This window comes from Ruegeria sp. B11, assembly GCF_056539785.1.
This window is the reverse complement of record NZ_JBQFVO010000001.1, coordinates 1,343,004-1,400,259: the sequence shown is the minus strand read 5'-3', so window position 1 is coordinate 1,400,259 and position 57,256 is coordinate 1,343,004. Positions and strand designations below refer to the sequence as shown.

Sequence of the window (57,256 nt, the reverse complement as noted above, 5' to 3'; positions counted from 1 at the left end):
ATGGATTACCATGCCGAGGCCGTGATCGCCGACGAGTTCATGAAGTTCCTGATGAATGGCACGCTCTATCAGGGCTCCAAGCCCGTGATGTGGTCCCCCATCGAAAAGACCGCGCTGGCCGAAGCCGAGGTCGAGTATCACGACAAGGAAAGCTTCACCATCTGGGTGAAGTTCAAGGTTGTGAACACCGGCGATGTGACGCTGGACAACGCTTATGTGGTGATCTGGACGACGACCCCATGGACGATGCCCTCGAATAAGGCCGTGGTCTATGGCGAGGATATCTCCTACGGCCTCTACGAAGTCATCGGCCGCCCCGAGGAGTGCTGGGCGCGGATCGGTGAACGCTATCTACTGGCTGATGACCGTGCGGCGGATGTGTTTGCCCGCGCGCGTCTGGACGATACGATGTACCGCCGCCTGTGTGATGTCACGCAGGAGGATCTTGCCAAGATCCAACTGGCACACCCGCTGGCCGGGGCCGAAGGTGGCAATGGCGAATGGGACGACATCCGCGATTTCCGCGCCGCTGAGTTTGTGACCGACACCGAAGGCACTGGCTTTGTCCACTGCGCGCCGTCGCACGGGATGGAGGAATTCGAGCTTTACCGTGATCTGGGGATGTTGGAACAGGTCATCACTTACAACGTGATGGATGATGGCAGCTTCCGCGCCGATCTACCGTTCTTTGGCGGTAAATATATCCTGTCCCGTAAGGGCGGTGAAGGCGATGCGAACAAGGCCGTCATCGACAAGTTGGCCGAGGTTGGCGGGCTGCTGGCGCGTGGCAAAATCAAGCACAGCTATCCGCATTCGTGGCGCTCGAAGGCGCCGATCATCTACCGGAACACGCCGCAGTGGTTTGCCTCGGTCGACCGCAAGCTGGAGGACGGCATGGGCGAGATGGGCGACTCCATCCGTGAACGTGCCCTGCGCTCGATTGATGAACTGGTGAAATGGACGCCGCAGACCGGCCGCAACCGTCTGTATTCCATGATCGAAGCACGCCCGGATTGGGTTCTGTCGCGCCAACGCGCCTGGGGCGTGCCGCTGACCTGCTTCACCAAGAAGGGGGCATTGCCGACCGACGCGGACTACCTGCTGCGCAACGACGAACTTAATGCGCGTATCAAGGCGGCGTTTGAGAAGGATGGCGCAGACGTCTGGTACACGGACGGGTTCAAGGAGAAGACCCTCGACGGTATCGCGAACCCCGACGACTACGATCAGGTGTTCGACGTGCTGGATGTGTGGTTCGACTCTGGCTCGACCCACGCCTTTGTGCTGCGTGATCGTGAGGACGGGACCGCGGACGGTATCGCTGACGTCTATATGGAAGGCACCGACCAGCACCGCGGGTGGTTCCATTCGTCGATGCTGCAGGCTTGCGGCACCAAGGGGCGTGCACCATACCGCAACGTAGTGACCCACGGATTTACGCTGGATTCCAAGGGCAACAAGATGTCCAAATCGCTGGGCAACACCATCGTGCCGGAAGAGGTCGTTAAACAATACGGCGCCGATATCCTGCGCTTGTGGGTGGCTCAGACCGACTACACCGCCGACCAGCGGATCGGACCGGAGATCCTGAAAGGCACAGCCGACAGCTATCGCCGCCTGCGCAATACCATGCGGTTCATGCTGGGCTCGCTGGCGGACTTCACCGAAGCGGATCGGGTTGCGCCTGAAGATATGCCGCGCCTGGAGCGCTGGGTGTTAAGCCGACTGGCCGATCTGGATGAGCAGGTGCGCAAAGGTTATGCAGCATTTGACTTCCAGGGTGTATTCAGCGCCGTATTCACATTCGCCACGGTTGACCTGTCATCGTTCTATTTCGATGTCCGTAAAGACGCGCTCTATTGCGACGGTGACAGCCTACGCCGCCGTGCCGCGCGGACTGTGCTGGATATCCTATTCCACCGTCTGACCACATGGCTGGCCCCAGTTCTGGTCTTCACCATGGAAGAGGTCTGGCTGGAACGGTTCCCGGCCGATGATAGTTCGGTCCATTTAATGGATTTCCCTGAAACGCCCGCTGATTGGCGCCATGAAGAACTGGAAGCCAGCATGGCCAAAGTCCGCCGCGTTCGCCGCGCCGTGACCGCTGCGCTGGAAATTCAACGTCAGGACAAGGTGATCGGATCCAGCCTTGAGGCCGCACCGATCGTGCATGTCGAAGATCAGGAAACCCGCGATCTGCTTGCGACCTTCGACGTGGATGACATGTGCATCACTTCTGGTCTGGCCGTCACAGGCGATCCGGCTCCGGCCGAGGCGTTCCGTGTGCCGGAAATCGAGGGCGTAGCTGTAGTGTTCGAAAAAGCCCAAGGCGACAAATGCCAGCGCTGCTGGAAAATCCTTCCTGATGTTGGGCTGCACGCCCATCCGGGCGTATGCGGGCGCTGCAACGAGGCGCTGAGCTGACATTCGAACGGAGCGCGAGAGAGAGATCGCTGATGCGAGGCTCTGCCTCGCGCTCCGAGGTATTTTTGGCCAGATGAAGAGGCGGATCGTCAGGATTCGGGTTGCAGGTGTGGTGAAACATCTGCAACCGTTCTCTTATGCCGATGATCGCCGTAGAAACTCAGTTTGGTTGCCTTGGTGTCGAAGAGACCAGCGGCGCCATCACGCGTCTTGTCTGGAATGGCCGTGACGAAGGTCTAGCCACCCCGGTTCTGCGAGAAGCGGCGGCGCAGTTGCGTGCCTATGACGAAGGGCGTTTGCAGCAGTTCGAACTGCCCTACCGGATCAAGGGATCGGAATTTCAGCGTCAGGTGTGCGATGCAATGTATGCTATCCCATTTGGTGATACGCGCACCTATGGCGAGTTGGCTAACGACCTTGGCTACTCGGCGCAGGCGGTTGGGCGCGGATGCGGGGGAAATCCCATCCCAATAATTATTCCTTGTCACCGGGTTCTGGGTGCTGATGGGAAGATGGTTGGGTTTTCAGGTCACGGCGGTGTTGAGACCAAAGTGGCTCTGCTGCGTCACGAAGGTGCTGCCAGCCTGTTGATCTGATCGGTACTTATCTGTTGCAATCGGAGCGGCACGGCCCCAACCTATATCGAATAGTGAATTTGAAGGACCGAATTGAATGACCGGCCAGATAGACCCCGCCGCACGTAAGAAAGCCATCATCGATCATCTGATGTCTTTGGAAGAACAGGAACTGGCAACCGCACAGGCACATTATGATGCCTTCCTTAAGGACTCACAGTTGGATGACCGAGAAGGGCATGACAAGGACGACATCGCTGCCTCGCGCGAGAATGCAGATCTGGCGGCCGCCTTTGATGCGCCTGTTCATGCGCATCACGCCAAGATTGACGTGATCGAGAACACCGATTTTGGCCTCACGGATACGGTGCAGCCCGGCGCCGTAATCAAGTTCAACAATCGCCGCTTCGTCGTATGTGTCTCAACGACTCGGTTTGAGGTGGACGGCAAAACCTACATGGGCATTTCGACCCAAAGCCCGATCTATCTGGCTATGGTTGGCCTGCAAGAGGGTGACGTGTTCACCCATAACGGGACAGAGTTTGAGGTTCAGGAAGTCTTGTAATCCCGGGCCTTGCGCGGCGGAATGATCTGCTGCGCAATACCGGCCGAGACCAAATACAAGCTGGTGATCACCAGCCCCCAATGGGCCCAGCTTTCGGGGTGAAAGTCGACCCAGGCGGCCCAGCCTGCAAAAAATGTCCACGCAAAAGCCATAGGCAATGACAGGGTGCGCCAACGCTCGGTCCGGACTGGGTGAATGAATTTCAGCGGCAGGAACATTGCGACAGCCAGCAAGGTGACCAGCAGCAGGATGACCCAGAAGTTGGGCTCCAGGGCGAAGATCGCAATGACGAACATGTTCCAGCAACCTGGAAAGCCAGAGAAGGAATTATCCTTGGTTTTCATACGTGTATCCGCAAAGTACATCGCACTTGCAAAGGTGATGACGATGATTGCGAACCAGCCGGTCCAACCGTCCATCAGACCCGATTTGAACAGGGCAAAGGCAGGGATGAAAACATAGGTCAAATAGTCGATGATCAGGTCCAGCAAGACTCCGTCAAACTCGGGTGCGTTCTTCTTAACGTGATAGTGCCGCGCCAGCGGGCCATCGATGCCATCGACGATGAACGAGACAACGAGCCAGAGATACATCAGGCTCCATTTCTCTTCGACTGCGGCCAACATGGCGAGCATTGCGAAAACGGCACCTGTGGCGGTGAAGAGATGAACGGAAAGCGCTTTGAATCTGAGTGTCATGGTGGTGTCATGACGGAAGCAAGGCGCAGATGCAAAGCAAAAAGGGTCTTTGCTTCAGGCTTTTGGGTGCGTGCGGTTATAGACTTCCATCAACCGGGCCGTGTCGACTGCGGTATAGGTCTGTGTGGTGGAAAGCGAGGCGTGGCCCAAAAGCTCTTGTATCGCGCGCAGGTCACCACCCGCAGACAGCAGATGGGTAGCAAAGCTGTGGCGCATCGCGTGTGGGGTGGCCGTCGCGGGCAGGCCAAGTTGCATCCGTGCCTTGGCGACCACAGCCTGAATGATTCCGGGGTTGAGCGGGCCGCCCCTGACACCTCGGAATAACGCCTTATCGGGGGATTGCGGGTGTGGGCAGAGGTGAAGATAGCGATCCACCGAAGCCCGAGCGCCAGGCAAGACCGGTACGATTCTTTCCTTATCGCCCTTACCCGATATGCGCAGCGTTTCTGGCAGAGGAGCGTCCACACCGGTCAAAGACAACGCCTCGGAAATCCGCAACCCGCACCCGTAGAGGAGCGTCACAACTGCAACATCCCGTGCAGCGACCCAGTCCGATGAGGATTGTAGCTTGACCGTGTCGATCATTGCGCGCGCGGCATCTTCGGCCAGAGGTCGGGGCAGTTTCTTGGTAAATTTGGGCGCTCGGGTGGACAGCACCGCAGTAGGTTCGAACCCTTCGCGTTCGGCCAACCAGCGATAGAAGGTTTTGACGGCAGAAAGCTTGCGCGCCAGAGATCGCGCGCCGACATCAGAATTGCGCTGCTCTGCCATCCAAGCCCGCATGTCAGAAACGCTGATGCGTTCCAGCGCGGCCAGCCCTTGGCGCTCGCTGTGATGCAAGGTCATGAAGGACAGGAATTCTGTCACGTCGCCGCGATAGGCGTTGAGCGTATTTTCAGACCGCCCCGCCAGCGCCCCCAGACTGTCCAGCCAATGCTGCAGTGCATCGCGGCAGGCTGGGGAAATCAGGCTCACGACAGCCAGTGGCGCATAGAGCGTTCGAACACGCCGGCAAAGAAGGCAAGAAGATCAGTGCCAAGCTGAGGTGAGAAATGCCTCGGGTCGCGCGCGCCCATGACAATCATGCCGGGTAGGCGGCCAGTGCCAAGATCGAGTTTCAGGCAGGCCTCGGATCGTAGCTGATCGGCTTGTTTACCGTAAACTTGCGGATTGGGATGGCGGATTTCGCGCAAGGTAACCTCGCGCGGCTGACCGTTGCGGTCAGCAGTCAGATAGCTATCGATAAAGCCGGGCTCAGCCACAGTCAGCACGCCGCCGAGCTGGTTCACCACCGGATCATCACGTACGACGGTTGTTTCGAGGACCAGAGTGATGTGATCGACTCGCAGGATTTCGGCCACGTCATTGCCTAGCGCGCGCAGGAAATCCTCGAACACGGTGGGCTCCAACAGGCGAAGAATGGCGCGATGCACCTGATTTGTGCCCGCCAAGTTCTCATACGCCGCTGCGATGACTGAGCGATGAGTGTCCTCAAGGCGGTCAAGACGCGCCTCAAGCCGCTGCATGGCGATACCGCGCAGGTCGATAACGTTGTCACCACGCGCCTGCTCATTTGCAGCCACCAAGGCCTGCATCAGGTCTTTGTCATCCAGCACGGCGTCAGGCTCAGCCAGAATTGCGGCGCGGAGATTGTCCTTGAGTTTAGGATCGCTGCTCATGTCCCGTCCGGTCGTTTTTTTTGTTTGGCGGGCTTATAACATGGGTTGCTGGATTTGCCTTGGGAAAAATGCACGCGAAAGGCGAATTTCATCGCTGCTGTGGCGGGCGCTCCCGCCTGCCCGGCGCTGATCAAAGATCAGCTTTTGCCGTTGGGCCGGGCGCGGTGCCTGATGGCACCGCGCGGCAATGCTTGGGATCAGAGGATTTTCTGACCTGTCTTGGCCCAGTCGGCCAGGAAAGTTTCAAGGCCTTTGTCGGTCAGCGGGTGGTCGGCCAGTTTTTTGATCACGCCCGGAGGTGCTGTAATCACGTCAGCCCCGATGCGGGCACTGTCGGTCACGTGGTTTACGGTGCGGATCGAGGCGGCGAGGATTTCGGTCTCGAACCCGTAATTGTCATAAACTTGGCGAATATCTGCGATCAGGTCCATGCCATCGAGGTTGATATCATCCAGACGTCCGATGAACGGCGAGATGAAGGTTGCGCCCGCCTTGGCGGCCAGAATGGCCTGATTGGTCGAGAAGCACAGGGTCACGTTGACCATCTGGCCTTCGTCGGTCAGTGTTTTACAGGTTTTCAAACCGGCCCATGTCAGCGGCACTTTGACTGCGATGTTGGGCGCGATCTTGGCCAGCTTACGGCCTTCGGCGATCATGTCGTCGGCCTCGGTGGCGACAACTTCGGCCGAGACGGGGCCGTCGACCAGATCACAGATCTCTTTGGTGACTTCCAGAATGTCGCGGCCCGATTTCAGGATCAGCGAGGGGTTGGTGGTTACGCCGTCCACCATGCCCAGATCGTTCAGTTCGGCGATGGCTTCGATTTCGGCGGTGTCTACGAAGAATTTCATGAGGGCAGTCCTTTGATGGGTTGGCCTTGGTCGCGGATGGCTTTACCTCAAAGAGACCCATGCTGGAACCCCCTGCGAAGGATATGCCGTGAGCGCTAACGGATTTTTCGACGAAGGAGAGCTGGTTGCGGTGCGGACCACGCAGCCGCTGGACCGGACGTTGGATTACAAAGCGCCCGAGGGCGGGTGCTTTCTTGGTGCGTTTGTCGAGGTGCCCTTGGGCCCGCGCAAAGTCTTGGGTGTGGTTTGGGGGCCGGGGCAGGGTGGTTTTGATCTGGCCAAGGCGCGGTCGGTGAACCGGGTGCTTGAGGTCGCGCCGATGCGTGAAGAAATGCGGGTGTTTCTGGGGAAAGTGGCTGACTACACCCTGACGCCGATGCCTGCGATGCTGCGGCTAGCAACGCGCGCGCCGGGGTTGGGCGATCCGCCCTCAATGCGCAAGGTTTATCGTTTGGGCGGTGGTCAACCGGACCGAATGACCGACGCACGAATGCGGGTACTTGAAGTTTTGCGAGACTATGGCGGCTTGGCCTTTACGCTGAAGGAACTGGCCGAGCAAGCGGGGGTCACATCTTCGGTCATTAAGGGGTTGGTCAAACAGAACGCTGTGCGTGAAGAGGACAGCCCGCGTGATCTTCCCTATCCTCATCTTGATCCAGAATTGCCGGGAAAGGACCTGACCGAAGATCAGGCGGAGGCCGTGATGCGGCTTCAGACCGGGCAACGGACAGGAGATTATGGAACGACTCTTCTGAAAGGGGTGACGGGCTCGGGCAAGACCGAGGTTTATCTTGAGGCGGTCGCCGAGGCCCTGCGCTTGGGGCGGCAAGCACTGGTCTTGCTGCCCGAGATCGCGCTGACGGCTGAATTTCTGACCCGTGTCGAGGCGCGATTTGGTGCGCGTCCGGCGGAATGGCATTCGGGCGCGACCATGACTGAACGTCGCCGGGTTTGGCGGATGGTCGGTCAGGGTGATGCGCAACTGGTCGTTGGGGCCCGGTCAGCACTGTTTCTTCCATTTCGCGATCTTGGTCTCGTAGTTGTCGATGAAGAACACGACACCTCGTACAAACAAGAAGATGGGGTGCATTATAGTGCGCGGGATATGGCCGTTCTGCGTTCGGCCATCTGCGGAGCGCGGGTGATTCTGGCCAGCGCGACGCCTTCACTGGAAAGCTGGGCCAATGCCGAGGCGGGTAAATACGAACGGCTGGACCTGACCTCGCGTTTTGGTGCAGCAGTCCTGCCCGAAATGAAGCCGATCGACATGCGCGCCGAGCAGATGCAGGCCGGGACTTGGATTTCCCCCTCGCTGCGGCAGTCGGTGCAACAGCGTATCGAACGCGAAGAGCAGTCACTGCTGTTCATCAACCGCCGTGGCTATGCGCCCGTGACACTATGCCGGGCGTGCGGGGAGCAGATTGCCTGCGATCATTGCGACGCGCGAATGGTTGAACATCGGTTCCTCAAGCGTCTGATGTGCCATCAATGTGGTGAGACCAAGCCAATGCCAGAGGCCTGCCCATCCTGCGGGGTCGAGGGTAAACTGGCACCGGTCGGACCCGGGATTGAACGGCTGGCAGAAGAAGCCGAGGCGGCGTTCCCTGAAGCCAAAATCGCTATGCTCAGCTCTGATCTGTTTGGTTCGGCTCGTGCCCTGAAGGCCAAGATCGAAGAGATTGCCGAAGGCGATGCGGATATCGTTATCGGGACGCAACTCGTGGCCAAAGGACATAATTTTCCAAAGCTGACGCTGGTTGGGGTGATCGATGCGGACCTTAGCCTGCATGGTGCTGACCTGCGCGCGGCGGAACGAACTTTTCAATTGATGCGGCAGGTAGCGGGCCGGGCAGGTCGTGCGGAAAAACCGGGGCAGGCGTTGTTGCAGACATTCCAGCCGGAACATCCGGTGATCCGGGCGACTCTATCGGGCGATGAAGAAGGGTTCTGGAAGGCTGAAGCCGCCGGGCGTCAGGCCGCCGGGGTGCCGCCTTATGGTCGAATGGCCGGGATTGTCCTGTCTGGCCCCGAGGTCGGGCCGGTCTTCGACATCGGCAACGCCATGGCGCGCAACGATGCGCCGTTGCGCGATGTTGGTGCTCAGGTATTTGGCCCTGCTCCAGCCCCGATCGCGCGCATACGCGGGCGTCACCGCGTCCGGCTGTTAGTCAAAGCCCCGAAAGGTGCGCCTATTCAGGACGCCATAGCCCGCTGGATCGCCCCGTTGAAGTTGAAAGGCGATATCCGCCTGACCGTGGATATCGATCCGCAAAGCTTCTACTGACCCCTGCATCAGTGCAGAGCCGCTGTGCGCCGGCCGCTTTCCCCTCGCCAAAAAGTACAAATGGGCGTAGAGCATCCTCATGCTGAAACCCATGCCCTTGTCTGAGGCGCAGAGTCTTCCGCTCTGGCGCCGCCCTATGACGCTCTTGTTCGTGATGGCGTTGACCATGCCGATCGCGTTTAACGCGTGGAGTGCATTGCTGAACAATTTCGTCATCGAGGCGGCGAACTTCGACGGGGCGGATATCGGGCTTTTGCACACGGTACGCGAGATTCCGGGCTTTCTGGCCGTTGGCGTGATTGCGGTGATCATTTTCATCCGCGAGCAGGTACTGGCCATGATCTCATTGATGATGTTGGGCGTGGCGACGGCGGTGACGGCCTGGTTTCCCAGCCTTGGCGGGCTGCTGTTTGTGACGCTGTTCAGCTCGATCGGGTTTCACTACTATGAGACGGTGAACCAGTCACTGCAGCTGCAATGGCTGCCTAAAGACCGTGCGCCGCAGGTGCTTGGCTGGCTGGTGGCTATGGGCTCGGCTGCGACGGCTGTGGTCTATGGCTTGATCGTCCTGACATGGGACCGCTTCGACCTGTCCTATAACTTCGTGTTCATGGCGGCAGGCGGCGTGACAACTTTGCTGGCAGTGTTTTGCTTGATTGCTTACCCGCAATTCGACGCACCGACGCCGCAGACCAAGAAGCTGATCCTACGCCGCCGCTACTGGCTGTATTATGCATTACAGTTCATGGCGGGCGCGCGGCGGCAGATTTTTGTCGTGTTCGCCGGTTTCATGATGGTCGAGAAATTCGGCTTTGAAGTACACGAACTGACCAGCCTTTACCTGATCAACCTTATGATCAACATGATGGCGGCTCCGCTGCTGGGCAAGGCAGTCGCGCGGTTTGGCGAACGCCGCACTCTGATCTTTGAATATGCCGGGCTCGCCATCGTTTTCGCAGCCTATGGCGGCATCTACTGGTTTAGCTGGGGCGTGCTGCTGGCGGCGATTCTCTATGTGATCGACCATGTGCTGTTTGCTCTGGCGTTGGCTTTGAAAACTTATTTCCAGAAGATCGCCGACCCGGCGGATATTGCGCCCACTGCGGCGGTGGCATTTACCATAAATCATATCGCCGCTGTTTTCCTGCCAGCACTTTTAGGTCTGCTATGGGTCGTTTCGCCCGGCGCAGTGTTTGGTTTGGCCGCTGCAATGGCGATCATCTCGCTTCTGCTGTCACTACTGATCCCGCGTCATCCGGAACCGGGCAACGAAACCATCCTGTCGAAATACGCCCCCGCGCCCGCCGAATAAGCGACTCCGCTTGACCTTGGCGGTCGGTGCCCCTAGGCGCTGTTTCGATCGAAACAGGAGGCCCCCATGCCAACATTCACTGCTCTGACCACTTTGAACGGCAAGAAAGCCGCCGAAGGATTGGGCGAGGCGATGGAACGGCTGGACCCGGAACCAACCGGCGTCGGCGTGTTCGAGGTCGAGGATGGCTCGGGCCTGTGGGAGGTCGGCGGCTATTTTACCGAAACCCCGGATGAAACCGCGCTGGCGGTTCTGGCCGCCGCGTTCGAGGCCAAGCCCTTTGTGGTCTCGGAACTGCCCGAAACGGATTGGGTCGCCCATGTCCGCCGCGAACTAGCCCCGGTCGAGGCCGGTCGGTTTTTTGTCTATGGAAGCCATGATGCCGACAAACTGCCCGAAGGCCGCATTCCGCTGCTGATCGAAGCTGCGATGGCCTTTGGCACGGGGCACCACGGGACAACGCTTGGTTGCCTCAAGGCTTTGGACCATCTTCTGGATGATGGGTTCACGGCCAGCAAGGTTGCCGATATCGGCTGTGGCACCGCCGTATTGGCGATGGCCGCAGCGCGGGTCTGGGAGGGCGATATTGTCGCCAGCGACATTGATGAGGTTGCCGTCGACGTGGCCGAGGCCAACCTTCGGGCGAACGGTATGGCGGGTGCGGTTAAATGCGTTGAAGCGGCAGGTTTCGATCACCCGGATCTGAAGGCGCGTGCGCCTTACGATCTGATATTCGCCAATATCCTAAAAGGTCCGCTCGTGGCCCTTTCGCCTGAAATTTCGGCGAACCTGCGGGGGGGGGGACAAGCGATTCTATCGGGAATCCTCAATGAACAGGCCGATGACGTGATCTCGGTTTATCTCCAAAACGGCTTCAATCTGGTTCGCCAGGATCGGATTGGTGAGTGGGCGACGCTAATCTTAAGCAAACAGGGCTGAATTTAGGCCATTTACGGGAGTTTTGTGGATTTTTGCCACGTTTTTGTCGCATTCTCTAATTACCGTCTTTCAATGCACTCGGGGGGCGGTTTTCGGAGGCTGCCATGACAGGAAAACAACTCGAATTCGATCAACGCATCTCGCGTTTGAACAAAAAGCACCAGAAACTCAGCCGCGGCTATCGCGCCACGTTGCGCTCAGACGGGCTGGTGGTGATGAAACCACAGCGTATGCGTTCAGCAGTTCCAGCGAGGGTTTTGTTACTGTGTTTGGTTGGCTTCTTTGCCTTCAAGGCCTTTTTACTGTCTCACCTTGGCCCGACTGCGTACGAAACGCGTGTTGAAAGCCTGAATCAGGGCACGCCGGTTGAGAAAGCTGGCGCCTGGATCATGCAGGCCGATCCGGTGACCGCGTTTTTCTCGAGCCAACTGAACAAGGTATGGTTCTAACCGGATATCTTGCACCCTCCTAATAAAAACACCGCATGCCTCACGGCGTGCGGTGTTTCTGTTTGCCCCACAGGGAGGAGGAAGGGGCTTATGCGGTAGTCCGTTATCTCAGTAACGGCGGCCTTCGGCGACAACGTCGATGTCGCCGCGGCATAGTCCGATATCGTCCAGTTCGCGGTCAGAAAGACCGTTCAGCGCGTTACGGGTTGCGCGGGCGTCATTCCATTCAACAACGGCGTTTACAACCGATGCAAAAAGTGCGCCGATACGGCCGACGAGGCCGAATGAGCCAGTGGTGGTGCGGGTGGTATCCAGTGCAGCCATATCCTGTTTCCTTCTGGTTTGTGTTAAACTCTGATCTTGCGATCTGAGCGGCATCTAGTGATGAGTTTCGCCGTGCGCAAGCGCAGAAATTGCATGTGTCCTATGCATTTTTTGCAACGCTCGAAATTGATGAAAACCCCTTAAATCATTGGTTAAAGTTCGATCGGAAAAGCGTCGAAAACGAACCTAACCCGGTCGCAAACAGGCCGCGAGGAACCGGAGGCGACATGAATGTCGGTTTTGGACCCTGAGTTGATTTCCTTGGAAAATGTTCACGCTTCGTGCTAGTCGATGAAAAAAGATCACACAAACCCGAGCAGGCCGAGACAAAACATGCGAATTCTGGGCATTGATCCAGGGCTTAGAACCTTGGGATGGGGCGTCATCGAATCGCATGGCAGCCGCCTGAGCCACGTTGCGAATGGATTGTGCAAATCCGATGGTGATGATCTGGGGGAAAGGCTGCTGTCGCTACACAATCAAATCGTCGAAGTCATCGCCGAGCACAATCCAGATCAGGCGGCAATTGAACAGACCTTCGTCAACAAAGATGGGGCCGGTACACTGAAACTGGGTCAGGCGCGTGGTGTTGCGCTTCTGACGCTTGCGCAGGCGGGTTTGCCGGTTGGCGAGTACGCCCCCAACCGCGTCAAGAAAACGGTGGTGGGCGTCGGCCACGCCGAAAAAGAGCAGGTTCTGCATATGGTCAAACTTCAACTGCCCGGTTGTTCCCCCAAAGGGGCGGATGCTGCGGATGCGTTGGCGATTGCCATCTGCCATTCCTACTATGGCGCCGCACCGCAGGCTCGGATGAAAGAGGTACGCGCATGATCGGCAAGCTCACTGGACGGCTGGATTACCGCGCGGCGGATCACGTTCTGATCGACGTGCGGGGGGTCGGCTATATCGTCTATTGCTCGGACCGGACCATGGCGGCCCTGCCGGGGGTGGGTGAGGTAATGTCAATCTACACCGATATGGTCGTGCGCGAAGACCTGATGCAGCTTTATGGTTTTCTGTCCTTGGTCGAGAAGGAATGGCACCGTCTGCTGTGCTCGGTTCAGGGTGTGGGTGCGAAGGTATCGCTGGCCATTCTTAGTGCGCTGGGGCCCGATGGTGTCAGCCGCGCGATTGCCTTGGGTGATTGGGGGGCCGTGAAGGCCGCAAAGGGTGTCGGCCCCAAGACCGCGCAACGGATCGTGCTTGACCTCAAGGACAAGGCCCCGGGTGTGATGGCGATGGGCGGCACGGTGACCGAAGCGATGGATGGCCCGGCACTTGAAGTAGTTGAGACGACCGAGCCTGCGCCTGTTCCGAAACGGGTGGCCAAACCGACCTTGGGCGCTGCTTCTGCGGATGCGCTGTCGGCGTTGGGCAATCTGGGCTATGGACCGTCCGAGGCGGCATCGGCCGTGGCCGAGGCAGCGGCTAATATGCCAGATGCGGGCGAGGCCGATCTGATACGCGCCGCGCTGAAGCTACTGGCTCCCAAGGGCTGAGTGAAAGGGTAACTGAATGGTAGACGCTGATCCCGCCCTGCGACCCGAACCGATGCCCGAGGACAATGACCGCGCCCTGCGCCCGCAGGGGCTGGATGAATTCATTGGTCAGGCCGAGGCGCGGGCCAACCTACGCATCTTCATCCAGTCGGCCCGCCAACGCGGTGAGGCGATGGATCACACGCTGTTCCATGGTCCACCTGGATTGGGTAAGACCACGCTTGCGCAGATCATGGCGCGCGAGTTGGGAGTGAATTTCCGCATGACCTCGGGGCCGGTTCTGGCCAAGGCGGGGGATTTGGCGGCGATTCTGACCAATCTGGAATCGCGTGATGTCTTGTTCATCGACGAGATTCACCGTCTGAACCCGGCGGTCGAAGAGGTGCTGTACCCCGCGATGGAGGATTTCGAGCTGGATCTTGTCATTGGTGAAGGTCCGGCGGCGCGGACTGTACGGATCGAGCTGCAGCCATTTACGCTGGTCGGGGCGACAACGCGGATGGGGTTGCTGACCACGCCGTTGCGCGATCGGTTTGGCATCCCGACCCGGCTGCAGTTCTATACGGTCGACGAGTTGCACGAGATCGTCACCCGCAATGCCCGCAAACTGGGCGCACCTGCGGATGACGAAGGCGCGCGTGAGATCGCGCGCAGGTCTCGTGGAACACCACGGATCGCCGGTCGTCTGCTGAGACGCGTGGTGGATTTTGCCATTGTTGAAGGCGATGGGCGGATTACGCGCGACTTGGCGGATGGGTCACTGACCCGGCTGGGGGTCGATAACCTTGGTCTGGACGGGGCCGACCGCCGGTATTTGAAGCTGATTGCCGAGAACTATGCGGGCGGGCCAGTAGGGATTGAAACACTCTCGGCGGCGTTGTCCGAAAGCCGGGATTCGCTGGAAGAGGTGATCGAGCCTTATCTCCTGCAGCAAGGCCTGATCCAGCGCACTCCGCGCGGACGGATGCTGGCGCAAAAGGCATGGACGCATCTGGGGATGGCTGCACCCAAAGGACAGAGCGATCTGTTTGGTTGAAGTGGGGCGCATTAGATTTTAAGCCTCAGGCGGTCGTATCTAAATCGAGAAGAAGGACTGGGGCGTGACACCCGATGAGATTGAGGCGCTGTTCACACGCGATAGCGGTGAGTTTCTGTTTGCGCGCTGGGGCAGACCCATCGTGCCCATCGTGTTTGGTGTCGAGGATGAAACGCTGTCGACCGTAAAAGGTGCGTTCGAGGCGGTTGTCACTCTGGCAAATCACAAGATGGCCGAGACGGATCCCGAACTGGGTGCCAATTGCATGGTGTTCTTCTTCCGTGAGTGGCAGGAATTGTTGGACGTGCCCGATCTGGATCGCCTGATCCCGGATCTGGCCCCACTGGTTGACCGGCTGGTGGCTGCCGATGCCAATCAGTATCGCATTTTCCGGTTCGAAGAAGACGGCGCCATCCGCGCGGCATTTGTGTTTTTGCGCATGGACAAAGAGCTGTCGAAAGTGCCGGCAGAAACGCTGGCGTTAAGCCAGGTTGTACAAACGATCCTGCTTTGGTCCGACACAGCTTTTCGCAGCGCCTCACCTCTGGCGATTGCTGGTGACGCGACGATCTTGCGGCCTGATATTGCGGCCTTGATCCGCGCCGCCTACGATCCTGTTCTGCCCGGTGCCGCGCAGGATCCCTCTCATGCGCTGCGCTTGTTCGCCAGATTGGAGCCGTCGCAATGAAGCATCACTACCCGGTCCGTGTTTATTACGAAGACACCGACATGGGAGGCGTGGTCTATCACGCAAATTATCTGAGATTCATCGAACGCGCCCGGTCGGACTGGGTGCGTAAACTGGGTAATGATCAGAACGCGATGCGGGACGCAGGCATTGTCTGGGTCGTGCGGCGGATCGAGGCGGATTATCTCGCCGCCGCTAGGTTTGAAGACGAGCTGATGGTCGAGACCGAGATGGTTTCGCTATCGGGCGCTCGGTTGACAATGTCGCAATTGGTCAAGCGTGGCGAGACCGAGATTTTCCGCGCCGAGGTAACGGCTGTCTGCATGAATGCGCAGGGTAAGCCCGTTCGTCTTCCGGCAGAGATTCGCGCATTGATGTAACATTTTCAGCCTCCGGGGTGGTTCTGTTGGCTTTTCATCTCCATCTGCGTTAGCGTTTGGCAAAACAAGGCCAAATGGCCATCAGGCAAAACAAAGAGCAGGTTCATGGAAGCTGAAACGCTGGCGCTGGCGCAGGAGATCGATTTCTCCATGTGGGGGCTGTATGCCCGCGCGACCTTTATCGTCAAACTGGTGATGTTGATGCTGATCGGTGCATCCATCTGGTCCTGGGGCATTATCATTCAGAAACTGATCAACTACCGAGCCGCGCGGCGCGAGGCGCGGGTATTCGATGAAAGCTTCTGGTCTGGCAATCCGCTGGATGAGCTGTTCGAGCAGATCGGAACCCAGCCCGATGGCAGTTCCGAAAAGATTTTCGCGGCGGGGATGATCGAGTGGCGACGCTCGCACCGCACCGATGGCGGCTTGATCGCAGGGGCGACGGCGCGGATCGATCGCTCGATGGACGTGGCGATCGCGAAAGAGGCTGAGGGTCTGCAAAAAGGGTTGCCCATTCTGGCCACTGTCGGATCGACAGCGCCGTTTATCGGCCTGTTTGGCACCGTTTGGGGCATCATGAATGCCTTTATCGAGATTGCCGAGCAGCAGAACACAAACCTCGCCGTTGTGGCCCCGGGTATTGCCGAGGCGTTGCTGGCCACCGGTCTTGGCTTGCTGGCCGCGATCCCGGCGGTGATATTCTATAATAAACTCAGCGCAGACAGTGACCGCATCGTCGGCGGCTACGAGGCCTTTGCCGATGAATTCGCCACTATCCTGTCGCGTCAGTTGGATAGCTGACGATGGGTGCGGCAGTTCAGCAAAGCTCGGGCGGGAACGGACGCAGGCGCGGACGGCGGCGCGGGCGCGCCCAACCGATGGCCGAGATCAACGTGACGCCCTTTGTTGATGTCATGCTGGTGTTGCTGATCATCTTTATGGTGGCGGCCCCATTGTTGACCGTCGGCGTACCTGTCGATCTGCCCAAGACTGCCGCAAGTGCCTTACCCGGTGACAACGAAGAGCCGCTGACCGTGACCTTGACCGCAGATGGGCGCGTGCAGATCCAGACCACGGATGTGCTGCGCGAAGAACTGATCGGTAAGCTGCGCGCGATCGCAGCTGAGCGCAGCAGCGACCGCGTGTTCTTGCGTGCTGACGGCGCGATTCCATATGCGCAAGTGATGCAGGTCATGGGTGCTTTGAACGCGGGCGGGTTTTCCAACGTTGGCCTTGTGACCGATACCGGCGGGCCAACGCTGGACGAAGGGTGAGAGTGAGGCTGCGCGGTGGATACCGGCACCAAGATTTCGGCAATTGCGCATGTCAGCCTGATTGGCTGGGCGCTGATCGGCGGGACCTTCCGGTCCGAGCCGTTGCCGATGGCTGTACAGGATGTCTCGGTGATCTCGGCTGAGCAGTTTGCGGCCATGACCGCGCAACGCGAGGCACCCGAGGTGCCGACTGACCCGGCTGAACTGCAACAGCCTGCAGAACCTGATAAGATCGAAATACTGGACCCGACGCCGGAAGAAACGCCCGAACCTGAGCCGGTTGCCCAGCCCGAGCCGGAACCTGAGCCCGAGCCGGAACCGGAAACGGTGGAAGTCCCGCCCGAGCCCGAACTGATCGAACAACCTCCGACGCTTGAAGAGCCCGAGCCTGAGCTGGCGGCGCTTCCTGCGCCTCCGGGCCCAGAGGCCGAACCAAGCCCTGCGGATAAGATCGCGCCCGAGCAGATTGCTCCTCCTCCGCCCGAGGCCAAGCCGGATGACATTGAAACCCCTCCGGTTTCGCTGGATGAAGGGGCGGAAATCCAACAAGAACAGCAAGATCAAACGGCACCGGAAGAGGCCGCGCCCGAGATTGTGACCGAGGCGGAAGAAGTCGAAGATCCGGCCCCGCGAACCTCTCCTCGTCCGCGCGTGCGCCCGAACCGGCCGGCACCCCAGCCAGAGCCTGAGGTTGCAGAAACGCCCGAGCCCGCGCCGACTGAACCTGCGCAAAACGAGCAAGCGATAAATGACGCCTTGGCCGAAGCATTGGGCAATGGCACCGAACCTTCGGGCCCACCACTGACAAGCGGTGAAAAAGACGCGATGCGGGTTGCGGTGTCGCGGTGTTGGAATGTCGGGTCCCTGTCGACGGATGCGCTGGAAACCGTGGTTGTTGTCGGGTTTTCGTTGACCAGAGATGGCAAAGTGGTTGGCGGCAGTTTGCAGCTACTCGACAGTACAGGCGGCTCGGCCGCATCAGCAAAACAAGCCTACGAAGCCGCGCGCCGCGCAATTTTGCGCTGTGGGTCTAAAGGATATGACCTACCTGCTGACAAATACGATCAATGGCAGGATATTGAGATTACATTCAATCCCGAGAGGATGCGGATCAAATGATGAAACTTCTGACCAGCCTCTTAATTGGCCTGACCCTTCTTTCGACCTCGGCCTACGCCCAAAGTGGCCCGCTGCGTCTGGAAATCGATGAAGGGATCATCGAGCCGATGCCATTTGCGGTACCGAGCTTTGTGCCGGACGGACCTTCGGCCGCACAATATGCGCAAGACATCTCGCGCGTGGTGGTATCGGACCTGACGGGAACGGGTTTGTTCCGCGAAATCTCGTCGGATGCATTCATCAGCCGGGTCAGTAGTTTTGATGCCCCGGTGCAGTTTGCCGATTGGAAAGCGATCAACGCGCAGGCACTGGTGACAGGGGCGGTCAATGTTTCGGGCAAACGGCTGACGGTGCGGTTCCGGGTTTGGGACGTGTTCTCGGGTCAGGAACTGGGCAATGGGTTGCAGTTTGCGGGCACCACCGACGGCTGGCGTCGCATGGCGCATAAGGTGGCCGATCAGGTCTATACCCGGATCACCGGCGAGGGTGCTTACTTTGACAGCCGAGTCGCGTTCGTGTCGGAAAGCGGCCCTAAGGATCAGCGGCGCAAGCGGTTGGCGATCATGGATTATGACGGCGCGAATGTGCAGTATCTGACCGACAGCGCAGCGATTGTTCTGGCGCCTCGGTTCTCACCGACGGGCGACCAGTTGCTCTATACCAGCTACGAGACCGGTCAGCCGCGTATTTACGTTCTGGATGTCGGCCGCGTGGAGCGGCAAGAGTTGAAAACGCAGGAAGGCACCATGAGTTTCTCACCGCGCTTCTCTCCGGATGGTCGTTCAATTGTTTATTCGTTGACCCAAGGCGGAAACACGGATTTGTGGAAAATGGATCTGGCCTCGGGCCAAAGCGTGCGACTGACCAATACGCCCGCGATTGAAACTGCACCAAGCTATGCGCCGGATGGCAGTCGGATCGTGTTTGAAAGCGACCGGTCGGGCACTCCGCAGCTTTACATCATGCCCGCCAACGGAGGCGAGGCAACGCGGATCAGTTTTGGGCAAGGCCGCTATGGCACGCCGGTCTGGTCTCCGCGTGGTGACTTGATTGCCTTTACCAAGCAGAACAAAGGTCGCTTCCACATCGGTGTTATGCGCACAGATGGCAGCGAAGAGCGCCTTTTGACCGCCTCGTTCCTGGACGAAGGTCCCACTTGGTCGCCAAACGGGCGGGTCATAATGTTCACCCGCGAAACTCAGGGGGCAAGCGGTCGATCGACGCTTTACTCTGTGGATATTTCGGGCCGTAACTTGCGTCCTGTTAGAACGCCGGATGGCGGTAGCGACCCGTCTTGGGGGCCACTGCAGAATTGATTGGAACAGACCGCAGGTAAAGTTCACAACAAACCCGCAATGTGATAGAAGCGCGGCAATAAACAACGAAACACGAGGCACTTGAGATGAAACTGTTGAGCAAAGTCGCGGCAATTGGGGCGCTGACTCTGATTGCGGCCTGTTCCAATAATGATCCGTCGGCTCTGGGTGGCGGCGCTGGTGGCAGCGGCGCACTGGTTCCGGGCTCACCCAGTGATCCGCGTTCGCCAGCCTATTTCCAGCAAACAGTTGGTGACCGGGTTCTGTTCGCGGTCGATCAGTCCACGCTCAGCCCGCAGGCGCAGACGATTCTGCAAGGGCAGGCCGATTGGCTGCTCGCCAATCCGGATTTTGTCGCCAATATCGAAGGCCATGCGGACGAGCAGGGCACGCGCGAATACAACCTTGCGCTTGGAGCTCGTCGGGCCAATGCGGCGCGGGAGTATCTGATCTCGCGCGGGGTGGCAGGCAACCGGTTGACCACCGTCAGCTATGGCAAGGAACGCCCGATCGAAATTTGCAGCACCGAGGATTGCTATTCGAAAAACCGCCGCGCGGTGACGGTGCTGACCGGTTCAACCTTGGGGTAAGATGATGCGAATTGCAGGTTTGGTTCTGGCGGCGGTCGTGACCGTCGCTGGTATGGCACAGGCACAGGATCAGCAGACTTTGGCGGATATCCGTCAGGAATTAACCGTGCTGCATGTGGAAATTCAGCGTCTCAAGCGCGAGTTTTCAACCACTGGGTCCCCCGCGCCAAACCTGTCTGGCAGTTCCGTGCTTGAGCGCGTTGATGCGATCGAGGCAGAATTGCAGCGCCTGACACGCCAGACCGAGCAGTTGAACCAAAGGGTGCAGAATGTCGTGACCGATGGCACCAACCGTATCGGTGATTTGGAGTTTCGTCTGGTTGAACTTGAAGGCGGTGATCTGAGCGCGTTGGGTGAAACCTCAACGCTGGGTGGTGAGACATCGACCGATGTGGCTGTGGCACCCACCCCCAACCCTACGCAACCCACGGTCACTGATCAGGGTGAGCTTGCAGTCGGTGAACAAGCGGATTTTGATGCCGCTTCGCAGGCCCTGGTGGATGGAGATTTCCAGACCGCGGCCGATCTGTTTGCGCAATTCGACCAGTCCTATCCGGGCAGCCCGCTGGCGAGCCAAGCCAACCTGCGGCGCGGGCAGGCGCTGAAAGGGGTGGGCGATACACGCGAAGCGGCGCGCGCCTTTCTGGCCAGCTTCACGGGCGACTCCGAAGGGCCTCTGGCACCCGAGGCGTTGTTTGAGTTGGGCGCGGCGCTTGGACAGCTGGGCCAAACCGATCAGGCTTGCATAACTCTCGGCGAAGTTGGCGTTCGGTTTCCGGCATCGGCACCAGCTGCTTCGGCCACACAGGAAATGGCAACGCTGGGCTGTTCTTGACCTCTGACGCCGATACGCTTCGGGCAAATCTGCGGGCGGGTCTGCCGGATCCACCACCGCGCCGGCTGGGGGTGGCGGTATCAGGGGGCAGCGATTCGACCGCCCTGTTGCATTTGCTGTTTGATATCGCGCGACAAGAGCAGATCGAGCTGTTTGCGGCGACCGTTGATCACGGTCTGCGAGCTGAATCTGCCTCAGAGGCCTTGGCCGTCGCGACACTGGCGCAGCGCTTAGGCATTCCTCATGAAACGCTGAAATGGCAGGGGTGGGATGGATCCGGAAATCTGCAGGATCAGGCGCGGCGTGCGAGATACCGGTTGCTGGTCGCGTGGGCCGAATCGAAGGGCCTAGAGGCAGTTGCGCTGGGCCACACGGAGGATGATCAGGCTGAAACGGTACTGATGCGGCTGGCCCGTGCTTCGGGCGTTTCGGGGCTTTCGGCCATGGCTGTATCGCGAAAAGAAGGTCGGGTCACATTGCTGCGCCCATTGCTGTCCACGACACGCTCCGATCTTCGGGAATATCTGACTGCGCAAGGTATTTCGTGGATTGATGATCCGTCGAATCAGGACCCTCGTTTTGACCGGATCAAAGCCCGCCAGGCCCTGTTAGGATTAAATCAAATCGGGATCACGGCAGGGTCATTATCACGGGTCGCTGAAAATATGGCACAAGCGCGTGAAGCATTGGCGCAATACGCGCAAGAATCCGCTTTCCGGTGCATGACGGTGACGGATGGCGATCTTTGCATTGATCGCGAAGGTTTCGAAACTCTGCCCGAAGAAATCCGTCGTCGGCTTGTGACCGCGTCTGTTTCATGGATCGCAGGGGGAGAATACCCGCCGCGACACAAAGCGGTGGATCAAGTGCTGGATGCGATTTCGTCTGCTCAGACGGCCACCCTGGGGGGATGCATTTTAATCCCGGAAGGCAAAAAAACTTGGATTTGCAGAGAGCTAAACGCCGTCAGCAATCAGCTCGCGCGCGCCTCAGAACCTTGGGACAGGCGTTGGATTATGTCCGGGCCAAAAACTGAAGTTGCGGAAATCCGGGCGCTTGGTGAGGATGGTATATTGCAGCTGGAAAACTGGCGCTCTGTGGGCAAACCTCGCGCTGCAGTGTTGTCGACGCCCTCGGTCTGGGCCGAAGGCACTCTACTGGCTGCACCTCTGGCCGGTTTTGCAAACGAATGGCGGGCCGAACTGCTTCCAGAAAGGTCCGACTTCGATGCGGTGATTTTATCTCATTGAACCTGCCACAATCCTCTCTATTTTAAGGAACAACCCCGGCAGGTCCCCACCTGCCGAAACCTTTCGGGAGATTTTCCTTGGGCAACGCTCGCAACATCGCCTTCTGGGTCGTTCTGTTTCTGCTGATCCTGGCACTGTTCAACCTGTTCAGTGGACCCAGCGGGTCGCTTCAGAACAATGAACGTACCTATTCCGAATTCGTCAGCGCCGTGGACGCCGGAGACGTCACCAGCGTCACGCTGGATGGCGAACAGATCCGCTATCGCACGAATGAGAATCAGGACTTTGTCACCATCAAACCCACCGATGCCGAGGTGACCAAGCTGCTGATCGACAAGAACATCCCCGTACGTGCTGAAAAACAGCAGCAATCGGGTTTCCAGTCGTTCCTGATCACGCTGCTGCCCTTCCTGCTGCTGATCGGTGTCTGGGTCTATTTTATGAACCGGATGCAGGGTGGCGGCAAAGGTGGCGCGATGGGTTTTGGCAAGTCCAAGGCCAAGATGCTGACCGAAAAGCATGGCCGGGTGACGTTCGACGACGTTGCGGGCATCGACGAGGCCAAGGAAGAGCTGGAAGAGATCGTGGAATTCCTGCGCAACCCGCAGAAATTTTCGCGTTTGGGCGGTAAGATTCCCAAAGGCGCGCTGCTGGTTGGCCCTCCGGGCACTGGTAAGACGCTGCTTGCCCGTGCGATTGCGGGCGAGGCGGGTGTGCCGTTCTTTACGATCTCGGGTTCCGATTTCGTTGAAATGTTCGTTGGTGTTGGTGCATCGCGTGTGCGTGACATGTTCGAACAAGCCAAGAAGAACGCGCCTTGTATCGTCTTCATCGACGAAATTGACGCCGTGGGGCGCCATCGTGGTGCTGGCTATGGCGGCGGAAACGACGAACGCGAACAGACCCTCAACCAGCTGCTGGTTGAGATGGACGGTTTCGAGGCCAATGAAGGCGTGATCATTCTGGCTGCCACCAACCGGAAGGACGTTCTGGACCCCGCGCTGCTGCGTCCGGGCCGGTTTGACCGTAACGTGACCGTCGGCAACCCCGACATCAAAGGCCGTGAAAAAATTCTGGGCGTTCACGCGCGCAAGACGCCTCTGGGTCCCGATGTCGATCTGCGCATCATCGCGCGCGGCACGCCGGGCTTTTCGGGTGCTGATCTGGCGAACCTCGTGAACGAGGCCGCATTGATGGCCGCTCGCGTCGGTCGTCGCTTTGTCACCATGGAGGACTTTGAAAACGCCAAAGACAAGGTGATGATGGGGGCCGAGCGCCGTTCGATGGTGCTGACGCAGGACCAGAAGGAGAAAACCGCCTATCACGAGGCCGGCCATGCCGTTGTGGGTCTGGAACTGCCGCTGTGCGATCCGGTCTATAAGGCGACCATCATTCCGCGCGGTGGTGCGCTGGGTATGGTTGTGTCACTGCCCGAAATGGATCGTCTGAACTATCACCGCGATGAGTGTGAGCAGAAGCTGGCCATGACTATGGCAGGCAAGGCCGCCGAGGTGATTAAATACGGCGAAGATCACGTGTCGAACGGCCCTGCGGGCGATATCATGCAGGCCAGCCAGTTGGCCCGCGCCATGGTGATGCGCTGGGGCATGTCGGACAAGGTCGGCAACATCGACTATGCCGAGGCGCATGAAGGCTATCAGGGCAACACCGCCGGGTTCTCGGTATCGGCTCATACCAAAGAGCTGATCGAAGAAGAGGTAAAGCGCCTGATCCAGCAAGGCTATGAACGCGCGCACAAGATCCTGACCGACAAGAACGAGGAATGGGAGCGACTGGCGCAAGGCCTGCTTGAGTATGAGACCCTGACCGGCGATGAGATCAAGCGCGTCATGAATGGCGAACCGCCCACCGAAAGCGATGATGAGGGTGACAGCCCCGATGAGGGCAACGCTCCCAGCGTAACTGCCATCCCGAAGACCAAGTCCAAGAAATCGCCGCCAGATGGCGGGATGGAACCAGAACCCACCGCATAATTGCAAAACCCGGAGCCAGCCTCCGGGTTTTCTCTTTTCATCAGGGCGTTGCCGGGCATTATGCCTACAAACCTGCAGATGAATGGGGGCATCTCATGCCGTTCTTATGTGAAACTGAATATTCGGCCGAGGTAGTATGGCTGGGCCATGTGCCAGCAGGCCAGTCTTTGCGGGCCAAGCCTGTCAATGTTTTGGACCTGAGCTTCGATGGCGTTCAGGGGGAACGGCATCAGGGGCTCAATAGGGCGTCCTGTGTTCGGGTAGCGAATCTCTATCCAAAGGGCACCGAGATCCGGAATGTGCGGCAACTGTCAGTGCTGTCGGCAGAGGAATTGGGTGATATTGCGGCTGAGATGGAGTTGGCAACGCTTGATCCGTCTTACCTTGGGGCTTCGATTGTCCTGAAGGGCATTCCCGATTTCTCTCATATCCCTCCATCTTCGCGGTTGCAGGCCGAGAGCGGTTTAACGATCACTGTGGACATGGAAAATGCCCCCTGCGTTCTTCCGGGCCGTGAGATCGAGGCGGATCACACTGGATACGGGGCGGCATTCAAACCTGCGGCCAAAGGGCGACGCGGGATAACGGCTTGGGTCGAACGCCCGGGGGCTCTGAAACGCGGCGACAAGATGCAATTGTTTGTGCCGGATCAGCCCCTTTGGAACCCATAGGTTCAATCCGTTTCCGATTTGCGCATTACGATTTCTCGCAACGCCGTTTCGCGGCATGAAAATGTCGGAATCCTTAGCCATCAGTGTTGTGTACATCAGTATATGTTGCGCAGCGCCGACGCCCGTGCGTCGGTTTTGCACGGAATTCAATCAGGGACCCTGCCCAATGAGCTACAAATCCGACATTGAGATTGCCCGCGAGGCGAACAAAAAGCCGATTCAGGAAATCGGCGCGAAGCTGGGTATCTCCAGCGATGATCTGCTGCCTTACGGCCATGACAAGGCCAAAGTCAGCCAGGACTTCATCAACTCGGTACAGGACCGCGAAGACGGCAAGCTGATCCTGGTGACCGCGATCAACCCAACCCCCGCAGGTGAAGGCAAGACCACCACCACAGTAGGTCTGGGCGACGGCTTGAACCGCATCGGAAAGAACGCGATGATCTGTATCCGCGAAGCTTCGCTTGGCCCGAACTTCGGCATGAAGGGCGGCGCCGCGGGTGGCGGTTACGCGCAGGTTGTTCCGATGGAAGAGATGAACCTGCACTTCACAGGTGACTTCCACGCCATCACCTCGGCCCACTCGCTGCTGTCGGCGATGATCGATAACCACATCTATTGGGGCAACGAGCAAGAAATCGACACACGCCGCGTTGCATGGCGCCGCGTCGTCGACATGAATGACCGTGCTCTGCGTCAGATCACGGCGTCTCTGGGCGGCGTGTCGAATGGTTTCCCGCGTGAGGCAGGTTTTGACATCACTGTGGCGTCCGAAGTCATGGCAATCCTCTGCTTGGCAAACGACTTGAAAGATCTGGAAAAGCGTCTGGGCGATATCATCGTTGCTTACCGCCGCGACAAGACCCCGGTTTACTGCCGCGACATCAAGGCAGAAGGCGCTATGACCGTTCTGCTGAAAGACGCTATGCAGCCGAACCTGGTGCAGACGCTGGAAAACAACCCAGCCTTCGTCCACGGCGGCCCGTTCGCGAACATCGCGCACGGCTGTAACTCAGTCATCGCAACCAAAACCGCTCTGAAAGTGGCCGACTATGTTGTCACCGAAGCGGGCTTTGGTGCTGACCTCGGTGCCGAGAAGTTCATGAACATTAAGTGCCGCAAGGCGGGTATTGCTCCGTCGGCAGTGGTGCTGGTGGCCACCGTGCGCGCGATGAAAATGAATGGCGGCGTGGCCAAGGCTGACTTGGGTGCGGAAAACGTTGACGCTGTGAAGTCAGGTTGTGCCAACCTGGGTCGCCACATCGAAAACGTCAAATCCTTCGGTGTTCCGGTTGTCGTCGCGATCAACCACTTCGTCACCGACACCGATGACGAAGTTCAGGCGGTCAAGGACTACTGCGGCGAGCATGGTGTTGAGGCAATCCTGTCGCGTCACTGGGAGCTGGGTTCGGATGGCTCTGCGCCTCTGGCCGAAAAAGTTGTCGAAATCGTCGAAAATGGTGCCGCGAACTTCTCACCGATCTACCCAGACGACATGTCGCTGTTCGAGAAGATCGAAACCATCGCCAAGCGTATCTATCGCGCCGACGAAGTTCTGGCCGACAACAAGATCCGCAACCAGCTGCGCGAATGGGAAGAAGCAGGCTATGGCAATCTGCCGGTCTGCATGGCGAAAACCCAGTATTCGTTCTCGACCGACCCAACCCTGCGCGGCGCGCCTACCGGACACTCGGTTCCGGTGCGTGAGGTTCGCCTTTCCGCTGGTGCCGGTTTCATCGTCGTTGTCTGCGGTGAGATCATGACCATGCCCGGTCTGCCGCGCAAACCGGCCGCCGAAACCATCTGTCTTAACGACGCAGGTGAGATCGAGGGCTTGTTCTAAGCGCTCAAATAAGACATCTCGTGGTCCGGGGATATCCCCGGGCCGCAGGAGACCAAAATGCCCACTCTGATACCTCCGCAAGACTGTCATTCGATGCAGGAATTGCGGCCTCAGATCGACAAGCTGGACCGCCAATTGATTGGATTGCTGGTAACGCGCGCAACCTATATCGACCGCGCGTCGCAGCTGAAACCCGGCGAGGGCCTGCCAGCCCGCATCCCGGAACGTGTCGAAGATGTGGTGCAGCGCGTCCGCAAGAGCTCGGATGAGTTGGGTATGGACCCCGATCTTGCCGAAAAGCTCTGGCGTATACTGATTGATTGGTCGATTGCCCGCGAAGAACGCGTGCTCGGCCCAGACTGAAGAAACGGGCGCCTAGTGCGCCCGATCCGTTTTGTGAAAGAAGGGATCAAAGAATGGTAGCGCAGGTTATCGACGGAAAGGCCTTTGCCGCCAAAGTGCGCGCGCAGGTGGCTGACCAGGTTGCAAAGCTGAAAGAAGAGAACGGCATCACCCCGGGTCTGGCGGTGGTTCTGGTGGGCGAAGACCCGGCCAGCCAGGTCTATGTCCGTTCTAAGGGCAAGATGACCGTCGAGGTCGGCATGAACTCGTACGAGCACAAGCTGGATGCAGAGACCTCCGAAGAGGACCTGCTTGCGCTGATTGACAAACTGAACAATGACCCTGCGGTGCACGGCATTCTGGTGCAACTGCCGCTGCCCAAGCATCTGAACGAAGATCTGGTGATCAACTCGATCGATCCGGCAAAGGATGTGGACGGGTTCCACATCTCGAATGTGGGCCTGCTGGGAACAGGTCAGAAGTCAATGGTGCCGTGCACTCCGCTGGGCTGTCTGATGATGTTGCGCGATCACCACGGCTCTTTGTCCGGCATGGATGCTGTAGTGATCGGTCGGTCGAACATCGTGGGTAAGCCGATGGCGCAGTTGCTTCTGGGCGACAGCTGCACCGTGACCATCGCGCATAGCCGCACCAAAGATCTTCCCGATGTTGTACGCCGTGCTGATATTGTGGTCGCCGCAGTTGGTCGCCCCGAGATGGTTCCGGGTGACTGGATCAAGGAAGGCGCAACTGTGATCGATGTCGGCATCAACCGGATCGAACGCGACGGCAAGAACAAGCTGGTTGGCGACGTTGACTACGCCACTGCGGCAGAACGCGCTGGTGCGATTACCCCTGTTCCCGGTGGAGTTGGCCCTATGACGATCGCCTGCCTCCTTGCGAACACGCTCACCGCGGCTTGCCGCGCAAACGGCTTGCCTGAACCCGAAGGTCTGACTGCTTAATAGCAGCCTCGCTGTTCAATCCGGGCGCAACCTCCATGATTGAATTGGCCGGAGAGCGAAAAGCTCTCCGGCCTTTTTCATTAGATTAGGATATTTATATAACTACATCTTGACTTGACCTAGCGTCGGTCGGTGATAATCCTTCTATTCCAGCCGTTTAAGGGGTTATAATCCTGTCTGTTCGTGTTTCATGGTTTTACCTTTGGCGGGGTGCGTTACCTGGTATGATGAAGCTGAGTCCGATCTTCTCGTTAATAAGCCTTCAACGGGTAGTGGCGGGCCTCGTTTTTATTCCTTTATTGGCGTATTCCTTTGCCCCCTTTCGGGATATGACACTGCCATTCAGTCAGCGGATGGTGTTCTGGACAGGTGTTATGCTGCTCGCGCTTGCAGCGACTTGGTCGGCTGGAAAGCTGGTACGCGAACGGCTAAATCGATCCGGATTGCTGGTCCGTGATTTTGCCTTCGTCCTGTTGATCCTGACATTGTTTGCACCATCACTGTGGTTGCTGACCTGGATTCTGTTCACGCTGAATGGATTGATGGCACCGGGCATATTGAAAGTCGCCCCTTATGGTCTTCTCTTCGCCACCGGACTTTTGCTGGTGCGTCAGCGGGAAGAAACCGCAGCACCGCTATACGAACCCAGACCACGTCTTTTCAATCGTTTGCCTGCCAAGTTCGAGGGGCAGGTTTATCGGTTGACCGTGCGCGATCACTATGTCGACGTGGTCACGTCCGATGGCACGTTTACAATCCGCTCGCGCTTTACCGACGCGATTGCCGAGATGGAGCCGGTACACGGCCATTGTACGCACCGTTCACACTGGGTCGTGGATACAGCGATTGTTGGGGTCGAAAAAGAAAAGGGAAAATCCTTTTTGCACCTCAGCAACGGCGATCTGGTTCCTGTCAGCAGGAAATACAAGCAACAGCTCGTGGACGACGGGTTGCTCTAGAACCTATCTGGGCATCGGGATGAGTTGAGGTTGCGCACCGGTCAGAATTGCCCGCGCATCCGGCGCCATGATCCCGCTCAGAGCCTCTGCTGAACTGCGCAACCCCCCAGTGTAAGCGCCATAAGCTGGAAGGATCAGACGTGATTGATCCAGCAAAAAAGCCGGGCGGGTGATCGAGCGCCCTCGGGCATTCAGGTTAACTTTGGGGTGGTAGTGGCCCGAGATTTCACCTGCGCTGTTTTGCTGGGCGATATGGCGAAAAATCAGATCGTGGCAAGCCCACTCGGACAGATGTGTGCCGCCCATTTCTACCGGGCCGGGGTCATGGTTCCCCTCGATCCAGATCCAACGTCGACCAGCCTGCATTGCGGTGATCTGTTGCCTATCCTCAGCAGCCAACGCGCCCGAGGCATCGAGATCGTCAAAGCTGTCCCCCAAACAGATGACCTTCGTGGCACCGGTACGGGCAAGATCACTTGCCAATCGGGTCAATGTTTCGCGGCTGTCATACGGCGGCAAGGTCGGGCCGCCCCTGCGGGCGATCCGTTCGGATTTTCCTAAATGCAGATCGGAAACACAGAGCAAGCCCTGTTCCGGCCACCATAGTGCGCCCGACCCAAGCGCAGTCAGGTCTTGGCCAGCAAATGAAAACGCGATCTTGTTCATGATCCGTTCTTCATACGATTTTGCGGATTGCGCAAGTGGTTTATGCCGGTTGCAATCCGGCGGCCTGCAGTAACCGGGCACTTTCTTCCGCAAGCAGGCGTTCCTCGCCTTCACCCTTGACGGGGACTTTGCCAACTTCGAGGAACAGAGGCGCCGCCAGGGGTGAGACGCGGTCTAGCCGCAGCAGGTCAATCCGGTCTCCGATCCGGGCGACCATGGCTTCGATCCGTCCGAAATCGACCAACCCGCGCATGGCCTCTTCGCGGGTGATTTGCATCAGCAGATGTTCAGGATCGTATTTCAGCAAGGTGTCGTAGAGGATATCTGACGAAAATGTCGCCTGCCGACCACTCTTGCGCTGCCCACCAGTGTTGCGTTCGATCAACCCCGCGATTGTGGCCGAAGCACGAAATGTGCGTTTCATCACCGCGTTACCCGCCAGCCAAGTCTCCAATCCTTCTCGTAGCGCGTCCAACTGAAATAGTGGGCGCGGATCGGTCACCGCATCCAGCCCCCAGATTAAGGTGGCATAGTCAGTGGCTACAAATCCCAGCGGCGCAAGGCCGGTTTCCTCCATGCGTTTGGTCAACAGCAACCCCAGCGTCTGTTGCGCATTGCGGCCGGCAAATCCGTAGACGCATAGATGCTCGCGCCCCCTGTCAGGGAAGCTTTCAATCAACAGGCGGTCACTTTGCGGCAGGCGTGATATCTCGCGCTGAAGACCCAGCCATTCGGCAGTGTGGTCTGGCAACTGAGGCCAATCCGGCTGTGCGAACATCCGTAGGATTCGGTCGCTCAGCTGGGTGGACGTGGCGAACTTAGTACCCGAAAAGGTCGCGATCTTGGGCTTGCGGTCAGCGCGGCGGCTGACCTCGACCACCATCTCTCGCAGACCCTCATAGCGGACGATCTGACCACCGATCAGAAAGGTATCACCAGGGGTTAGCGAGGCCGCGAATCCCTCCTCTACCTCACCCAGAGGCTTGCCCCCGCGATTGCGCTTAAGCCGAACCTTCAGCGTGTCGGTGTCCTGAATCGTGCCAAGGTTCATGCGGATACGCTGTGCCGCCCTCGGGTCGCGCAATTGCCACGCTCCATCCGGGCGCTGCTGAAGCCTCTGCCACCGATCATAGGCTCGCAGGGCATATCCACCGGTGGCGCAGAATTCCAAACAGGCATCAAATTCAGCACGGGTGATCTGCGCATAAGGCCCGGCAGCCGTCATTTCGGCGTAGAGTGCATCTGCATCAATGGGTCCCGCTGCGGCGGCGATCAGAATATGCTGGCACAAAACGTCCCTGGGTCCTGGCCCGCGGGGGTCGCCATCCAGCTCATGTTCTTGCACAGCTTCCAGTGCAGCAACACATTCGACCACTTCGAACCGGTTGGCTGGGACGAGAATAGCTTTGGAAGGGGCATTGTAGCGGTGATTTGCGCGCCCGATCCGCTGCACCAGCCGCTTGACGTTCTTCGGCGCGCCGATCTGGATCACCAGATCCACATCGCCCCAGTCGATCCCCAGATCGAGGCTGCCGGTGCAGACAATTGCCCTCAGATCACCCCTGACCATCGCAGCCTCGACCCGTTCGCGTTGTTGCCGATCCAGACTGCCGTGGTGAATACCAATGGGCAGAGCGTCGTCGTTGGCGAGCCAGAGGTTGTGAAAGAAAATCTCGGCCTGCGCCCGAGTATTGTGAAAGATAAGTGTCGTCTTGTGCTTTTTGATCTGCTCCATCACAGCGGGGATGGAATAGGCTGCGCCACCGCCCGACCATGGCGGCATCTCTTGTGTTTGCAGCATCGAGATATCGGGGTCAGGGCCGGGATCAGCCTGAATAACTCGGCAAGGATCGGGATTGCGGGCTAGAAATCGTGCGATGCCTTCGGGGTCTTCAACCGTGGCGGACAAGCCTACGCGGCGCAGATCGGGGCAGAGTGTCTGCAATCGTGCCAGCGCCAACATCAATTGATCCCCCCGTTTGCTTTCTGCCAGTGCATGTATCTCGTCGACAACAATGCGCTGGACCCCAGCAAACATGCGCGGAGCATCTTCGTATGAAGTAAGTAACGCCAGACTTTCGGGCGTGGTCAGCAGGATATGTGGAGGATCGGCGCGCTGGCGTTTCTTCTGCGTGGCCGATGTGTCGCCGGTGCGATCTTCGATCCGAATTGGTAGGCCGATTTCCTCGACGGGAACGCGCAGATTGCGCCTGATATCCGCTGCCAGCGCCTTGAGAGGAGACACATAAAGCGTGTGCAATCCGTCATGCTGCCCTTCGGCCAACTCGGCCAGGGAAGGTAGAAAACCGGCCATGGTTTTGCCGCCACCAGTTGGAGCGATAAGAAGCGTCGCGGGATCATTCGCCCGCTCAAACATTTCTTGCTGATGCGGATGAATCGACCAGCCTTTGTTCGAAAACCAGTTTTGGATTGCCGGAGGAATCTGCACCATCCGACGAACCTAGCGCAGCCCTCAGGCCATGGAAACCAGGACCAGGGGATCAGTGAATGATCTTTTCTTCCTTCACGAACATGTTGGCCCAGGCTCGGTCGATCAGGTCCGGACTCATCTGATACGGGATACCCTCAAACTCGCAGATTGAGATCATCTGGTCGATCAGGAAGATCGGCTGATAGTTTGCGTAGATGTTGTTGATGGTCGGGTATTTGACCTTCAGCAAATGCACTAGCGCCGCCTCGTCTAGTGGCATACCGCGCTTGCGGGCGACCATGGCAAAGATCTTCAGGAAGTTCTCTTGGTTCGGGCCGTCGATTTTGATCTTGAAGAAAATCCGGCGCAGGGCCGCTTGGTCGAAAATCTCATTTGGGTGGAAGTTGGTCGAAAATATAACCAGCGTGTCGAATGGTACTTCGAACTTCTCACCCGATTGCAGGCCAAGGATATCCTTGCTTTCTTCAAGCGGAACAATCCAGCGGTTGATCAGGGCCTGAGGGGGCTCTGCCTGACGTCCAAGGTCGTCCACGATGAAGATGCCACCGGTGGATTTCAGCTGCAGAGGTGCCTGATAAGTACGCGCAGTGGGGTTGTAGACCAAATCCAGCATGCTCAGTGACAGTTCACCACCAGTCACAACGGTGGGGCGTTCGCACTGAACATAGCGAGTGTCGAACCGCTTGCGGCGGCGCAGGCTGTTGGGATCGTCCTCTTCTTGCTCGATCGCGGTGTGCACGATCGGGTCGTAGACCGTAATCACCTGACCGGCATATTCGATTGCGCGCGGAACATAGACGTTGTCCCCCAAAGCATCACGAATGCCGTTCGAGATCGAGGATTTACCATTGCCCGGAGGGCCATACATCAGAATTGAGCGACCGGCGCTGACCGCCGGGCCCAGATGATCCAGCAGGCTGTCGGGCAGAACAAGATGGCCCATCGCGCCAGTTAGCTGGTCGCGGGTGACTTGAATGTTACGGATCGACTGGCGCTTGACCTGCTCGCGGTAAACATCGAGCGGCACCGGCATCGCACCGAAATATTCAGACTGGCTCAACGCGTCCAACGCCCGCGCTTTGCCCGCATCGGTCAGCTGATAGCCCATTTCATTGCCGGAGTTGGCGTTCAGAGTCCCGGTCGCTTCAAGCAGTTTCTGCTCGCGTGCGATATCAACTAGTTCCTGTGTCACGGACCCGGGCAGACAGATGGCACCCGCAATTTCGCTGACCGTATCCACGTTCTTGCGAAAGACGGTCTTCAACAGAATGTCCCGCATCATCACCAGCGGAAGTTGCATTTCTCCCAGGCCTTTGGGGGCAGGGGGGGCAATCACAGAGGAGGTCTGCATATTCATGAGCGGGGCTCGTCCATCCAAAAATCACGCAAAAGGCCCTTGCGGGGCCGCTTTGGAAGAATTTGGCGCGGATTTGTGGCAGGACAAAGGCGCGGGCAAGGCGCGCTGATGATTGTTCACGATCCGTGGATTATGCCCAAAATCAAATAAACAACGAGGCTGCCAGCCAGCGTCAGACCCATAGGGAACTGTTTGCCGCGATCCCAGCTTTCCCAATGTGGTGCGATCTGGCGCAGCCGGGTGTATTTCGCCAACCGGTGGGCAAAGAACGCTCCCAGCAGAGTTGCCGTCAGAATCACCATGACCCACATCAGGTCACCGACCCAGACAAACGCTGCGGCTGCGGCACAGAACTTCGCGTCTCCGGCCCCCATCACACCAGCTGCATTTAGCACGATGCCGATAACAAGAACGACAACCATGTGAAGCAGCTGCCATCCGTAGACAGGCAGGGTCAGGGTTAACGGCCCGATGTTGCCGGGGATCCACGGACCGGACCACGGTGGCAATGCGATAAGCCCGACGATGAGATAAACAACCGCCAGCGCGACGACAGCGTGGTTCTTGATCCGCATCTCACGCATATCCGTAAAGGCAACGTAGAAACAGATCGGCAGAACAAAAGGTAGAAACCACGCCGCCGCTGCCGCTGGTATGATCATGGATCAGGCGTCCTCAAGGGCCCGAAGCGAGCGGACCGCCTCGTCATAATGCTGCGGGTGGGTGGAAATCGCCTCGCGATAGAGGTTCTTGGCCAGGTTGATATTCCCCTGTTTCACGGCTGAAATGGCCATGGTGTTCAACAGTTTCGCCCGTTCGGTCTGCGTCATTGGGACAACAGGAACGCTGTAGTTGCCCTGTGCGCTGCGCGCCAGAACAAGGTTGTTTTTGGCGGTGAACATAGAATTGTCCTGCCTAATGGCGTCGGTAAACAGCCGCTCGGCTTCCGCATATTGCCCGCGCGTTAGTTTGGAATAGCCCCAGTTGTTCATGACTCCGGCAGGGCGGGTCGTCAGGCCCACCGCGGTTTCGTAGTAATGGTCGGCGCGATTCCAGTCTTTTTTGGCATCTGCCACCAGCGCTTCAAGCCGATACCGTTTAAAGGTTTCATATGTAGGGGGGATCTTGTCCAATGTCGCCTTTGCGCCGTCCCAGTTGCCGCTGCGAATCTGCGCATCAGCGTATTCGACACGGTCGGCGTTGTTGGCCCCTTTCATGCTCAGCACTCGTTTCCACGCGGCGGAAGCTTCAGTGCTGCGCTTGGCACGGGTCAGCGTGATCGCTAGTCCTCGTTGCAGGTCGATGCGGTCAGGGTTCTTGGCGGCCGCACTTTGGAAATAGGTCACCGCCTCATTGGGATCGGCCGCATTCAGCATCACGTCATTCAGGTTGGTCTCGTCGATGACGTTCACTTCCTGAAAAGTACGTTCAACCTTTTCCTCTTCGGTTTCCTTTGCGCAGGCGGCCAAAACCAGCCCGCACGCCAGCATCGTCGGAATCAAGAAGGGTTGGCGCATTTTTGTGCGTCCTTTACTGCTCTGCCTCTATTACTGGATTTTACGCAGAACAAATTGCCCGTTGCCGCGCTGCTCCAGTTCAAATTCTTGTTCTTGTGGGGTATTATTAACAGGATTTTCCATTTTTGCGAGTGCTAACCGCAGATTGTCGCGGATTGCGTCACTTTCGCCATTGTCCAGCGCATAGGCTCTGCGGAACATCTGCGCGGCTTCGGCATATTCGCCCGTTTCCACCAAGAAGACACCCAGGTTGTTCCATGCCACAGGCCACTCGGGATCGTCCTCGACAGCACGACGCAATAGCGGTTCAGCTTGGCCAATCCGGCGCAATCCCAAATTAGCTGTCCCAAGCGAAGTCAGGATTTGCGGGGTCATACCCTGTTGCAACGCGGCACGAGTGAAGGATTCAAGTGCAAGCTCATATTCGCCCGCCGCCATCAATCGGTTTCCGACCGTCACCTCATCTACCGCAGGCCCATCAGGGTCGACGCCAGGGGCAAACGGATCGTCTGTCGCGCCTGTTTCAGTGCAAGAGGCCACCATGGTGAAAACCATGGCGGCCTGAATTGTCATACGAAGGTGCCAACAACCTGATTTGGCAACCCAGCGAAGAAGCGGGAAGGCGTTATCGGTTTCCAAACTCCATAATACCTTTTGCCGAAGGTCCAACAAGGATGACCAGCAGAGGAGGGACGGTCAACATCATTGTCGCAAGCGTCATTTTGGTTGGCAACTTATTCGCTGCCTCTTCGGCGCGCATCACGCGTTTGTCACGCATTTCATCGGCATAAACCCGCAACGCTTCGGCAATGGATGTCCCGAATGTCGCTGATTGGATCATCACGGTGACGAATGCGCTAACGTCCTGAACGCCGCATCGCGTCGCGAAGTCGCGCAAAACGGTGTCCTTTTCTTTACCGGCTTTCATTTCGTAGGCGACTACCTCGAACTCAAGCGCGATGTCTGGGTAAGATGCTTTCATCTCAGACGCGACCCGTACAATGGCCTGATCCAAGGACTGCCCTGCCTCGACGCATACCAACATCAGATCGAGCGTATCAGGGAAACCATTTACGATCGCTTCCTTGCGTTCCTCTACTCGCCGCGTGATCCAGTATTTGGGCACGAAGTAACCCGCAATACCAGGTCCCAGAACGCGAATGAGGATTTGTGTCGAGTCAAATTCCTGATCGCCCGCAAACACGGTAACCAGCGAGACGCCGATCAGGATCCCGATTATGCCCAATGCGAACTGAGCGAAGTGATAGAAACGAACCGCGTCCTTGGACTGATAGCCGGCTTGCCTCAACTTGAGTTGAACGGCGGTATACTCTTCTTCGTTCTTTGGTTCTAGAAAGTTGGCGAACTTCTCAAGCTGTTCGTTCCGGCTGGCTGTTCTGAGACGCTCTTTCTTTTCTTTCTTGTTGTTTTTTGGCGGTGAATTTGACCGCTGCAACTTCTTTAGTGGGTCTTCCGGCTGGTTCAGCATCAGCGGGATTGTGACCAGGATCATGAACAATCCCAAAACGCCCACGACAATCAGCGGACCGAATTCACCCAAGTTCTGCTTCAACAGTTCATTGATCTGGTTCAAAAATTCCATCTTTGGGCCTCTTAAACCTTAATGTCGGTCAGGATACGCATGACGATCAGGTTCAGGGTCAGCGTGATGCCGACAAAGAAACATGCCGGAATGAAAAGCGGATCGTCGATTACGGCGTCGTAGTAGTTCGGGTCCTTAACCATGATGAACAGAAGACAGGCGACCGGGAAACCCGACAGGAATTTGCCTGACCATTTGGCTTCGGCGGTGATAGCGTTCACCCGGCGAAACAGTCGGAAACGCGCGCGGATCACCTTGGCCAACCCGGCCAAAATATCGGCAAGGTTACCCCCCGATTGCTGCTGGATCGAAACGGCGACGGCCAAAAACCGTAAATCCTGCATGTCCAGCCGCTCTGCCATATCCTTGAGTGCTTCACCGACATCCCGGCCATAAGCGGATTCATCCGAGATAACACCGAACTCTGTCGCAAGGGGGTCCTCGACCTCGTTAGCAACGATTTGGATCGAGGAAACAAATGGGTTTCCGACGCGAAGTGACCGAACCATCAGTTCCACCGCGTCGGGCAATTGTTCTTCAATCAAGGCCATACGTTTATTGGCTTTGTTATTGACCCAAGCGTACACCGCTCCGACCCCGATCGCGACCGATAGAGCCGCCCGAAGCGTCGGTTCGGTCGCTGTTCCTACGCTCAAACCTACAAAAGCCAGCCCTGAAACCAGCGCCATGATCACAATCAACTGCCGAGGAGAGAAGGCGATCGCCGCCTTCTGCGCCTTGTCTGCCAATAGCGAGTAGAGCGGTATGCTCTGCGACTTCATGTGCTGCTGCATTTCCTTGCGCAGCTGCTCCAGTACTTGCTCGCGCCCGACGCCCTTATCGATCATGTCCAGCCTGCGATTGACGCGGCTGTTCAGGCTGATCGATTTTCCGAATGCGACGAGATAGATACCTTCGACCAGGGCAAAGACCCCGACGAAAATCACGATGTAGATGAGCGCCTCGACAGGCAGTTGCATATCTTGGTTCTCCTACATCGTGGTTGGATCGTAGATCGAGGCGGGCAGATCGAAGCCCCACAGACGGAAGCGCTCGGAATAGTGGCTGCGCACACCTGTGGCGGTGAAATGACCGATGATCTTGTTGTCGGGGGTCAGGCCAACACGTTGAAATTTAAATATTTCCTGCATCGAGATGACGTCACCTTCCATGCCGGTAATTTCGGTGATTGATGTCATCCGGCGCGAACCATCCTGCAGACGGCTGGCCTGAACGATCAGATTCACAGCCGACGAGATCTGGCTGCGGACCGCTTTGATCGGCATTTCGATCCCCGCCATGGCGATCATGTTTTCAAGACGCGAGATACCGTCACGTGCCGAGTTCGCGTGGATCGTAGTCATTGATCCGTCGTGGCCGGTATTCATGGCCTGCAGCATATCGATCACTTCGGCGCCACGGGTCTCGCCCACGATGATGCGGTCGGGGCGCATCCGCAGGGCGTTTTTCAGACAGTCGCGCGGACTGACCTCGCCTTTGCCTTCAACGTTGGGCGGGCGGCTTTCCATCCGGCCAACATGTGTCTGCTGCAGCTGAAGTTCCGCCGTATCCTCAATGGTCAGAATGCGCTCGGCGTCGTCGATAAAGCTCGACAGCGCGTTCAGCGTTGTCGTTTTACCGGAACCGGTACCGCCCGAAACAATGATATTCAGACGAGTCGACACGGCGGCTTGCAGATAGGCTGCCATTTCTTCGGTAAACGCACCGAAATTGACCAGATCGTCGATGCCGAGCTTGTCTTTCTTAAACTTACGAATGGAAACAAGCGAACCATCCACCGCGATCGGCGGCACCATCGCATTGAAACGTGAGCCATCAGCCAAGCGGGCGTCAACATACGGGTTGGATTCATCGACACGGCGACCAACGGCAGAAACGATCTTGTCGATGATCCGCATCAGGTGCTTTTCGTCTTTGAACGTGATGTCGCTGATCTCAAGCTTACCGGCCCGTTCGACAAAAATCTGCTGGGGGCCGTTGACCAGAATATCGTTGACCGAGTCGTCTTGTAGCAGCGCTTCCAGCGGCCCGAGACCGGTGACCTCGTCATAAAGCTCTTTGTTTAGCTGGCTGCGGTCTTCACGGTTCAGAACGATGTTGCGGGCTTCCAGAACTTCGCTGGCAATCGCGCTGATTTCTGTCCGCAGTTCTGATTCTTCAGCTTTTTCAAGGGCTGCGAGGTTCAGGTTTTCAAGAAGCTCGCGGTGCAGCTCAAGCTTGATTTCGCCCAGCCGTTCCTTGCGCTTGCGTTCCTTGTCGTTTCCAACAACTTCTGCCGCCTTTTTCCTGACCGGCTTGCGCGCAATTGCGTTGGCAGCTGGTGCCGCAGCTGCTGCTGCCGGGGCCTCGACTTTCGACGCCTGGGTTTCAACCGGCTGCGCCGAAGGCTGTTTTTTGTATCTTGAAAACACGGCAGCTCCCCTTTGAGTTATGCGGCTTCGGCGTCACTACTGCCAAGGCTATGAAGCGATTGAGCCAATTTGGCGATTTCCCGGCGCAGCGGGTTCTTGGCCGCTGAATTTGCCAGCGGTAGACCGTGGTCGCCGCTTTGCATGACGGGTTTGCCGCCATCGGGCAGAAGCAGATCAATGGAAATACCCAGACTTTCACCCATACGTTTAACCCGGCTTTTACCGTTGAGATCGGTAAATTTAGGAGCCCGGTTCATAGCAAACCGCAGTTTGTTGAAGGGTAATTCTTCGGCCTGCAGTGCCCGTTTCAGACGCAATGCGTTCTGGGCCGAGCGCATATCCAGCTCAAGCAACGCAAAATAGACATGGGCGGCCTGCAGAACCGTTTCTGACCAGTGAACAAGTGTTTTTGGCATGTCTATGACGACATAATCAAAATTCGCGCGTGCGGTGTCGATCACACGCTGAATGTCCTCAGGCGTGATGATGTCCAGCGGCACCATGTCAGATGGTGCCGTTAGAACTTGCAGCTTCTCTTCAAACGTCTGGAGCGCTTGTCCAAAGGAGTCTTCGTCCATCGAATCCGTGTCTGAGAGCATTTCGAACACGGCTTCATGACGAGGCAGATCCAAATAGGTCGAAACAGTGCCGTATTGCAGATCCAGGTCGATCAGGCACACTTTCGGGGCTTCTTTGGCTGAAACCGTTGCAAGTTCCCATGCCAGATTGACCGCCATGGTTGTAGAACCGACACCACCTGCCAGACCCTGCACGACAAAAAGCGCCCCTTCTTTCGAGGAGCCGTTCGTCGCAGTAGGCGCTGCTTGTGGTGCCACAACCGGATCGGGTTGTTGCATACGATCGATTGCTTCCTGAAGTTCATTTTCGGGAAGCGGGTAGGGGACAAACTCGTCCGCACCTCTGCGTAGCAGCTGATGCAATGCGGCAGGGGTGACATCCTCGGCGATCAAGACAACCTTGATGCCTTTTTCCTTGGCCTGAGTGATGATCTCACCCATCAGTGTTAGGTTGTCTTCATCATCGCCGTCCAGCGCCAGCGCTACAAATTGAAGCGTCTTGGCTTCGGGTTGGCTAAAGAACGCAAGCGCTTCGGCAAATCCAAGATCACCCCAGCGTTCGCCCAGCGCAGCTTCCATATCCTCGATCAAAAGGTCGAAGTTCTGGACATCACGGCTGATGGTACAGGCCAAAATGGCGTTATTATCGTCTTGCGGCGTCGCGCTCGTCATTAACACAATCCTCATCGAGAGGGCTGAGCAAACCATTTGAACGCGAGAAGATTCAGTTCTGGTATGCTGTCGCCCGATGCGGTCGATTTTGGCCGCAGGTCACCCAATTGTTCACAAAGTGGCTTGGAAGTTAGGCAAGAATTGGGCGCAAAAGAACCAATTGTAGGGAAATGGGCGACAATGCCGCCCATTTCCTATTTATTAGTCGCTGGTACCACCGGCGTCTTCTTGCCGTTGGATATCGCTTATCGGGATCGCGCTTGAGATGTATTCGCGATAGATCACGTCCGCATATTTTCCATCTAGAATATTTGGATGCCGGTCGAAGAAGCCGGATACCTCGGTCACTGTCCGCCGATTGCGTCGATCCCGATCTTGGGTGGCAACCAACGGCCTGGATTTGCCAAAGGAAACAACGGCTTCCAACCGTGAACGCGATATTCCTTGTCGTGTCAGGAATGCAACGGCGGCATTGGCGCGGCGCTGGCCCAATCGCTTGTTATATGCCTCAGAGCCAACGGCATCCGTGTGCCCATAGACACGGAACCGCGCCTCGGGGAACTGTTTGATCCAGGCCGCCTGCTGCAACAGGATTCGTTGCGCCGAAGCGTCCAATTGCGCGCTATCGAAGGCAAAGTTGATCTGTGTTGGCACCTCGGCAGCGAAACGCCGCGCGAGGATTTGGCCATACGTCAACTCACCATTCATGACCTGAATGTTGTTCAGTGTAGCGTTACCAAACGTGCCCTGATCGATTTCGTACCCGGCCTCGCGTGTACAACCGGCGACAGCAACCGAAAGACCCAGTGTGATGATCCACTTTTCCATTGGTTCTATCCTCTCTATCAGTCCAGCACGTAGCCGTAAGAGGTGCCAAAATCCTGATTGGCAACTTCAGAGGCTGCACCATTTCCGGCGCGTTCAGTCCGAGAGATCTTGCCGTTTACGAACAGATCGAACTCGCTGGGCGGTTTCACACGATCGGTCGGCAGGGCAAGCGCCTCGCCACGAGTGGGCGACACCAGATGCGCGGTAATGATGATGATCAATTCACTCTGCTCACGCTGATACTGAGCGCTCCTGAACAACGCGCCCAATACAGGCACATCGCCAAGCCAGGGAACCTGGCTGTTCAGATCCGTGAAATCATCCTGGATTAGGCCTGCAATGGCAAAGCTCTCACCGTCGCGCAACTCGATGGTTGTCCGGGTTTGACGCGTGATGAAGCTGGGAACATTGTCGCCGTTGATCGTGAAGTTCGCACTCTGGTCGATGCTCGATACTGATGCACCCAGTTCCAGGTTGATCAGGTTGCCATCGACGACGCGCGGAACAAACAGCAGCTGTACGCCAAACTGACGATACTCGATCGCAACAACACCGTCGCCTTGGGGTACTGGGATTGGCACCTCACCACCGGCAAGGAACTCCGCCTCTTGGCCAGACAGTGCAGAAAGATTCGGTTCTGCCAAGCTGCGAACCAAACCCTTGGTTTCAAGGGCTTCCAAAAGCAGTCTAACCTGTGTCGACCCCGCGCCGAAACCGAAGAGAATGGCACCGGAATTTGTCTGAACAAACGGGATGTTGTTCGCCAGTGCGTTGTTCAGTGCGCCCTGGTTATTCAAGGAATTGAAGCCCGCAGTGGTGTCGCCACCGCCAAAGCCCAACGATGCCGACAAGTTTTTGGCTACAGAGCGGTTCATTTCCGCAAAGCGCACTTTCAGCATGACCTGCTGCACGCCACCGACATTCATCAGGTTCGATACACGTTCAGGGGCATACCGTTCTGCCAACTCAAGCGCACGCGCCAGTTTGGCACTGCTGGAAACTGTTCCCGACAAGACGATCCCATCATTGGCGGTCCGAACCTCGATTCGCTCACTGGGAAGAATCTGACGCAAGCGTTCTTTGAATTCCGAAACATCAGGGGAAACACGCACACGCACGTTGGTAATCAGATTACCCGCGCCGTCGAACATTGTCAGGGTGGTTGTACCCGGTGCCCGACCGAGAACATAGATAGTGCGGTCCGACAGGGTCGAAATATCCGCTATGCCTGCATTAGCAATGCTGATGTCTGCGAACGGTTGTTCGCTCTCCACCACGATTGCGCGATTTACGGGGACATCCAGCGTTTCCGCCGTACCCTTTTTAACCACGCGAAGATTTTGGGCCCAAGCGGCATCGCCGATTGGGCTCACAACTAGCGACAACCCCAGCAGGGTTGCGCTGATCCAGGAACGTATTGTCATGTGACCTGCCTCTCCGATCACCACTCGATTTTTTTTGGGTCTTATGCCCTATGCTATGAAACCCTGCGACAGAACCAGATTTATTGCAATAATCAATGGTTTCTGGAAAGTTCCTTATGTGGATTATGCGCAACAACACAAAGAAAGAGACCGCGCAAAATGCGCGGTCTTTGTCTCGTAAAGGTCTGAAACTTAGTTAGTTTGTACAGGGAATTGGGGTCTCTACCGTCTCGCCGCCACGACGGGTGCGGATTGTGCAGACCTTCTCCGGAGCTGCGACGGGGGCCGGGGCCCTCTCTTCAATGCCAAGCAAAGACTGCTGATCGACTTCAACCACCTCTGCCACCTTGTCATCTTGAGCGCCAACCAGTGCCAGCGACATGCGACCCGTGTTCTGAGCCTGTGCCAAAGCGGCGATCTGTTGTGGCGTCGCTGCAACTGTGACCGTGCGAGCAATGGTTGTGCCGGTCACATCCAGACCCGCCGACTGATCAACAGCGACCAATTCGATGTTCGTCAGCACCAAACGAGTAATCTCACCGCGGCCAGAATCGCTGGTGCCACGTAATGAGCCGGTCCAATACACGTCCACCGTATCGCCCGGGCGCAAAAAGCCTGATACGCCAGATGCCACATCAACGCTTATCGCAAATGCGCGCATTCCCTTGGGCAATTGCGACCTGAGGCCAGCAGTCTCGCCTGGATTGGTGACTTTGACTTCCATAATCGCTTCGTCTTTCTCCATCGCGCGGAGAACGAATCGTTCATTGTTTTTGATTTCCGGGAATAGGGTTGTCATGTCCACAAAGGCACCCTCGGGAATCGCATCCTCTGGCCACTGAACGACGCGGATATCTTCCTGGTTCAAACGTTCGCCGTATTTGAAGGAGCGATTCGAAACCAAAACGCCTACGGTCGGGACGATGCCCGCCTGCGCATTGGCAAGCGCCTCTTCGCGCAACTTGCGTTCCTGTGCAAGTTTGGCCTGATTGTCCGTGATGTATTCGCGTGCCATATAGACAGCACCACCGGCCAACGCGACCCCGATGATAAGAACAAGTCCAAAAACAGCTCGCATTTGTCCCTCTTTATTTTCCGTAGACCGCGACTCTTGAAGTCACATCGATTCAGGATCCAAGATATTTTTCAATTGTGTCGAAAAAGCGGACAATCCCGGTAATTTTTGGCAGAAAATACGCTTATTCGCAGGGTTGCCGTTTCGCTAGTAAATGGGAACGGGCCCGCGCTACTCAAAGACCATCTCTTCTACTTCTACATTTGCGATCGGCTGTCCCGCTGTTAGAAGTCCTTGGCTCAGGATGAAGTAGATTATTGCGGCGAGACCTGCGATTGCAGCAGTTAAAACCACCCAGTCTACGGTTATCGCGCCGGTCTCATCGGTTCGGAAACTATATACTCTTTTTAACATTGGACTATACCGGATCGCTCTCTTCTGAAAACAAAGGGGCCACGCCTTTGAGTAAAGACATGGCCCCAAGTTGTTATGCTAGACCGATAACAGATTATTCGGTATCCGGAACTGTCACAGTTACCGAACCCAGAGCGTCATCGATGTTGCCTGCCAGGCTGCTGGCACCATTGTGGATCTGGTTGTAAGCAACGGCTGCCAGGCCAACAACAGCTGCGGTCAGAACGACCCAGTCTACAGTTACGGCGCCGTCTTCGTCTTTGCGGAAGTTCTTGATGAACTTGATCATGTTATGTCCCTCCTAAAGGATCAAAAATTAATTAACCTCGGCGTCTTTCAGAGCTTTCTCTCTCAGTCCGCTCCCGATCGTCTCGGTATGGATATATGTTTGACCCCTGTGCGTGGCAGGAATTGGGCCAAACCAATATTTTTTTGCTCAAAGCTTAATTTTTTGTTGGTGAATTTAGTAACTAATTGGAAATAAATAAAAAAAATCACACCTTTTTTGTACTTCCGTTGCGTGGGCGATGCAAAATGGCGGCAATTGAGGCGAAATTGCCCCAATTCGCTTGGTTTTTCTGGTGTTGCGGGCCGTTATGATGTTCAAAATGCTTCAAAAGATAAGAAATCGAGGCAGGCAAATGTATTTCCGGGACGCAGTAATATGCGCCGGTGCAGCGGTGTTTCTGATGGCGGGTGCAATTCCTGTCACTGCAACCGAAACCGAGCCGCGCGGCGTCTATAAGCGCATAAAGGCCCCTAAACCGGGGACACGTCCGCGCGTGACGATTCAGATCACGCCCGAACAACATGCAGCATCACCATCAGCCCCCAGCACTGGCGCCAAGCTGGAAGTGCCTGAGATTGCCGCTATCGCAAAGCCGCCCCCATCGGTTCCTCAGAAGATTGCGGGGGCGACCAAGCCAGTTGGCTCTTATAAAGCATTCTGGAGCCGGGTATCCCCCGATCTGGCGCAGGCCAGCGCAGGTAGGCTGAGAGAGGCCGTTCAAGCGCTTACTGCCACGGGTGTCGCGGCGCCGCGTCTGCAGACCTTGCAAGACATCGCAGAAAAGCGAGGGGTGGATATTCTACGTTCGACCGTAGGGACGAATGTCTCACCCGCACTTGTCCTAGCCGTTATCTCGGTAGAATCTGCGGGCCGCACACAGGCTGTCAGTTCTGCCGGGGCGCAGGGCTTGATGCAATTGATGCCAGCTACCGCCGAACGTTTTGGGGTAGAGGACAGCCTGAAACCTGAACAGAATATCGAAGGTGGGGTCAAATACCTGCATTGGCTCATGAACGAGTTCGACAATGACCCGATTCTCGTACTGGCAGGTTACAATGCCGGCGAAGGGGCCGTGCGCAAGCATAGTGGTGTGCCACCTTATGCCGAGACCAGAGACTACGTGCCCAAGGTTCTGGCCGCGTTTCAGGTCGCGAGTGCTCTTTGTACAACAACACCGCAGTTCGTTTCGGACCCCTGCATTTTTCAGACTTCGAACTAAAAAAGGCCCGCGTCGCAGCGGGCCTTATGAATCATTGGCCTGAGGTCAATCTACGATTGTTGCCTGAGTCGCTCCTCGCATCTCGTCCTCGCTGACGCCATCGGCCAGTTCGACGATCTTCAGGCCACCTTCGACGACATCCAGAACACCCAGATTGGTGATGATGCGATCCACAACGCCCTGGCCAGTCAGAGGCAGCGTGCATTCCTTCAGCACTTTTGAATCACCATGCTTGTTGGTGTGATCCATCACTACAATCACGCGACCAACGCCAGCGACCAGATCCATCGCACCGCCCATACCTTTGACCAGCTTGCCGGGGATCATCCAGTTGGCCAGGTCTCCTTTCTCGTCCACTTCCATCGCACCCAAAATCGCAGCAGCGATCTTACCGCCTCGGATCATGGCGAACGAGGTCGCGCTATCGAAGTAAGAGGTGCGGGACAGTTCGGTAATCGTCTGCTTGCCTGCGTTGATCAGGTCAGCGTCTTCCTCGCCCTCAAACGGGAAAGGCCCCATGCCCAGCATACCGTTTTCGGACTGTAGGGTGATGTCCTTGTCCCCTACATAGTTCGCCACCAGCGTCGGAATACCGATGCCGAGGTTCACATACATGCCGTCTTCCAGCTCTTCTGCCGCACGTGCGGCCATCTGATTGCGATCCCAGGGCATTATGCGTCCTCCTTCTTGCGGGTGGTGCGCTGTTCGATGCGCTTTTCGTGGCTGCCTTGGATAATGCGATGCACATAGATGCCGGGCAGGTGGATGCCATCCGGGTCCAGCGAGCCGCGCGGGACGATTTCTTCAACCTCAGCCACACAAATCTTGCCGCAAGTCGCTGCGGGCACGTTAAAGTTGCGGGCGGTCTTGCGGAACACGAGGTTCCCGGTGTCATCGGCTTTCCACGCCTTTACGATCGCGAGGTCGGCGAAGATGCCTTCCTCCATGATATAGGTCTCGCCGTTGAAGTCCTTGTGCTCTTTGCCTTCAGCGATCACCGTTCCCACGCCCGTCTTGGTGTAAAACCCGGGGATGCCAGCGCCACCGGCCCGCATCCGCTCGGCCAGTGTGCCTTGTGGATTGAATTCCAGCTCCAGTTCTCCACTGAGATACTGGCGCATGAATTCGGCGTTTTCCCCAACGTAAGAGCTGATCATCTTTTTGACCTGCTTGGTTTGCAGCAGGATGCCGATGCCAAAATCATCCACACCTGCGTTGTTTGAGGCAAACGTCAGGTCCTTCGCGCCTGAGGCCTTGATCGCTTCAAGCAGCATTTCCGGGATACCGCACAGCCCAAAGCCGCCCGCAGCGATCAGCATGCCGTCCGATATCACCCCATCGAGCGCCTCATAGGCATTGTCATAGATTTTCTTCATGGAAAACTCCCCCAATGACATGGTGTTGGGCCGATTTGTGCCGCCACGTCACGGGGAAGTCAACGAATCCAAGGGGCAGGTGGTATTTCTACCTAACTTGCTTTCTTGGTGGTCTTCTTGGCAGCAGCTTTCTTCTTGGGGGCTGCCTTTTTCTTTGTGCCTTTCTTGGCCGCGCGTTCATTGACCAGTTCGATGGCCATTACCTGGGTCACATCCTCGGGTTTGATGTCTTTGGGGATCGTCGCGTTGACCTTTTCCCATTTCACATACGGTCCATAGCGCCCGTCCAGTACCTGCATCGCGCCGCCATCGGGATGGTCGCCCAGCTCTTTCAGCGGCTTCGCGGCCGCCCGACGTCCGCGACCTGGATTGGCGCGTTTTTCGGCCAACAGTTCGACGGCGCGGTTCATGCCGATCTCAAACACATCGTTCGGGTCTTTGAGGTTGGCGTAGACAGGCTTTGCCTCGTCGGCCAACTGATGCATTAGATAAGGTCCAAAGCGACCAAAGTTCGAACTGATCATGCCACCTTCGGGGTGCTCGCCGATCTGACGGGGCAAGGACAGAAGCGTCAGAGCTTTCTCCAGATCCATGTCGTCTTTGCTCCAGCCACGGGGCAGGGACGCACGAGGAGGCTTCTTGTTCTCAGGCGTGGGCTCTCCACGCTGGACATATGGCCCAAAGCGACCGGATTTCAGCCAGATCTCATCGCCCGCATCTTCGCCCAGCAAACGCTCGTCACCTTCCGCGCCCTCACCAGCGATCGGACGGGTATAAGTGCACTCAGGATAGTTGCCACAACCGACAAACCCGCCGGTGCGCGAAGTTTTCAGATGTAACTGGCCAACACCGCATTTCGGGCAAATGCGCGGGTCCGAGCCATCTTCACGCGGCGGATACAGCTGCGGTGCCAGCGCTTCGTCCAGCTTGTCCAGCACTTCCGAGATACGCAGCTCCGATGTCTCACCAATCGCGGCAGAGAAATCGCGCCAGAACTTTCCCAGCAGATCCTTATAGTCGCGTTCACCTGCGCTGACGTCGTCAAGCTCTTCTTCCAGATTGGCGGTGAACTCGTAGCCCACATACTGGCGAAAGAAATTCAGCAGGAAGATGGTGACGATCCGGCCCTTTTCTTCGGGGATCAGCCGATTCTTGTCTTTACGTACATATTCACGATCCTGAATCGTGGTGACAATCGAGGCATAGGTCGACGGACGCCCGATCCCCAGCTCTTCCATCCGTTTGACCAGCGTCGCCTCTGTATAGCGCGGCGGCGGTTGGGTGTGATGCTGCAGCGCCAGAACGGATTCGTTCTCGGCCAGAATGGCGGCCTTTTCCGAGTCGGCGGTGGCCTTGGCAAACTGATCACGCAGCGAGGTCTTGGCAAAACGTGCGGGATCGCCCTGCATGATCTGTGGCAAGCGCTTGTCGTCATCGTCGACCACGTCATCGCGGCCTTCTTCGTAAACGCGCATGAAGCCATCGAACAGCACCACCTGACCGGTGGCGCGCAGGCCAACCTGACCGTCCGCGCTGGTAATCTCGACAGTCGTGCGTTCAAGCCGTGCGGCAGCCATCTGGCAGGCAATGGTGCGTTTCCAGATCAGATCATAAAGCTTGCGCTGATCCTCATCGGTCACCTTCAGCGCCTTGGCATCGCGCGACATATCTGTCGGGCGAATACACTCGTGTGCTTCCTGAGCGTTCTTGGCCTTGTTTTTGTACATGCGCGGGCTGTCTGGCACGTATTCCGCACCATAACGGTCGGCGATTGCATCGCGCGCTGCCGCCACGGCCTCGGGGGCCATGTCGATACCGTCGGTTCGCATGTAGGTAATGTATCCGGCCTCATACAGCCGCTGGGCCACCTGCATCGCATGGCGTGCACCCATGCCGAACTTGCGGCTGGCTTCTTGCTGCAAGGTCGACGTCATGAACGGGGCAGAGGGGTTGCGCGCGGCAGGCTTGGCCTCGACCGATGTCACGCTCAGATCACGGCTGGTGATCGCCTGAACCGCCAGTTCGGCTTGCGTTGCATTCGCTAGATCGTGCTTGTCCAGTTTCTTGCCTGCCAGGGTGACTAGACGCGCCTCGTAGGTTTGTCCCCTAGGCGTCTCGAACACAGCTTTGACCGACCAGTATTCGACCGGCTTGAAGGCTTCGATCTCCATCTCGCGTTCGACGATGAGGCGCAGGCAGACCGATTGCACGCGCCCCGCTGAACGGGCACCCGGCAGTTTGCGCCACAGAACGGGCGACAGGTTGAACCCTACCAGATAGTCCAGCGCGCGGCGGGCCAGATAGGCCTCGACCAGCGGCATATCGACCTCACGCGGGTTCTGCATCGCCTCGGTCACGGCGTCCTTGGTGATCGCGTTGAACGTCACGCGGCTGACTGGCGTGTCCTTCTTGATCGAACGCCGCTTGGTCAGCGCTTCTTGGAGGTGCCAGCTGATTGCCTCGCCTTCTCGATCAGGGTCGGTCGCGAGGATCAGTGCGTTGTCTTCTTTCAGAGCGTCGGCGATCGCCTTGACATGCTTACGGCTGTCATTGCCGACCTCCCATTTCATTGAAAATTCATGCTCGGGATCGACCGACCCATCCTTCGGCGGCAGGTCCCGCACATGGCCATATGAGGCCAAAACGGTGTAGTCGGGGCCAAGATATTTATTGATCGTTTTTGCTTTGGCCGGAGATTCTACAACAACTACGGGCATTTAAGAGGAATCCTCGCTCGACGGATTTTGCGCTTTGTATGACCGTGCAAAATGTGTGGGGCAAGATCGAATTGTCAATGCGTTCGTTTTCACTACTAAAAATACTCTGAATTCAAGCCGGTTCTGGCCGCACCGCTCGCGGAATCAGGTGTCGAATCCATTCGGTAACTTAGGCGCAAAGTGACAGCAGGCCGCCTGGTTGCCGCTGAATCTTGCCCTCAAGCTCCAGATCGACCAACACAGGGCCGACTTCGCCCGCAGATGCAGCGATGTCCCGGATCAACTGGTCTTCCGCGATCGGAGATGGGCCAAGTCGAGTCAGAATCGCCTCGTGCAAGGCTTGGGGCGTGATTTCGGCTGTGTCTGCCTCGGGTCCAAGGGGTAGGATTTGTTGGGCGGAGGATTGTAGCTGTTGCTTGGGCAAAGCATCAATCACGTCTTCTGCATTGCGGACGAGTATAGCCCCGTCTCGGATCAGCAGATTGCATCCTGCCGCGCGGGCGTCAAAGGGATGGCCGGGCACGGCCAGAACCTCGCGCCCTTGGTCCAGGGCGTCCCGCGCGGTGATCAAGCTGCCGGATTTCGCCGCGGCCTCGACAACGACCACTGCCTGCGCCAGACCCGAGATAATGCGATTGCGGCGCGGAAAATGTCGTGCCTGAGGTGTTGTGCCCAACGGTTGTTCAGACAGGCGAAGACCGGTTTCTGCGATATCTCGCGCAAGATCGGCATTTTCGGCCGGATAAATCACATCTACCCCACCTGCTAACACTGCCACAGTACCGGTCGCCAACGTGGCGAGGTGCGCCGAGGTGTCAATGCCGCGGGCAAGCCCCGAGACCACGACATAGTCTTGCTTACCCAGATCCGTCGCCAACGCCCGCGCCATGCGCGCGCCCAGCGAAGAACAGTTCCGTGCCCCGACCATGGCAATTGCCCGGCGTTTCAAGATCGACGGATCGCCGATTGCCCAAAGCATCGGGGGCGCATCCGAAAGGTCACATAACGCGTAAGGGTAATCGGCGGCCCCAAGGCACAAAAGCCGCGCTTTGGCGACCTTTGCGGCCTTGAGCTCCGCCTCAATTACGCCGGGCGGGCAGATTTCATAATCCTCGATCCCGGCAGCGCGCGCCATTTCCGGCAACGCGGCCAGCGCGTTCTGCGCCGAGCCATGTTCGCGCAATAAGCGCCGGAATGTTGCCGGCCCTACTTTGCGTGAGCGCAACAGACGGAGCCAGGAAAACCGGTCCTCTTCCGTGGTGGGTGGGAGTGGGGGGTGATTGGAAGAAAGCTGCTCTTCGGTCATCCGATGCTCCGCCTGATTGCAAAACTGGTTTACGGTGCAGCGGGTTAACAGCCTGTGAATCTTAGAAAATTAGATCGGTATTTTTCGAATCCATCCCTCGGAGAGATGATTATCTCATTGAAAGAAAAAGAGAAAATTCGTGCGAATTTTCTTGGCACACATAGTCCATGGTTGAGTTTTTGATTTGACGCGAAGGGTAGTGTGTTAACCCTTCGCGCCTTGATTCTTCTTTTGAGCCGACTCAGGTGGCAGAGCCGCCCACAGTCAGCCCATCCATCAAAACGGTAGGTTGGCCGACACCGACCGGCACCCATTGCCCATCCTTGCCACATGTGCCCATGCCGGGATCCAGCGCCATGTCATTGCCCAGTCCCCGAATGCGTTTTAGCGCCGAGGGGCCGTCGCCAATCAGCGTCGCGCCTTTGACCGGAGCGCCGATCTTGCCGTTCTCGACACGATATGCCTCGGTGCAGGAGAACACGAACTTGCCGTTGGTGATGTCGACCTGGCCACCGCCGAAGCCCACAGCCCAGATGCCGTCTTTGATATCTGCCACCAACGAGGCCGGATCGGCATCGCCACCCAACATGATCGTATTGGTCATGCGCGGCATCGGTTTATGGGCATAGCTTTGACGCCGGCCGTTCCCGGTTGGAGCAACGCCCATCAGGCGTGCGTTCTGGCGGTCCTGCATATATCCGGTGAGGATTCCATCCTCGATCAGAACTGTACGCGAACTGGGTGTACCCTCGTCATCCACTGATATCGAACCGCGTCGGTCTGCAATCGTCCCATCATCCACGACTGTTACACCTTTCGAAGCGATCTGCTGCCCCATCAGCCCGGCAAAAGCGGAACTGCCCTTGCGGTTGAAATCACCTTCAAGCCCGTGGCCGATGGCCTCGTGCAACAGAATACCGGGCCAACCGGGGCCCAACGCGACTTCCATTACGCCGGCAGGGGCAGGGACGGCATCCAGATTGACCATAGCGATCCGCAGAGCCTCACGCGCCTTATCTTGCCAGTCTGAGGGATCGATCAAGCCATCCAGCCCCACGCGACCGCCACCTCCGGCAGAACCGCTTTCGCGTCTGCCGTTCTGTTCTACTATAACCGAGATGTTCAGGCGGGTCATCGGGCGTATATCGCGCACCTGCACACCATCGGGGCGAAGAATCTCGACCTCCTGCACTGCAGCGGCAATCGTGGCGCTGACTTGCACAACCCGGGAATCCAGACCACGGGTAAAAGCGTCTATCTCGCGCAGTGTCTCGATTTTGACCGGGAAGGCGGCGGATTCGATCGGGTCTTCATCGGTATATAACCTGGTATTGGTGGCACGTGGTGGCCCGGCCAGCGTCCCACCACCATCGCCGACCGCCAACCGCGCGGTTTCGGCTGCACGCTTCAGAGAGGGAATCGAAACATCCGTTGAATGCGCGTATCCAGCCACTTCACCCTGCACCGCGCGAAGACCGAATCCCTCGGAAGCGTCGTAAGAGGCCGTGCGCAATCGGCCGTCATCAAACACCAAAGATTCGGATTTGCGCCGTTCTACGAACAGTTCCCCATCCTCGGCGCCATCAGTTGCAGCCTTCAGTACAGCAAGCGCTTCATCCTTGGGAAGAACGCTTTCAAACGGGCGAAACGGGGCCTGAGTCATCAGTTGTGACCTTTCGGGTTTGATCCAGATCAAAAATAGCGTCTGTTTGACGCAAGCATTTTGCTTTATCTACCCGACGGAATATGGTTTTTAACGCGGCCAAAGACAACGGGAGAGGTGCGACCGATTCACACCTTTTCGCGAGAGACGCAAAGATCAAACGATCAGGACAGAAAATGAAGAATGCTTTGATGCTTTCCGGGCTTGCTACGGCCCTCTCCAGCCTTCCCGCCATGGCTCAGGAGCTTGAGATTATTGGCAAGCCGGTTGACGGCGGCATGGGGTTCCAGCCTGCTGCCACCAGCCTTGCCGAAGGGATTCAGTCGCTGGACAACATGATTCTGGTGATCATCACCGCGATCTGTGTGTTTGTTGCGGGTCTGCTGGTTTACTGCATCGTACGCTACAACCAGCGCGTAAACCCGAACCCGGCTCGGTTCTCGCATTACACTCCGGTTGAGATTGCCTGGACTTTGGGCCCGATCCTGATTCTGGTCTTCATCGGGGCTTTCTCGCTGCCGGTTCTTTTCAAGCAACAAGAGATTCCCGAAGGCGACATCACCATCAAAGTCGTGGGGAACCAGTGGTACTGGACCTACGAATATGTCGATCATGACTTTGCCTTCGACAGCTATCTCCTGGGCCACCCGGCCACCCTCGACGAGGGCGCGCGCCCGGCTGATGCCGACGTAACACCGTTTGTTCTGGACGATGCGATGCGGGCGAAGCTGGCCGATGCAGGCTATGGCGAAGACGAATGGCTTCTCGCCACCGATACCGCCGTCGTTGTTCCGGTTGGCAAGATTGTCGTGATGCAGGTTACCGCATCGGACGTGATCCATTCCTGGACCATTCCTTCGTTCGGCGTGAAGCAGGACGGCGTTCCTGGTCGTCTGGCCGAACTGTGGTTCGAAGCAGACAAGGAAGGCGTCTATTTCGGACAGTGCTCTGAGCTGTGCGGTAAAGACCATGCCTATATGCCAATCACTGTCAAAGTGGTCAGCGAAGAGGCATATGAACAGTGGCTGCAGGGCGCGCTTGAAGAATATGCAGGTCAGCCTGCTTCCTACCAAGTGGCCTCGAACTAAGCCCTTTGCGGCCTAGGTAAACACATGCGGGCTGCGCGGAAATCGCGCAGCTTTTGCCCCGAAAAGGACCGGATATGAGCGACGCAAGCTTCAATGCCAGCACCGTCTCTGCGCAGACCGGCGCGGACGAGGCCAGCTTTGGTGATTATTTCGCCCTGCTGAAGCCGCGCGTGATGTCGCTGGTCGTATTCACGGCTTTGGTCGGACTACTTGCGGCTCCTGTTCCGATACATCCGTTTGTTGGCTTCTGCGCCATCCTGTTCATCGCTATTGGTGGCGGTGCATCCGGCGCGCTGAACATGTGGTGGGACGCGGATATCGACCGCGTGATGAAGCGCACCAAAGGCCGTCCAATCCCCTCTGGCAAAGTTGAAGAAGGCGAGGCATTGGCGCTGGGTCTGGCTCTGTCTGGCCTGTCCGTGATTATGCTGGGTTTGGCAACCAACTGGTTTGCAGGGGCGTTTCTGGCCTTCACTATTTTCTTCTATGTTGTCGTCTACACGATGTGGCTGAAACGCTCGACGCCTCAGAACATCGTCATTGGTGGTGCCGCGGGGGCGTTCCCGCCGGTCATCGGATGGGTCGCGGCCACTGGCTCGATGACGCTCGAACCGTGGTTGATGTTTGCCCTGACATTCATGTGGACACCTCCGCATTTCTGGGCGTTGGCCTTGTTCATGCGCTCGGACTATGACGATGCCGGGGTGCCGATGTTGACCGTCACCCATGGTCGACGCGCGACGCGCTGGCATATTCTGGTTTATACCGCGTTGCTGGCGTTGCTGGCGGTGGGGACTGCGTTCTCGGATATCGGAGGCCCGATTTATCTAGTTGTTGCGCTGGTTCTGAATGGCTTGTTTCTGCGGGGGGCCTGGCAGATTTCTCGTCGAAACGAAGACGATTCGGAGGCCGACAACTTCAAGGTCGAACGCAGTTTCTTCAAACTGTCGCTGCTGTACCTGTTTCTGCATTTCGGCGCGATTCTCGTCGAGGCCCTGTTGAAACCTTACGGATTAGGAGGCTGGTCATGAGCCTGCGCAAAACTCACGAACTTCACCAAAGACGGTTCAGCCGCAATCTGGGCGTCGGCCTGACACTGGCCGCGTTCATCGTGATCATCTTCGGCCTGACAGTCGTCAAGGTCTCGAACACAGATTTTAGTCTGGCGACGCAGCAGGTGCAGAACTGATGAAGTTGACGGGGCCACAGAAAACGGTCGCGCAACTGGTCGGCGTCGTCGTCCTTATGGGCGGTTTGGCATGGGCAGCGGTGCCGTTTTATAATTGGTTCTGCCGGGTCACGGGGTATGGAGGGACCACGGGGGTTGCCGAGAAAGCCCCTGATGACATTCTCGACCAAGTTGTGACGGTCCGATTTGATGCCTCCAAGGCCAAGGGTATGCCGTGGGAATTCAAGCCCGCCGAACGCGAGATGAAAATACGTATCGGTGAGACAGGTCTGGCGTTCTACGAAGCGTACAATCCAACCGACAAGCCCGTCGCAGGGCAGGCGTCCTACAACGTGGCGCCCTATTCCGCCGGGGGGTATTTTCAGAAAATCGCCTGTTTCTGCTTCGATGAACAGGTGTTGGAGCCGGGTGAGCGAGTCGAGATGCCCGTTACGTTCTTCGTCGATCCCGAACTGATCGAAGATCCCGAAGCAAAATATGTGCATACGATCACGCTGTCGTATACATTCTATGAGATTGATCTGCCCGAGGGCTATGCCGCCCTTGATGTGCAGGCTGAAACAAACAAGAACTAACGCCTGTAGGTGAGGGACGCTGATGGCACACGCAAAAGACCATGATTACCACATTCTGAACCCGTCAATCTGGCCACTGATCGGCGCGGTAAGCGGATTTGTGATGCTGTTCGGGGCCGTTCTTTGGATGCACGGGATCACCCCGTGGATCTTCTGGATGGGGCTGGTCGGGGTTCTTTATACCATGTTTGCATGGTGGTCCGAAGTCGTGGTTGAAAGCCGTCAGGGCGATCATACGCCGGTCGTGCGTATCGGCCTGCGCTATGGCTTTATCCTGTTCGTGATGTCCGAGGTGATGTTCTTCTTCGCCTGGTTCTGGTCGTTCTTCAAACATCGCATGTATCCGATGTACGACTATGCCGGTACTGAATACATCCAGCCGGATATCCACGCCGTTGATCCGTTCCACCTGCCACTGATCAACACTTTGGTCCTGTTGCTGTCAGGTTGTGCGATTACTTGGGCCCACCACGCGCTTGTTCATGACAATGACCGCAAGGCGCTGATCAATGGTCTGGCCATTGGTATCGTTCTGGGCATCGCCTTTACTGCGCTTCAGGCGTTTGAATACTATGAGTTATTGGCCCATGAGGGTTGGGAGTTCGGTGGCGATCAGTTCTATTCGAACTTCTTCATGGCAACCGGTTTCCACGGCGCGCATGTGATTATCGGCACCATCTTCCTGTCGGTCTGTCTGATCCGCGCCCTGAAGGGGGACTTTACGCCCGAGAAACACGTCGGTTTCGAGGCTGCCGCTTGGTACTGGCACTTCGTTGACGTCGTCTGGCTGTTCCTGTTTTTCGCCGTCTACATTTGGGGTCAGGCCCCGCTGATGTAACGCCACGCAGGTGATCCAATTGCAAAAGCCGCCCCACGGGGCGGCTTTTTCTCAATCAGGGGCGCAAGATTGCGCCCCATACAATTACATGGTTGCACTTCGGTTCACGTGCCCCTTAACAAGGCGCCGGTTCCCGCAACAAGGTCTGATCCCAATATGCGTCGCATTCTGTTTCTGCTGATCTTCGGCTTTGCCGGTCTGGGCCTGCTGCTGTCGCTGGGCATTTGGCAACTGCAGCGGCTGACCTGGAAACAGGAGGTGCTGGCCGAGATCGAAAGCCGCATCGCTGCCGATCCTGTCGCCTTGCCAGTGCAGGTGTCCGAAGATGCGGACAAATACCTGCCGGTGACGGTCACAGGCGAGATCGAACCGGGCGAGATCCACGTTTTGGTTTCGGTCAAGCAGGTGGGGCCGGGGTATCGGATCATCCAGTCCTTTACCACCGACGACCGGACTATTCTGGTGGATCGCGGCTTTGTGCCGACCACAGCCAAGCAGGCTGTTCGCCTGACTGGCCCGATGGAAATCACCGGCAACCTGCACTGGCCCGATGAAGTTGATGGCTACACGCCTGACGCAGATATTGACGGCAACATCTGGTTCGCCCGTGATGTGCCCAGTCTGGCCGCCGCGCTGGGGGCTGAGCCGGTGTTGCTGATTGCCCGCTCGGAAACCGATCCGAATGTAACGCCAATGCCGGTGGATACGGCGGGCATCCCCAACGATCATTTGCAATATGCAATCATCTGGTTTGGTCTTGCTCTGGTCTGGGCCGCAATGACCGGATACTTCCTGTGGCGCAGCCGTGCCAATTCCGAAAGTGACGCGACATGAAATACATCTCGACCCGCGGGCAGGCGCCCGAACTGACCTTTGAAGAGGCGATGCTGACCGGACTGGCCCGTGATGGTGGTCTGTACTTGCCCGCTGAAATTCCGGTGATGTCGCAGGACGAAATTGCTGCGTTGGCTGGCTTGTCCTACGAAGAAATCGCATTCCGCGTGATGTGGCCCTATGTGAGTGGCTCGTTCTCCGATGATGAGTTCAAAGATATCATAGCGCGCGCTTATGAGGGCTTCGGCCATGACGCCCGCGCGCCGTTGAAGCAGCTGAACGAGAACCATTTTCTGCTGGAGCTGTTTCACGGACCCACGCTGGCCTTCAAAGATTTTGCCAT

Annotated in this window: 57 protein-coding genes (2 of these 57 only partly in view); 33 read left to right on the top strand and 24 right to left on the bottom strand. The window is 57.3% G+C overall.

The features are described 5' to 3' along the window. The 3 genes from ileS to ACR0I1_RS07065 form a co-directional block, all read left to right on the top strand. Positions 1-2,424 carry the 3' portion of an isoleucine--tRNA ligase gene (gene ileS, locus ACR0I1_RS07075; RefSeq protein ID WP_480705597.1) on the top strand. 486 nt of this gene lie to the left of the window's left edge, so 2,424 of the gene's 2,910 nt are visible here — the last part of the coding sequence; its start codon lies off the left edge, out of view; it ends in the stop codon at positions 2,422-2,424. A 137-nt stretch (positions 2,425-2,561) separates the two neighbouring features. After that, on the top strand, positions 2,562-3,020 hold the full coding sequence (locus tag ACR0I1_RS07070) for a methylated-DNA--[protein]-cysteine S-methyltransferase (protein WP_170397424.1): 459 nt from the start codon (positions 2,562-2,564) through the stop codon (positions 3,018-3,020). 76 nt (positions 3,021-3,096) lie between these two features. After that, positions 3,097-3,564, top strand: coding sequence for a hypothetical protein (locus ACR0I1_RS07065; RefSeq protein ID WP_170733273.1), 468 nt, complete (start codon positions 3,097-3,099; stop codon positions 3,562-3,564). On the opposite strand, the gene ACR0I1_RS07060 is transcribed toward ACR0I1_RS07065, so the two are convergent. The 4 genes from ACR0I1_RS07060 to fsa all read right to left on the bottom strand — a co-directional run bounded on the left by ACR0I1_RS07060 (position 3,549) and on the right by fsa (position 6,792). Continuing rightward, complete coding sequence (locus ACR0I1_RS07060) at positions 3,549-4,262, bottom strand: CDP-alcohol phosphatidyltransferase family protein (protein ID WP_480705595.1); 714 nt, start codon at positions 4,260-4,262, stop codon at positions 3,549-3,551. The two genes, ACR0I1_RS07065 and ACR0I1_RS07060, sit on opposite strands and share 16 nt — an antisense overlap. Before the next feature lie 54 nt (positions 4,263-4,316). After that, positions 4,317-5,237 (bottom strand): tyrosine recombinase XerC, encoded by a 921-nt coding sequence (locus ACR0I1_RS07055; RefSeq protein WP_480705594.1) that lies wholly within the window; start codon positions 5,235-5,237, stop codon positions 4,317-4,319. After that, the gene (locus ACR0I1_RS07050) at positions 5,234-5,941 is read right to left on the bottom strand and encodes a DUF484 family protein (RefSeq protein WP_170397417.1); all 708 of its coding nucleotides are present in this window, start codon (positions 5,939-5,941) and stop codon (positions 5,234-5,236) included. Before ACR0I1_RS07050 ends, ACR0I1_RS07055 begins: the two co-directional genes overlap by 4 nt. 197 nt (positions 5,942-6,138) lie before the next feature. Next, the gene (gene fsa, locus ACR0I1_RS07045; RefSeq protein ID WP_480705592.1) at positions 6,139-6,792 is read right to left on the bottom strand and encodes a fructose-6-phosphate aldolase; all 654 of its coding nucleotides are present in this window, start codon (positions 6,790-6,792) and stop codon (positions 6,139-6,141) included. A gap of 88 nt (positions 6,793-6,880) precedes the next feature. Between fsa and ACR0I1_RS07040 the strand changes: the two genes are divergently transcribed. The 4 genes from ACR0I1_RS07040 to ACR0I1_RS07025 all read left to right on the top strand — a co-directional run bounded on the left by ACR0I1_RS07040 (position 6,881) and on the right by ACR0I1_RS07025 (position 11,776). Further along, a complete protein-coding gene (locus ACR0I1_RS07040; RefSeq protein WP_480705591.1) occupies positions 6,881-9,076 on the top strand; it encodes a primosomal protein N' in 2,196 nt (731 codons plus the stop codon). Between the two features lie 79 nt (positions 9,077-9,155). After that, the gene (locus ACR0I1_RS07035; protein ID WP_170397410.1) at positions 9,156-10,388 is read left to right on the top strand and encodes an MFS transporter; all 1,233 of its coding nucleotides are present in this window, start codon (positions 9,156-9,158) and stop codon (positions 10,386-10,388) included. 66 nt (positions 10,389-10,454) lie between these two features. Beyond that, a complete protein-coding gene (locus ACR0I1_RS07030; RefSeq protein ID WP_480705589.1) occupies positions 10,455-11,327 on the top strand; it encodes a 50S ribosomal protein L11 methyltransferase in 873 nt (290 codons plus the stop codon). 104 nt (positions 11,328-11,431) lie between these two features. Beyond that, complete coding sequence (locus ACR0I1_RS07025) at positions 11,432-11,776, top strand: hypothetical protein (protein ID WP_170397406.1); 345 nt, start codon at positions 11,432-11,434, stop codon at positions 11,774-11,776. Positions 11,777-11,884: 108 nt separating this feature from the next. Here ACR0I1_RS07025 and ACR0I1_RS07020 read toward each other — a convergent pair whose 3' ends face one another. Further along, positions 11,885-12,100 carry a DUF1127 domain-containing protein gene (locus ACR0I1_RS07020; RefSeq protein WP_170397404.1) on the bottom strand — a complete coding sequence of 72 codons (216 nt, stop codon included), beginning with the start codon at positions 12,098-12,100 and terminating at the stop codon, positions 11,885-11,887. A gap of 333 nt (positions 12,101-12,433) precedes the next feature. Here ACR0I1_RS07020 and ruvC point away from each other — a divergent pair, with 333 nt between their 5' ends. From ruvC to ACR0I1_RS06930, 18 genes are all read left to right on the top strand, one after another. After that, entirely contained in the window at positions 12,434-12,931 is a 498-nt protein-coding gene (gene ruvC, locus ACR0I1_RS07015; protein ID WP_170404395.1) for a crossover junction endodeoxyribonuclease RuvC, read from the top strand. Further along, on the top strand, positions 12,928-13,599 hold the full coding sequence (gene ruvA / locus ACR0I1_RS07010) for a Holliday junction branch migration protein RuvA (protein ID WP_480705586.1): 672 nt from the start codon (positions 12,928-12,930) through the stop codon (positions 13,597-13,599). Before ruvC ends, ruvA begins: the two co-directional genes overlap by 4 nt. A 16-nt stretch (positions 13,600-13,615) precedes the next feature. Beyond that, positions 13,616-14,635, top strand: coding sequence for a Holliday junction branch migration DNA helicase RuvB (ruvB, locus tag ACR0I1_RS07005; RefSeq protein WP_170397397.1), 1,020 nt, complete (start codon positions 13,616-13,618; stop codon positions 14,633-14,635). Between the two features lie 64 nt (positions 14,636-14,699). Then, the gene (locus tag ACR0I1_RS07000) at positions 14,700-15,323 is read left to right on the top strand and encodes a hypothetical protein (protein WP_480705584.1); all 624 of its coding nucleotides are present in this window, start codon (positions 14,700-14,702) and stop codon (positions 15,321-15,323) included. Continuing rightward, positions 15,320-15,703: a tol-pal system-associated acyl-CoA thioesterase gene (gene ybgC, locus ACR0I1_RS06995; protein ID WP_170404386.1), complete on the top strand. Its 384-nt coding sequence runs from the start codon at positions 15,320-15,322 to the stop codon at positions 15,701-15,703. Before ACR0I1_RS07000 ends, ybgC begins: the two co-directional genes overlap by 4 nt. Positions 15,704-15,808: 105 nt before the next feature. Next, the gene (gene tolQ / locus ACR0I1_RS06990) at positions 15,809-16,504 is read left to right on the top strand and encodes a protein TolQ (RefSeq protein WP_170736517.1); all 696 of its coding nucleotides are present in this window, start codon (positions 15,809-15,811) and stop codon (positions 16,502-16,504) included. A gap of 2 nt (positions 16,505-16,506) precedes the next feature. Further along, positions 16,507-16,977, top strand: coding sequence for a protein TolR (gene tolR / locus ACR0I1_RS06985; RefSeq protein ID WP_170424320.1), 471 nt, complete (start codon positions 16,507-16,509; stop codon positions 16,975-16,977). 15 nt (positions 16,978-16,992) lie between these two features. Then, entirely contained in the window at positions 16,993-18,096 is a 1,104-nt protein-coding gene (locus ACR0I1_RS06980; protein WP_170424318.1) for a ribonuclease E domain-containing protein, read from the top strand. Further along, positions 18,093-19,412, top strand: coding sequence for a Tol-Pal system beta propeller repeat protein TolB (gene tolB, locus ACR0I1_RS06975; RefSeq protein WP_480705581.1), 1,320 nt, complete (start codon positions 18,093-18,095; stop codon positions 19,410-19,412). Before ACR0I1_RS06980 ends, tolB begins: the two co-directional genes overlap by 4 nt. Before the next feature lie 86 nt (positions 19,413-19,498). Beyond that, complete coding sequence (gene pal, locus ACR0I1_RS06970; protein WP_170397385.1) at positions 19,499-20,002, top strand: peptidoglycan-associated lipoprotein Pal; 504 nt, start codon at positions 19,499-19,501, stop codon at positions 20,000-20,002. A 4-nt stretch (positions 20,003-20,006) separates the two neighbouring features. Beyond that, positions 20,007-20,837: a tol-pal system protein YbgF gene (ybgF, locus tag ACR0I1_RS06965; RefSeq protein ID WP_170404791.1), complete on the top strand. Its 831-nt coding sequence runs from the start codon at positions 20,007-20,009 to the stop codon at positions 20,835-20,837. After that, positions 20,834-22,087, top strand: a complete 1,254-nt coding sequence (gene tilS / locus ACR0I1_RS06960) for a tRNA lysidine(34) synthetase TilS (RefSeq protein WP_480705579.1) — start codon at positions 20,834-20,836, stop codon at positions 22,085-22,087. Before ybgF ends, tilS begins: the two co-directional genes overlap by 4 nt. Positions 22,088-22,164: 77 nt before the next feature. Beyond that, complete coding sequence (gene ftsH / locus ACR0I1_RS06955; protein WP_170424311.1) at positions 22,165-24,081, top strand: ATP-dependent zinc metalloprotease FtsH; 1,917 nt, start codon at positions 22,165-22,167, stop codon at positions 24,079-24,081. 95 nt (positions 24,082-24,176) lie between these two features. Continuing rightward, positions 24,177-24,752 carry an MOSC domain-containing protein gene (locus ACR0I1_RS06950; RefSeq protein WP_170404368.1) on the top strand — a complete coding sequence of 192 codons (576 nt, stop codon included), beginning with the start codon at positions 24,177-24,179 and terminating at the stop codon, positions 24,750-24,752. 166 nt (positions 24,753-24,918) lie between these two features. Then, on the top strand, positions 24,919-26,595 hold the full coding sequence (locus ACR0I1_RS06945) for a formate--tetrahydrofolate ligase (protein WP_170397376.1): 1,677 nt from the start codon (positions 24,919-24,921) through the stop codon (positions 26,593-26,595). 57 nt (positions 26,596-26,652) lie between these two features. After that, a complete protein-coding gene (locus ACR0I1_RS06940; protein ID WP_170404363.1) occupies positions 26,653-26,958 on the top strand; it encodes a chorismate mutase in 306 nt (101 codons plus the stop codon). 53 nt (positions 26,959-27,011) lie between these two features. Continuing rightward, the gene (folD, locus tag ACR0I1_RS06935) at positions 27,012-27,902 is read left to right on the top strand and encodes a bifunctional methylenetetrahydrofolate dehydrogenase/methenyltetrahydrofolate cyclohydrolase FolD (protein ID WP_170511402.1); all 891 of its coding nucleotides are present in this window, start codon (positions 27,012-27,014) and stop codon (positions 27,900-27,902) included. A 329-nt stretch (positions 27,903-28,231) separates the two neighbouring features. Beyond that, positions 28,232-28,861, top strand: coding sequence for a LytTR family DNA-binding domain-containing protein (locus ACR0I1_RS06930; RefSeq protein WP_480705576.1), 630 nt, complete (start codon positions 28,232-28,234; stop codon positions 28,859-28,861). A 3-nt stretch (positions 28,862-28,864) separates the two neighbouring features. On the opposite strand, the gene pdeM is transcribed toward ACR0I1_RS06930, so the two are convergent. From pdeM to ACR0I1_RS06860, 14 genes are all read right to left on the bottom strand, one after another. Further along, positions 28,865-29,527, bottom strand: a complete 663-nt coding sequence (pdeM, locus tag ACR0I1_RS06925; RefSeq protein ID WP_480705574.1) for a ligase-associated DNA damage response endonuclease PdeM — start codon at positions 29,525-29,527, stop codon at positions 28,865-28,867. Positions 29,528-29,567: 40 nt separating this feature from the next. Further along, entirely contained in the window at positions 29,568-31,979 is a 2,412-nt protein-coding gene (locus ACR0I1_RS06920; RefSeq protein WP_480705572.1) for a ligase-associated DNA damage response DEXH box helicase, read from the bottom strand. 49 nt (positions 31,980-32,028) lie between these two features. Then, positions 32,029-33,336, bottom strand: a complete 1,308-nt coding sequence (locus ACR0I1_RS06915) for an ATPase (RefSeq protein ID WP_170397365.1) — start codon at positions 33,334-33,336, stop codon at positions 32,029-32,031. Positions 33,337-33,452: 116 nt separating this feature from the next. Then, positions 33,453-33,998 carry a prepilin peptidase gene (locus ACR0I1_RS06910; RefSeq protein WP_170404351.1) on the bottom strand — a complete coding sequence of 182 codons (546 nt, stop codon included), beginning with the start codon at positions 33,996-33,998 and terminating at the stop codon, positions 33,453-33,455. Between the two features lie 3 nt (positions 33,999-34,001). After that, positions 34,002-34,853, bottom strand: a complete 852-nt coding sequence (locus tag ACR0I1_RS06905) for a tetratricopeptide repeat protein (protein WP_170397362.1) — start codon at positions 34,851-34,853, stop codon at positions 34,002-34,004. Positions 34,854-34,883: 30 nt separating this feature from the next. After that, positions 34,884-35,426: a tetratricopeptide repeat protein gene (locus ACR0I1_RS06900; RefSeq protein ID WP_370644360.1), complete on the bottom strand. Its 543-nt coding sequence runs from the start codon at positions 35,424-35,426 to the stop codon at positions 34,884-34,886. A gap of 52 nt (positions 35,427-35,478) precedes the next feature. Further along, the gene (locus tag ACR0I1_RS06895) at positions 35,479-36,456 is read right to left on the bottom strand and encodes a type II secretion system F family protein (protein ID WP_170397360.1); all 978 of its coding nucleotides are present in this window, start codon (positions 36,454-36,456) and stop codon (positions 35,479-35,481) included. Between the two features lie 11 nt (positions 36,457-36,467). Then, the gene (locus tag ACR0I1_RS06890) at positions 36,468-37,436 is read right to left on the bottom strand and encodes a type II secretion system F family protein (RefSeq protein WP_170397358.1); all 969 of its coding nucleotides are present in this window, start codon (positions 37,434-37,436) and stop codon (positions 36,468-36,470) included. 12 nt (positions 37,437-37,448) lie between these two features. Then, positions 37,449-38,888, bottom strand: a complete 1,440-nt coding sequence (locus ACR0I1_RS06885; protein WP_480705569.1) for a TadA family conjugal transfer-associated ATPase — start codon at positions 38,886-38,888, stop codon at positions 37,449-37,451. A gap of 17 nt (positions 38,889-38,905) precedes the next feature. Next, entirely contained in the window at positions 38,906-40,138 is a 1,233-nt protein-coding gene (locus ACR0I1_RS06880; protein WP_170424297.1) for a CpaE/TadZ family protein, read from the bottom strand. A gap of 201 nt (positions 40,139-40,339) precedes the next feature. After that, on the bottom strand, positions 40,340-40,966 hold the full coding sequence (locus tag ACR0I1_RS06875) for an OmpA family protein (protein WP_170397345.1): 627 nt from the start codon (positions 40,964-40,966) through the stop codon (positions 40,340-40,342). Positions 40,967-40,983: 17 nt separating this feature from the next. Beyond that, positions 40,984-42,390 (bottom strand): type II and III secretion system protein family protein, encoded by a 1,407-nt coding sequence (locus ACR0I1_RS06870; RefSeq protein WP_170397343.1) that lies wholly within the window; start codon positions 42,388-42,390, stop codon positions 40,984-40,986. A gap of 196 nt (positions 42,391-42,586) precedes the next feature. Next, complete coding sequence (gene cpaB / locus ACR0I1_RS06865) at positions 42,587-43,468, bottom strand: Flp pilus assembly protein CpaB (protein WP_170424295.1); 882 nt, start codon at positions 43,466-43,468, stop codon at positions 42,587-42,589. Positions 43,469-43,913: 445 nt separating this feature from the next. Then, positions 43,914-44,108: a hypothetical protein gene (locus ACR0I1_RS06860; RefSeq protein ID WP_170397337.1), complete on the bottom strand. Its 195-nt coding sequence runs from the start codon at positions 44,106-44,108 to the stop codon at positions 43,914-43,916. A 352-nt stretch (positions 44,109-44,460) separates the two neighbouring features. Between ACR0I1_RS06860 and ACR0I1_RS06855 the strand changes: the two genes are divergently transcribed. Next, positions 44,461-45,327 carry a transglycosylase SLT domain-containing protein gene (locus tag ACR0I1_RS06855; RefSeq protein WP_170424291.1) on the top strand — a complete coding sequence of 289 codons (867 nt, stop codon included), beginning with the start codon at positions 44,461-44,463 and terminating at the stop codon, positions 45,325-45,327. A gap of 45 nt (positions 45,328-45,372) precedes the next feature. On the opposite strand, the gene ACR0I1_RS06850 is transcribed toward ACR0I1_RS06855, so the two are convergent. The 5 genes from ACR0I1_RS06850 to tldD form a co-directional block, all read right to left on the bottom strand. Further along, the gene (locus ACR0I1_RS06850; protein ID WP_170397333.1) at positions 45,373-45,999 is read right to left on the bottom strand and encodes a 3-oxoacid CoA-transferase subunit B; all 627 of its coding nucleotides are present in this window, start codon (positions 45,997-45,999) and stop codon (positions 45,373-45,375) included. After that, positions 45,999-46,703, bottom strand: coding sequence for a CoA transferase subunit A (locus ACR0I1_RS06845; RefSeq protein WP_480705566.1), 705 nt, complete (start codon positions 46,701-46,703; stop codon positions 45,999-46,001). Before ACR0I1_RS06845 ends, ACR0I1_RS06850 begins: the two co-directional genes overlap by 1 nt. Before the next feature lie 92 nt (positions 46,704-46,795). Beyond that, entirely contained in the window at positions 46,796-49,420 is a 2,625-nt protein-coding gene (topA, locus tag ACR0I1_RS06840) for a type I DNA topoisomerase (RefSeq protein ID WP_480705564.1), read from the bottom strand. Between the two features lie 169 nt (positions 49,421-49,589). After that, a complete protein-coding gene (dprA, locus tag ACR0I1_RS06835) occupies positions 49,590-50,726 on the bottom strand; it encodes a DNA-processing protein DprA (protein ID WP_480705562.1) in 1,137 nt (378 codons plus the stop codon). A gap of 241 nt (positions 50,727-50,967) precedes the next feature. Further along, a complete protein-coding gene (gene tldD, locus ACR0I1_RS06830) occupies positions 50,968-52,389 on the bottom strand; it encodes a metalloprotease TldD (protein ID WP_170564721.1) in 1,422 nt (473 codons plus the stop codon). 176 nt (positions 52,390-52,565) lie between these two features. On the opposite strand from tldD, the gene coxB reads away from it, so the two are divergent. The 7 genes from coxB to thrC form a co-directional block, all read left to right on the top strand. After that, a complete protein-coding gene (gene coxB, locus ACR0I1_RS06825) occupies positions 52,566-53,477 on the top strand; it encodes a cytochrome c oxidase subunit II (RefSeq protein WP_170397324.1) in 912 nt (303 codons plus the stop codon). Positions 53,478-53,551: 74 nt separating this feature from the next. Beyond that, entirely contained in the window at positions 53,552-54,508 is a 957-nt protein-coding gene (gene cyoE / locus ACR0I1_RS06820; protein WP_480705560.1) for a heme o synthase, read from the top strand. Then, positions 54,505-54,666, top strand: a complete 162-nt coding sequence (locus ACR0I1_RS06815) for a hypothetical protein (protein WP_170397320.1) — start codon at positions 54,505-54,507, stop codon at positions 54,664-54,666. Before cyoE ends, ACR0I1_RS06815 begins: the two co-directional genes overlap by 4 nt. After that, positions 54,666-55,241, top strand: a complete 576-nt coding sequence (locus ACR0I1_RS06810; RefSeq protein WP_480705558.1) for a cytochrome c oxidase assembly protein — start codon at positions 54,666-54,668, stop codon at positions 55,239-55,241. Before ACR0I1_RS06815 ends, ACR0I1_RS06810 begins: the two co-directional genes overlap by 1 nt. A gap of 22 nt (positions 55,242-55,263) precedes the next feature. Beyond that, positions 55,264-56,079, top strand: coding sequence for a cytochrome c oxidase subunit 3 (locus tag ACR0I1_RS06805; protein ID WP_170397316.1), 816 nt, complete (start codon positions 55,264-55,266; stop codon positions 56,077-56,079). Positions 56,080-56,235: 156 nt separating this feature from the next. Beyond that, entirely contained in the window at positions 56,236-56,913 is a 678-nt protein-coding gene (locus ACR0I1_RS06800; RefSeq protein WP_480705556.1) for an SURF1 family protein, read from the top strand. Then, on the top strand, positions 56,910-57,256 hold the beginning of the coding sequence (thrC, locus tag ACR0I1_RS06795) for a threonine synthase (RefSeq protein WP_480705555.1). It continues 1,042 nt past the right edge of the window; only the first 347 of its 1,389 coding nucleotides appear in the window; the start codon lies at positions 56,910-56,912; its stop codon lies beyond the right edge, outside the window. Before ACR0I1_RS06800 ends, thrC begins: the two co-directional genes overlap by 4 nt.

Coding starts and splice junctions, on each gene's coding strand:
- ACR0I1_RS07070 (WP_170397424.1), top strand. CDS start 2,562: ATGCCGATGATCGCCGTAGAAACTCAGTTTGGTTGCCTTGGTGTCGAA.
- ACR0I1_RS07065 (WP_170733273.1), top strand. CDS start 3,097: ATGACCGGCCAGATAGACCCCGCCGCACGTAAGAAAGCCATCATCGAT.
- ACR0I1_RS07060 (WP_480705595.1), bottom strand. CDS start 4,262: ATGACACTCAGATTCAAAGCGCTTTCCGTTCATCTCTTCACCGCCACA.
- ACR0I1_RS07050 (WP_170397417.1), bottom strand. CDS start 5,941: ATGAGCAGCGATCCTAAACTCAAGGACAATCTCCGCGCCGCAATTCTG.
- fsa (WP_480705592.1), bottom strand. CDS start 6,792: ATGAAATTCTTCGTAGACACCGCCGAAATCGAAGCCATCGCCGAACTG.
- ACR0I1_RS07035 (WP_170397410.1), top strand. CDS start 9,156: ATGCTGAAACCCATGCCCTTGTCTGAGGCGCAGAGTCTTCCGCTCTGG.
- ACR0I1_RS07030 (WP_480705589.1), top strand. CDS start 10,455: ATGCCAACATTCACTGCTCTGACCACTTTGAACGGCAAGAAAGCCGCC.
- ACR0I1_RS07025 (WP_170397406.1), top strand. CDS start 11,432: ATGACAGGAAAACAACTCGAATTCGATCAACGCATCTCGCGTTTGAAC.
- ACR0I1_RS07020 (WP_170397404.1), bottom strand. CDS start 12,100: ATGGCTGCACTGGATACCACCCGCACCACCACTGGCTCATTCGGCCTC.
- ruvC (WP_170404395.1), top strand. CDS start 12,434: ATGCGAATTCTGGGCATTGATCCAGGGCTTAGAACCTTGGGATGGGGC.
- ruvA (WP_480705586.1), top strand. CDS start 12,928: ATGATCGGCAAGCTCACTGGACGGCTGGATTACCGCGCGGCGGATCAC.
- ruvB (WP_170397397.1), top strand. CDS start 13,616: ATGGTAGACGCTGATCCCGCCCTGCGACCCGAACCGATGCCCGAGGAC.
- ybgC (WP_170404386.1), top strand. CDS start 15,320: ATGAAGCATCACTACCCGGTCCGTGTTTATTACGAAGACACCGACATG.
- tolQ (WP_170736517.1), top strand. CDS start 15,809: ATGGAAGCTGAAACGCTGGCGCTGGCGCAGGAGATCGATTTCTCCATG.
- tolR (WP_170424320.1), top strand. CDS start 16,507: ATGGGTGCGGCAGTTCAGCAAAGCTCGGGCGGGAACGGACGCAGGCGC.
- tolB (WP_480705581.1), top strand. CDS start 18,093: ATGATGAAACTTCTGACCAGCCTCTTAATTGGCCTGACCCTTCTTTCG.
- pal (WP_170397385.1), top strand. CDS start 19,499: ATGAAACTGTTGAGCAAAGTCGCGGCAATTGGGGCGCTGACTCTGATT.
- ybgF (WP_170404791.1), top strand. CDS start 20,007: ATGCGAATTGCAGGTTTGGTTCTGGCGGCGGTCGTGACCGTCGCTGGT.
- ACR0I1_RS06950 (WP_170404368.1), top strand. CDS start 24,177: ATGCCGTTCTTATGTGAAACTGAATATTCGGCCGAGGTAGTATGGCTG.
- ACR0I1_RS06945 (WP_170397376.1), top strand. CDS start 24,919: ATGAGCTACAAATCCGACATTGAGATTGCCCGCGAGGCGAACAAAAAG.
- ACR0I1_RS06940 (WP_170404363.1), top strand. CDS start 26,653: ATGCCCACTCTGATACCTCCGCAAGACTGTCATTCGATGCAGGAATTG.
- folD (WP_170511402.1), top strand. CDS start 27,012: ATGGTAGCGCAGGTTATCGACGGAAAGGCCTTTGCCGCCAAAGTGCGC.
- ACR0I1_RS06930 (WP_480705576.1), top strand. CDS start 28,232: ATGACACTGCCATTCAGTCAGCGGATGGTGTTCTGGACAGGTGTTATG.
- pdeM (WP_480705574.1), bottom strand. CDS start 29,527: ATGAACAAGATCGCGTTTTCATTTGCTGGCCAAGACCTGACTGCGCTT.
- ACR0I1_RS06920 (WP_480705572.1), bottom strand. CDS start 31,979: ATGGTGCAGATTCCTCCGGCAATCCAAAACTGGTTTTCGAACAAAGGC.
- ACR0I1_RS06915 (WP_170397365.1), bottom strand. CDS start 33,336: ATGAATATGCAGACCTCCTCTGTGATTGCCCCCCCTGCCCCCAAAGGC.
- ACR0I1_RS06910 (WP_170404351.1), bottom strand. CDS start 33,998: ATGATCATACCAGCGGCAGCGGCGGCGTGGTTTCTACCTTTTGTTCTG.
- ACR0I1_RS06905 (WP_170397362.1), bottom strand. CDS start 34,853: ATGCGCCAACCCTTCTTGATTCCGACGATGCTGGCGTGCGGGCTGGTT.
- ACR0I1_RS06900 (WP_370644360.1), bottom strand. CDS start 35,426: ATGACAATTCAGGCCGCCATGGTTTTCACCATGGTGGCCTCTTGCACT.
- ACR0I1_RS06895 (WP_170397360.1), bottom strand. CDS start 36,456: ATGGAATTTTTGAACCAGATCAATGAACTGTTGAAGCAGAACTTGGGT.
- ACR0I1_RS06890 (WP_170397358.1), bottom strand. CDS start 37,436: ATGCAACTGCCTGTCGAGGCGCTCATCTACATCGTGATTTTCGTCGGG.
- ACR0I1_RS06880 (WP_170424297.1), bottom strand. CDS start 40,138: ATGACGAGCGCGACGCCGCAAGACGATAATAACGCCATTTTGGCCTGT.
- ACR0I1_RS06875 (WP_170397345.1), bottom strand. CDS start 40,966: ATGGAAAAGTGGATCATCACACTGGGTCTTTCGGTTGCTGTCGCCGGT.
- ACR0I1_RS06870 (WP_170397343.1), bottom strand. CDS start 42,390: ATGACAATACGTTCCTGGATCAGCGCAACCCTGCTGGGGTTGTCGCTA.
- cpaB (WP_170424295.1), bottom strand. CDS start 43,468: ATGCGAGCTGTTTTTGGACTTGTTCTTATCATCGGGGTCGCGTTGGCC.
- ACR0I1_RS06860 (WP_170397337.1), bottom strand. CDS start 44,108: ATGATCAAGTTCATCAAGAACTTCCGCAAAGACGAAGACGGCGCCGTA.
- ACR0I1_RS06855 (WP_170424291.1), top strand. CDS start 44,461: ATGTATTTCCGGGACGCAGTAATATGCGCCGGTGCAGCGGTGTTTCTG.
- ACR0I1_RS06850 (WP_170397333.1), bottom strand. CDS start 45,999: ATGCCCTGGGATCGCAATCAGATGGCCGCACGTGCGGCAGAAGAGCTG.
- ACR0I1_RS06845 (WP_480705566.1), bottom strand. CDS start 46,703: ATGAAGAAAATCTATGACAATGCCTATGAGGCGCTCGATGGGGTGATA.
- topA (WP_480705564.1), bottom strand. CDS start 49,420: ATGCCCGTAGTTGTTGTAGAATCTCCGGCCAAAGCAAAAACGATCAAT.
- dprA (WP_480705562.1), bottom strand. CDS start 50,726: ATGACCGAAGAGCAGCTTTCTTCCAATCACCCCCCACTCCCACCCACC.
- tldD (WP_170564721.1), bottom strand. CDS start 52,389: ATGACTCAGGCCCCGTTTCGCCCGTTTGAAAGCGTTCTTCCCAAGGAT.
- coxB (WP_170397324.1), top strand. CDS start 52,566: ATGAAGAATGCTTTGATGCTTTCCGGGCTTGCTACGGCCCTCTCCAGC.
- cyoE (WP_480705560.1), top strand. CDS start 53,552: ATGAGCGACGCAAGCTTCAATGCCAGCACCGTCTCTGCGCAGACCGGC.
- ACR0I1_RS06815 (WP_170397320.1), top strand. CDS start 54,505: ATGAGCCTGCGCAAAACTCACGAACTTCACCAAAGACGGTTCAGCCGC.
- ACR0I1_RS06810 (WP_480705558.1), top strand. CDS start 54,666: ATGAAGTTGACGGGGCCACAGAAAACGGTCGCGCAACTGGTCGGCGTC.
- ACR0I1_RS06805 (WP_170397316.1), top strand. CDS start 55,264: ATGGCACACGCAAAAGACCATGATTACCACATTCTGAACCCGTCAATC.
- ACR0I1_RS06800 (WP_480705556.1), top strand. CDS start 56,236: ATGCGTCGCATTCTGTTTCTGCTGATCTTCGGCTTTGCCGGTCTGGGC.